Below are 57,671 nucleotides of genomic sequence, written 5' to 3'. Positions count from 1 at the left end.
GGCGGGTACGCGCCGACGCTCGGCGCGAGGCCCCGGCAGCCGAAGTGCCACACCAGCAGCCCGTACGCCGTGCCGATCGGGACGGGCACCCGCTGACCCGCCGACAGCAGGCCCAGCACGGTGCCGCAGCTCGACCCGAAGGCGTAGTGCGCGATCGTCGAGAGCACGCTCTCGCCCGGCCGGGGACGGCTCCCGCGGCCCGGCAGCGTCACCCGGGCGAACCGCCGCGGCGGCGGCTCCTCCAGCAGGCCGGCCCTGTCCGCCGCCATCAGCATCGCGCTGTACACCGCCGTCGCGAGCGCGCCGCCGACGGCGCCGTTCACCAGGTTGCGCATCATGAGGAGCCTCTTCCCACCCCGGCCGGATCACCCGCCCTCGCGGTGCCCCGTTCTCGGTAAACAATCAAGCCCACCCCGGCCGGCGCGTTCTCTCTGGATGAGAACCGGCCTCGGGCCGGCTACCGCCGGATTACGCTGCCGGTGTGGTCAAGGCCGTGGTGTTCGACATCGGGGAGACGCTCGTCCGCGACGACCGGTATTGGGGATCGTGGGCGGACTGGCTGGGCATCCCCCGCCACACGATGTCCGCGCTCGTCGGCGCGGTGACGGCGCTGGGCATGGACAACGCCGAGGCGATCCGCCTGATCCGTCCGGGCATCGACCTGCGGGCGGCGTACCGGGACCGTGAGGACTCCGGCCGGGGTGAGTTCCTCGACGAGGCCGACCTGTATCCCGACGGTTCGTGACGGCCTGGAGGCCCTGCGGGGGATGGGCCTGCGGGTGTGCGTGGCCGGAAACCAGACGGCCAAGGCCGGCGACCTGCTGCGCGGACTCGGTCTTCCGGTCGACGCCCTCGCCACCTCCGCGGAGTGGGGCGTGGCCAAACCGGATCCCGCGTTCTTCGACCGCGTCGTCGAACTCACGGGAGTCGCCCCTGACGAGACGGTCTACGTCGGCGACCACCCGGCGAACGTCGTCCCAGCCAGCCAAGCAGGGCTGAGAACCTGCCTGATCAGACGAGGGCCGTGGGGCCTCCTCTGGGGCGATGACCCCGCCGTACCCGCTGACCTGCGAATCAGCGGTCTCGCGGACCTCCCGGCTCTCCTCACCCAGCGATGAGGACGACGCCGAGGAGGACTGTCCGGGTGTGTCCCCGCATCCGGCCGTGCCGCGTCCCGGGTGGACGAGGCTGTGGTGGATCGAGGAGGCGCACAAGTGGTGGCGCCGCCTGCTGGCCGGTCAGGCCCGATGAAGCTCCCCGCCGGTCACGCTCCGGCCGGCGGGGCCAGGGCGGCCTACCGTACGCCTGAGGGGGCTTTCCACGGCAGGCCGTCCGCTCCGCAACTCACGCGTACGCCCGTCGCTGAACCGGAGTCGTGCCTCACCTGGTCTTATGGCGCGTCTTTCGGCCGTCTTATGGGTCGTACCGCGGATGCCAGGAGGAGTAGCCCTGTCAGGCAGCAGGCCGTCGCGATCACCAGCGCTGGAACATGTCGTGATTCGAACAGCGGCCATGCCCATGGCCATGGATATCCGCCCGGCCGTCGCCCGGCGGTCATACAGACGAAGGCGAAGATGACGGGCAGGATGATCGCGGCGTGCCGGCCCAGCAGCTTCTGTCCGACGATGGCCAATCCCAAGTAGCCGGTGAGATTTCGAGCGGCGGCGAAGGCATGGACGTGGAACCCGGAGAACGTCAGCAGTGCGCCGATGCCGATCACCAGGGCGATGGACCCAGTGATCACGGTGGCCTCGTACCGTCGCACCGGCCGGACCGCGGTCATCTCCATCTCCGCTGGAACGCTCGTCAAGAACGACATGAGAGCCGCTACGCCGATCAGCGGCAGGAGCACGCTCACAGGGACATACGACTTTCCGCCGCCCAGAAGATTCAGTGTCGGCACCTGCAGGCCTGAGAGCGTCGCGATGAGGACGATGCTGAGCATCAGCACGCTCATCGTCACCCCCGCCCGGCGAGCCCTGAAGAAGTAACTCATGAGATCTTCACCGGATCGACGTCGCACTTGCCGAGAAGCCGCAAATTCTCACGGAACCAGCTGAGTTGAGAGTTCGCCGGCCTTCGCGTGACCTCTCGGATGACGGCCGCGGTCTCGGCTCCCGCCCGCGTCTCGACTGATTCGAGGGTTGCTCCGGCTCTGTGCGCGACCCAGGACATGAGAGGGAGAACCATGTCCCCCGTCAACCACTGGCCGCCTTCGTCCTGACACCGTGGCACATCCTGAGGGACGAGACCGGACGCGATTCCCCAGGGCAGCAGAGCGAGATCCGCACGATAGGAGAACGTCCAGGCATTGGCTTCCGCCGGGCCTTCGGTCAAGGTTGTGGGGCGCCGCAACCCCGCTGCGACCAGCCGATCCACGACATGGGAGGACGCGGTCATGGCCCTTTCCGCATCATGCGCATGTTCTGGCCACAGGCACACCGTGAGCGCGTCCCTTGCGGTGCTCCGCTCGCAAACCAGATCCTGAGCCGACCGTGGTACGGCGGCGGCCCAGCTCATATCGCGCACGAGAATCACCGCACAGACGACGAGGCTCAAGGAGGCCAGTCCGAGTGCTGACCGCTTCACCGCGACCTGACGCCGGACCACCGAGAGTCCGACTCCGGTTGCCGCGATGGCCAGCCCCACCAATGTTCCGGCCGCAAGAGCACGCCAATCCGGAATCTCATCGAAACGACAGCAGGCCGTATCGTAGTTTCCGGTCAGATGGCGTAGCCACAGCGGTTGCATGGAGATCGGGTAAGCCAGCCAGAGATAGGTCCCGACCAGGCAGATGGGTACGGCATACACGGGTTTCAGTAGGCGTCCGACTCCGAATCCCACAATGGTGAAACCGGCGCAGACGAGGGCCGATACCCCCATGAATCTCCAGTCGGGCGCCCCTGGCACGGAAATGATCTCGGGAAGCTGAGCCGGCAAAGCGGCGAGGAGCGCACAGGCGGCGCCCAGCAGGGGGAGGGCGACCGCGTCGAGCACGATCGTCCACCAGGGGCGGACGTAGGTCTGCTGTTCGACCCCACCCCGCTTCAGACGCCCTCCCTCCCACGCGGCCACCGCCGAGTAGACAGGCGCGATGACGCCTACGGCGGAACCGGCCATCGCGGAGACAGCCGGCCAGTACAGGTCCATCGACCCGAGTTCGCGACGTGCCTGTAAGGCTGCCAGGATGATGACGACGGGAAGAACGTAAACCGCTGCGGATGATCGCAGTCGACCGAGCCAGGGCATTACACCTCTCCGCTGACAAGTCGCCGGTAAGCGGTCACCGCGTCACCGTTTCGGAGAAAATCGCTCGTTTCCCCCTGAAACCTGACCCGACCACGGTCGAGGACGATCACCGACTCGTACAGTTGGCTGATGTCTTCGATCTGGTGGGTCGAGATGACTACGTGGGCGTGTGCGGACACCTGCTTCACCAGACGCCGAAAAGTCTCGCGCTGGGCCGGGTCGAGCCCTGCCGTGGGCTCGTCCATCAAGATGACCTCGGCCTCGTGTACAAGCGCCTGGGCAAGACCCACGCGGCGCAGCTGCCCTCCCGAGAGCTCATGAGATCTGCGCTCCATGAGATCTGCGAGCTCCACCGCTTCCAGGGTCTCCGCCGCTCGGCTCCAGGAGTCCTTACGCGTCAGTCCCTTCAACCATCCCATGTAGGCGACCTGGTCCCGCACCGTCAGCCCGGGTATGGGACTGATGTGCTGAGGCATCCATGCGACGGCCCTCCTGAAAGATTTGCGGTCCTGGCCCTTGGCCGGATCAAGTCCTCGATAGCTCACGGATCCGGTGCGTGGCGCGAAGCCAGAGGCAGATATCGCCAGCAGCGTTGACTTGCCCGCGCCGTTCGGGCCGAGAAGCAGTGTTACTCCCTCTGGAAACACCAAAGTCAGCCGATCGAGGACCAGGTGGCCGCGCCGGTAACCGTACGAACATTCACTCAGGGTGATTGGCAACGCTGTCCTCGAATTGACGGGCGAAAGCCGGTACTGCCGAACGAGGCGGCACGGGCGGGGACACTACACATGGAACGGTCACCGTCTATATCACACTCGCCGGAAGGCCACGTACGGGTTTGCGAAAGTATCGATCCGGACCGGATGGTATAAATACTGCCGGGATTGCCCACCATGCTGGCTCTCAGAGAGGAGCGGTAAGAGGTGTCGTCATTCGGCAGGATCGCCAGGACGGTCATCGTGGGCAGCACGTCGATGCTGGTGGTGGGTGTTGTGGCCTGGTGGCTGGCGCCAACCCGCTACGAGTGGACTGCGAGCGCGGCGGCGGATGCGGATTTCTTGCACTGGCCCACGCGTGGTGACCTTGCCTCGGACCGGCAGGTGATTGGAGAAGCCACCGACGTCTGGGGGCGGGTGGGCAAACACCACGACGTTCACGTGCTGTGGGCTGGGACCGATCCTCGACGAGGCGTCGCGGTGATACTCCAGGGGCGCGACACAAAAGGACAAGCTCGTCTGGGAATTCTTACCGGGGGAGGAGGGGCTTCACGAGATGGTTCGGCCCCGCTCTGGCTGCGTGACGATCGTCCGGTTCCCGACCCAGGCCGGACCCATGAAATCAGCCTCTTGAGTAGAGCCCCTCAGCCCCGCACATCGGACTACCGTCCGATGGATATCATCGTCCTGGCCGAACCGGGCGCATATGTCGGCTCGACCCAAAGTTATGCTTGGCAGCATGAAGGGCAGAGCTCGCCGGCCCGTCCGTTTCTCATCGAGACATGGCAGAACGCGACTCCTCACAACTTCACGATCCGTGTGACCGACGGCGACGGTATTCCGGTCTACAGCGGAGAGGTGGACCGGCTGGGGACGTTCGATCGACAAGAACCGGCCGGCGGCACTGTTGACTCCGTCGCGGTCTGGTATCTTCCGAACGGATTCCGCCTGGCCGGCAAACTGCAGCCGGGCCGGATCGGCGGCGTTCACACGATGACGGCGCGTTACGAAGATGAGAGCGGCGCCTTCGTCACCGTAACGGTGGCGCGGGGGGCCAATGCGAACGCGCGACTGTTCGACAGCACCGACGATCAAAGCGGCGGAGAGCATTCCGCTCGTGGAAGAATCGCTCATGTCGCAAAGCAGGTCGACGGAGCTCTCCGGTACACCTGGGAGGAGCGGCCGGGCCTCGTCATCGCCGTCACCGGCACCGAGCCCAAGTCATCGGATTCTGTCGGCAAGGAAGGCGAAGCCGTTCCTGTCGTGGGCGAGCGGTGGACTGTGGCAGAGATCGCTGACGCTCTTCAGCCGATGAACTGAACCCCCGCGACGGCTCTGCCTCAATGCCTTACCGAGTCGTACACCTTCGCGTTTCACGGCGACGCTGCCGCACGCGATCGGATCGACCGGCTGCATCTCCTCGACAGCGCGAGCGCCGGGCTCCCGATTCCATCGGGGGGTTCCCGGCGCCACTTCCGCACCCCAGGAGGTGCGATACATCAAGTGTTCACACGCTGACGCTCCGCCGTCAACTCGCTATCGGTCCGTGGCAAGGCCCCTGTGAACGGCTCAGCCCGGGGCGATCGAGGTGAGCAGGCGGTTCCAGTCCGCGTGGAAGCGGTCGAGGCTGTAGCGGGCGAGCGCGGCGGCGCGGGCGGCCTTGCCGGCCTGGGCGGCGAGCTCCGGCTCTTTGGCGAACCGGTCGAGGGCCCGCAGCAGTGAGGGGATCTTGGTCGAGACGACCCCCGCCTCCGGCGGCACGGCCTCCACGGCCTCGGTGGTGGCGAGGGCGACGACCGGCATGCCGATCATCATGGCCTCGATCAGCGACAGGCCGAGCGAGGTCCAGCGGTAGGGGTGCAGGTAGACCCGGCGCCTGGCCAACTCGGCGTGCATGGCGCTCTGCGGCAGGTCCTCGAAGGCCCCCATCGCCCCGTCGAGACCGAGCTTGGCGGGCAGATTCGCGACCTGCATGCCGAACACGTCGATCGGGGCGCCCGTGGCGAAGGTGGGCAGCAGGTCGGTGCCCGCGACCCGCCAGCGCCTGATCGGCTCGTTCACGACCACCCCCGCGCGGGCCAGTTCACCGCTGTAGAGGTGGCCGGGGTCCACCACGCCGTGCTCGATGACGTGGGTGGGAGCGCGGCCGCAGTCCCAGAAGAGGTCGTTGAAGTGGGTGACATGGACGAGCGGGATGTCGTTCCGGTCCGCGAGCGGGTGGCGGGTCTTCGGCACGTCCCCGGCGGGGGTGTTGTGCTCGACGTAGACGCCCGGCACGTCGCGGCCCAGCCATTCGCGGGCGAGTTCGATCTCGTGCGGCCGCTGGTAGACGACCACGTCGACGTCCTCGGCGGCCAGCCGGTCGTGGGGCACCTCCCGCACGGTGTCCGGCCAGGGATAGGTCTCCGCCCGGCCCCGCCCGTCGGGGCCGCGGCCGGGCGTGAGCGGCACCAGGTATTCGTGCCCCCCGTGCACGAAGGAGGTGGTCCACGAACCGTGGACATGCCAGACCATGATCTTCATCGCGTCGCTCCCCGTCCGTCCTTCTGCAGACCCTGGAACACCGTGCCTCCTGTCGCGCCTCCCCCTGGGCGCGCCACCCCCCTGCCCCGCCCGGCCCCGCTTAAGGCTCCGCTGTCAGCGGAATCCCCGGCAGCACCAGATCGACCGCCGCGGCGAGGTCGGGCACCACTTCGAGCGCCGCGGCAACCTCCTCCGGCAACGTCACCGGGGTCGGCACGAGCACGCCCCGCGCGCCCGCCGCGCGGGCGGCCTCCACGTCCCGGCCGATGTCGCCGATCACCACGCAGTCGACGGGTGAGACGCCGAGCCGGCGGGCGGCGCTCAGCACCAGGCCCGGCGCGGGCTTGCGGCAGGCGCAGTGGTCGCCGTCGTCGTGCGGGCAGATCTCCCAGACGTCGAACGGGCCCAGCAGGGCCTCCACCCGGTCGTTCACGGCCCGCAGGGCCTCAGGAGAGATCAGCCCCATGGCCACCCCCGACTGGTTGGTGACCACCCCGATCGGGACGCCGGCCGCGCGGAGCCGGTCCAGTGCCTCCCGTGCCCCGTCGACCGGTGCCACGCGGTCGGGATCGCCGTTGTAGGGAACGTCGTGGACGAGCGTTCCGTCGCGGTCGAAGAGCACCGCGGCGGGCGGGCGAGCGGGCGGGCGAGCGGGCGGGGACACGAGCGGCCTCCTGAGTGGCCTTCTGCGGGAATCGCCCGCCGGGCTACCCGGGGGACACGGAGGCAAACGCGACGTGACCACGACCTGACCGTGTGCTGACCACCTCCAGGTCAGGCCATTTGGCTACGGAGAGTAGCGATTATTGAGCACATCCCCCACTCACGTCGACGTCTCTACAAAGGAGTGTTTGGCGCCGCTTCTCTCGGTAACCAGACCGGCACTGCGCAACGGAGGGAAACCGATGCGGTTCTTGGGCATAAACGCGATATTTCATGATCCAGCCGCTGCGCTGGTCGTGGATGGCGAGGTCGTGGCCGCGGCGGAGGAGGAGCGCTTCAGCCGGCGCAAGCACGGCAAGCGGCCGGTGCCCTTCTCCGCCTGGGAGCTTCCCGAGCAGGCCGCGGCGTGGTGCCTGGAACAGGCCGGCCTGCGCCCCGAGGACCTCGACGGAGTCGCCTACTCCTACGATCCGGAGCTGGTGCTGCCCGGAGGGGAGGGGCAGGACGCGCGCTGGGAGGATCTGCGCACCACCTACGCGCGCCGGGCCCCCGGCTTCCTGGCGACCGCGCTGCCCGGGCTGGACGCCGCCCAGGTGCGGTTCGTCCCCCACCACATCGCGCACGCCGCGTCGGCCGGGCTGGCCGCGCCGTACGGCGAGTCGGCGGTGCTGGTCTGCGACGGCCGGGGCGAGGCCGTGTCGCACCTCGCCGGGCACTACCGGGACGGCGAGCTCACCGTCCTGGCGAGCCAGGCCCTGCCGCACTCCCTCGGACTGATGTACGAGGACCTCACCGCGCACCTCGGCTTCCTGCGGTCGAGCGACGAATACAAGGTCATGGCCCTCGCCTCCTACGGCGAGCCGCGGTTCCTGCGGGAGATGCGCGAGCTGATCTACCCGACGGGCGACGGCGGTTTCCGGGTCGAGCCGATCGACTGGAGCGTCTACGCCAAGGCCCTCGGCAAGGGCGAGAAGTGGACCTCCGACCACGCCGACCTCGCGGCGAGCGTGCAGACGCGGCTGGAGGAGGTGCTGCTCGACCTCGCCACGTGGCTGCACGAGCGGACCGGCGCCCGCTTTCTCACGATGGCCGGGGGAGTGGCGCTGAACTGCGTGGCCAGCACCCGGCTGTTCGCCGAGGGCCCGTTCGAGGACGTCTGGGTGCAGCCCGCGGCGGGCGACTCCGGCACCGCGCTCGGCGGGGCGCTGCACCTCGCGCAGGCCGGTGGCGACCGGGTCGCCCCGATGCCCGGCGCCGACCTCGGCCGCGGCTGGACCGACGAAGAACTCGGCGCCTGGCTCGACGTGGCGAAGGTGCCGTACGAGCGGCCCGCCGACCTCGCCGCGGCCGTCGCCGCCGACCTCGCCGCCGACCGCGTGGTGGCCTGGTTCCAGGGCCGGGCCGAGTACGGCCCCCGCGCCCTCGGCCGCCGTTCCCTGCTCGCCAACCCCGGAAATCCCCGCAACACCGAGCGGCTCAACGACGTGAAGGGCCGCGAGCAGTTCCGCCCCATCGCCCCGATGGTCCTCGCGGAACGCGCCTCCACGATCTTCGGCAGGGGCCCGATGCCGAGCCCGTACATGCTGTTCGTCCACGATGTGAAGCCCGAGTGGCGCGATCGCATCCCCGCCGTCGTCCACGTCGACGGCACGGCCCGCATCCAGACGATCGAGCGCGGGCGCGATCCGCTGCTCGCCCGGTTACTCGAGGAGTTCGAGGCCCGCACCGGGGTCCCCGTGGTGGTCAACACGAGCCTCAACACCGCGGGCCGTCCGATGGTGGACGACCCGCGCGACGCGCTGGAGTGCTTCGGCTCGGCGCCCGTGGACGTGCTCGTTCTCGGCCCGTACGTCGTGCGCAGGGGGGCGGTGTTCGCGGGATGACATCGGAGACGACCCGGCAGGCGACCGAGCAGGCGACACAGCAGACGAACCAGCAGGCGACCGAACAGACCGGACGGCGGACCGGCCGGAAGCGCGGGAACGCCCCCTCGGACGCCACCGCGCAGGGGCCGGCGGTGACTGTCGTCATCCCGACGATCGGGCGGCCGAGCCTGGCCGCCACGCTCGCCGCCATCGGTCCCCAGGACGGTTCCGAGGTCGTCGTGGTGGACGACCGGCCGGGGGACGGCGCGGAGGCCCTGCCGGTCCCCGCCCGCGTACGGGTGCTGAGGTCGGGCGGGCGCGGCCCGGCCGCCGCGCGCAACGTGGGCTGGCGGGCGGCGACGACCCCGTGGGTGGTCTTCCTGGACGACGATGTGGTGCCGGGGCCCGGCTGGGCGCGGGCGCTGGCGGCCGACCTCGCCCGCCTGCCCGCGCACGTGGGCGGCAGCCAGGGACGGCTGGAGGTGCCGCTGCCCGGTTCCGCCGAGGGCCGCCGCCCGACCGACGCCGAGCGCAACACGGCCGGCCTGGCCGGCGCCGACTGGATCACCGCCGACATGGCCTACCGCAGGGCGGCCCTGGAGGCGACCGGCGGGTTCGACGAGCGCTTCCCCGGCGCCTACCGGGAGGACGCCGACCTCGCGATCCGCGTGGAGCGAGCCGGGTTCTGCCTGGTCAAGGGGGAGCGCCTGACCCGCCACCAGGTGCGCGCCGACGGCTTCTGGTCCAGCGTGCGCTTCCAGCGCGGCAACGCCTCCGACGCGCTCATGCGCCAGGCGTACGGCCGCGACTGGCGTCTGTTCGTCGGCGGCCATCGGGGCAGGCTCAGGCGGCACGCCCTCACCACCGGCGCGGGCCTGCTGGCGCTCACGCTGGCCGCCGCCGGCGCGCGGACCGGCCCGAGGACGAGGCTGGCGGCGGGCGCCGCCGGGCTCGCCTGGCTCGGCCTCACCGCCGAGTTCGCCTGGGCGCGGATCGCCCCCGGGCCGCGTACGCCCGGGGAGATCTGGCGCATGGCCGTGACCAGCGTGGTGATCCCGCCGGTCGCGTGCGCCCACCGGCTCAAAGGCGAGCTCGCGGTGCGGACACATTCAGACAAGCGGACGGGGAGGCGTCCGTGATCGGGACCGCACTGGTGGTGCGGCCCGACAACGCGGGTGACGTGCTGCTCGCGGGGCCCGCCGTGCGCGCCGTCGCCGCGGGCGCGCGGGAGGTCGTCATGCTCGCCGGCCCGAACGGCAGGGCGGCGGCCGAGCTGCTGCCCGGCGTCGGCCGCGTGCTGGAGTGGCGCGCCCCCTGGATCGACCCCGGCCGGATGCCGGTGACCTCCGAGCACGCGGCCCGCCTGGTCGAGCAGGTCCGCGCCGTCGGGCCCGACCTGGCCGTGATCTTCACGTCCTTCCACCAGTCGGCGCTGCCGACGGCCCTGCTGCTGCGGTTCGCCGGGGTGCCGCGCATCGCCGCGATCAGCGAGGACTATCCCGGCTCCCTGCTCGACGTGCGTCACGTCGTGGACGAGACCGTGGACGTCCCCGAGCCGGAGCGGATGCTCGGCCTCGCTCGCGCGGCCGGTTTCGTCCTGCCGCCGGGCGACGACGGGCGGCTCGCCGTACGCGGGCCCTTGCCGGACGTGGCGCACCTCACCGGCCCGCCGGGCTACGTGGTGGTGCATCCCGGTACGACCGCGCAGGCCAGGGCGTGGCCCGCCGAGCGCTGGGCGGAGGCGGTCGGGGCGCTGCTGGCCGCGGGCGAGCGGGTCGTCGTCACCGGCGGCCCGGGGGAGCGGGCCCTCACCGCGATCGTCTCCGGTCCCGCGGCGGACCTCGGCGGGGCGACCACGTTCGCCGAGCTGGCCGCGGTGCTGGCCGGGGCGTCGGCGGTCGTGGCGGCCAACACCGGCCCCGCCCATCTCGCGGCGGCGGTCGGCACGCCGGTGGTCAGCCTGTTCGCGCCGGTCGTGCCCGCCGCCCGCTGGGCGCCGTACGGCGTGCCCTCGGTGCTCCTCGGCGACCAGGACGCCCCCTGCCGGGGGAGCAGGGCGAGGATCTGTCCCGTCCCCGGCCATCCGTGCCTGTCCGCCGTCAGCGGCGCCCAGGTCGTGGCCGCCGTCCACGGCCTGGCCGCGGCGAAGGAGCCGCTCGGCGAGGCGGTCATGGAGGAGGCGGTCATGGAGGAGGCGGTCATGGAGGAGGCGGTCAAGGAGGGGGTGCCATGAGGATCGCCCTGGTCTCGGAGCACGCGAGCCCGCTCGCGACCCTCGGCGGCGTGGACGCGGGCGGGCAGAACGTCCACGTGGCCGCGCTGGCCCTGGCCCTGGCGGAACGGGGCAACGAGGTCGTCGTCCACACGCGGCGCACCTCGCCGGAGCAGCCGGACACCGTGCCGATGGCGCCCGGCGTCACCGTCGACCACGTGCCGGCCGGGCCGCCCGAGCCGCTGCCCAAGGACGAACTGCTGCCGCACATGGCGGAGTTCGGGGCGCATCTGGCCCGCGGATGGCAGGGCGAGCGGCCCGACGTGGCGCACGCCCACTTCTGGATGAGCGGCCTGGCCGCCCTGACGGCGGCCGAGCCGCTCGGCGTCCCGGTCGTGCAGACCTTCCACGCGCTCGGCACGGTGAAGCGGCGCTGGCAGGGCGCGGCCGACACGAGCCCGGCGACCCGGATCTCCACCGAGCGCGACATCGGCCGCCGGGCCGTCGCCGTGATCGCCACCTGCTCCGACGAGGTGCGGGAACTGGTCGTGCTGGGCGTGCCGCGCGACCGGATCGCGGTCGTGCCGTGCGGCGTCGACCTCGGCCTGTTCCGTCCCGGCGGCCCGGCCGCCCCGCGCGGCGACCGGCCCCTGGTGCTGAGCATCGGGCGCATGGTGCCGCGCAAGGGGGTGGACACCGTCGTCCGCGCCCTGCGGCAGGTGCCCGGCGCCGAACTCGTCATCGCGGGCGGTGAACCGGGCGACGAGGAGGGCACGCGGCTGTGCACGCTGGCCGACGGACTCGGCCTCGGTGACCGGGTCCGGCTGATCGGCAGCGTGGGCCGGGCCGAGGTGCCCGCCCTGATGCGCTCCGCCGACGTGCTGGTGACCGTCCCGTGGTACGAGCCGTTCGGCATGGTGCCCCTGGAGGCCCTGGCCTGCGGGGTGCCGGTGATCGCCTCGGCGGTCGGCGGCCACCTCGACACCGTCGCGGGATGCGGTGTGCTCGTGCCGCCCCGGCGGCCCCGCGCGCTGTCCCGCGCGCTCGGCGACCTGCTCGCCCGGCCCGGCCTGCGGTCGGCGCTGTCGGCCGCGGGGGCCAGGCGGGCCCGCGCCTGCTACGGCTGGTCCAGGATCGCCGAGCAGACCGAGTCCGTGTACCGAAACCTGGCCGGCGGGCGTCTCGGCGTCCTCGCCGCCGCGGGAGGCTGAGCGATGCATCCTCACCTGGCCCGGTTGAGCACCGCACTGACGGCGGTCGACCCGGAGACATCCAAGATCCACGCCTGGGGTTACAAGCTCGCCGCCGTGCTGAGCGGCGGCGGACGACTGCTCGCCTGCGGCAACGGCGGTTCGGCCGCCGAGGCGCAGCACCTGACCGCCGAGTTGGTCGGGCGCTACCGCGCCGACCGGCGGCCGTACGCCGCGATCCCGCTGCACGGCGACACCTCGGCGCTGACCGCCATCGGCAACGACTTCGGCCTGACCGAGCTCTACGCGCGGCAGGTGCGGGCGCACGGCCGCCCCGGCGACGTGCTGATCTGCCTGTCCACCAGCGGGACGAGCGCCAACGTGACCGAGGCGGCCGAGGCCGGCCGCGAGTGCGGCCTGACCACCTGGGCGCTGACCGGCCCCGGGCCGAACCCGCTCGCCGATCTGTGCGACGAGGCCCTGACCGTGCCCGCCGACGACACCGCGACCGTCCAGGAGGTGCACCTCACGGTGATCCACATGCTGTGTGACGTGATCGAGAAGGCCGTGGCGTGAGCGCACCCCTTGTGATCGTCGGAGACTCCCTGCTCGACGTCGACGTCGAGGGCACGGCCGACCGGCTGTGCCCCGACGCGCCCGTCCCCGTGGTCGAGGGGCAGGCGGAGCACCACCGGCCGGGCGGCGCCGGCCTCGCGGCGCTGCTCGCCGCCCGCGACGGCACGCCCGTGACGCTGGTCACCGCCGTCGGCGACGACCCCTCCGGCCGCTGCCTGGAGGACCTGCTGTCGCCCGCGGTCGAGATCGTGCGGCTTCCGCTGCGCGGCACGACCGTGCGCAAGACCCGGGTCCGGGCCCGTGGGCAGACGCTGGTCAGGATCGACACCGGGGACGGCCGGGCGATGGGGCGGCCGGGCCAGGTGGCCTCCAGGAGATCCGCGGGAGCCTCGGCCTTCGCCCGCGCCGCGGACGCCCTCGCCTCGGCGGGCACGGTGCTGGTGGCCGACTACGGGCGCGGTGTGGCCGACCTGCTCCGCGAACTGCTGCACGGCCTCGACGTGCCGGTGATCTGGGACCCCCACCCGCGCGGGTCGCTGCCCGTGCCCGGATGCGCGCTCGTCACCCCCAGCGAGGCGGAGGCCCGGGGCATGTGCGGCGAGCCGTACGTCTCGCCGGAGCGCACGGCCCGCAGGCTCGTGCGCGACCTCGACGCCGAGGCCGTCGCGATCACGCTGGGCGGGCGCGGCGCGATGCTGGCCCGCCGCGGCGGCAGGTTCGGGCCGGTGCCCGCCCCGCACGTCGCCACCGGCGCCGACGCCTGCGGCGCGGGCGACCGCTTCGCCGCGGCGGCGGCCCTCGCCCTGGCGGACGGCGCGGCCACCGAGGACGCCGTCGCCCGCGCGGTCGGCGAGGCCACCAGGTTCGTGGCGGAGGGCGGGGCCGCCGCCCTGCGCCTGCCCCATCCCACGGAGCACTGCCCGGCCGCCGAGGCGCCCGTGCCGTTCCCGTCCGGCGCCTCCGCCTTCGAGGTGGCGTCCGCCGTACGGGCCGCCGGAGGCCGGCTCATCGCGACCGGCGGATGCTTCGACCTGCTGCACGCCGGGCACGTGAGCCTGCTGCGGCGGGCCAGGGCGCTCGGCGACGCCCTCGTGGTCTGCGTCAACTCCGACGACTCGATCCGGCGGCTCAAGGGCCCGAGCAGGCCGCTGGTGGGCGAGCGCGACCGCGTCGAGGTGCTGCGCGCGCTGGGCTGCGTGGACGCGGTGACGGTCTTCGGCGAGGACACGCCGTCCCAGGTCATCGAGCGGCTGTGCCCGGACGTGTGGGTGAAGGGGGGCGACTACGACGAGCGGTCGATGCCCGAGGCCGACGCCGTGCGCCGGGCCGGCGGGGAGGTCGTCATCCTGCCGACCGTGCCCGGATATTCCACCACCGGCCTGATCGCCGCCGCCCGGGCCGCATCGTGATCGCCGTCGCGGGTAGCGGTCCTCGAGTCGGAAGGGAAACCTCAATGGTGGGAAACGTACTGATCACCGGTGGCGCGTCCGGCCTCGGCCGGGCCACCGCGGCGGCGGTCGCCAAGGCCGGCGGCCGGCCGCTGGTCGTCGACCTGAACGAGCCGGACGGCGGGTTCGACCACGTGCGCGCCGACCTCGCCGACCGGGAGCAGGCCGAGCGGGCCGTACGCGAGCTGGCCGAGCGGGCGGGCGGGCTCGACGGCGTGGTCACGGCGGCGGGCGTCGACGCCTGCGGACGGCTGGAGGACGTGGCCGCCGACAGGTGGGAGCGGGTGATCGGGGTCAACCTCCTCGGCACCGCCGCGGTGGTCCGGGCGGCCCTGCCGTTCCTGCGCGCGTCGGGGGGCGGGTCAGGGGGCAGGGTCGTCACCGTCGCCTCCACGCTCGGCGTGCGGGCGCTCAGCGACGCCACGGCCTACTGCGCCTCGAAGTTCGGCGTGGTGGGCTTCACCCGGGCCCTCGCCGCCGAGCTGGCGGGCCAGGTCGGGGTCACCCTGCTGATCCCCGGCGGCATGCACACCGGCTTCTTCGACGACCGGCCCGAGCAGTACAAGCCCGGCCCCGACGCCCGGCTGAACCAGCCGGAGGACGTCGCCGCGGCGATCCTGTTCGCCCTCGGCCAGCCGCGGGGATGCGAGGTCAGGGAACTGGTCGTGGCCGCCTCGACGGAGACGTCATGGCCCTAGAGGAAGCCTCAGAGGGACCGGTGGAGGAACCCGGAAGACCGGTCCTGCTCGCCCTGCGCGGGCTGGGGCTCGGCGACCTTCTCGCCTCGGTGCCCGCGCTGCGGGCGCTGCGGCGGGCGCATCCCGGGCATCACTTCGTGCTGGCCACCCCCGCCTACCTCGGCGGGCTGCTCCCGCTGATCGGCGGCGTCGACGAACTGCTCGACGTATCCGGCCCGGGACCGGTGCCGTACGCGTCGCCGGACGTCGCGGTGAACCTGCACGGCAGCGGCCCGGAGAGCATCCAGGCGCTGCGCCGCACGCGGCCGGGCCGCCTGCTCACCCACACGCACCCCGCCGTGCCCGGCTCGGACGGCCCCGCGTGGAACGCGGCGACGCACGAGCGTGAGCGGTGGTGCTCGCTGCTGGACTGGTACGGCATCACGGCCGACCCCGACGACCTCGCGTTCGGCGACCCCGGTCCGGGCCCGCTCCCCGGCGGTGAGGTGGTCATCCATCCGGGTGCGGCGTTCCGGGCCCGGCAGTGGCCGCCGGACCGCTTCGCCCGGGTGGCCGCCGAGCTCGTCCGGGCGGGCCACCGGGTCGTCGTCACGGGCGGAGTGACCGAGATCGCGCTCGCCCGGCACGTCGCGGCCCTCGCCGGGCTGCCGGAGGAGTCGGTGCTGGCCGGCCGTACGAACCTGCCCGAGCTGGCCGCGCTGACGGCGCACGCGTCGCTGGTGGTGTGCGGCGACACCGGCATGGCGCACCTGGCCACCGCGGTCGGCACGCCCTCGGTCATCCTGTACGGCCCGATCCCGCCGGCGTTGTGGGGCCCGCCGCCGGGCCGTCCGCACATCGCGCTGTGGGCGGGCCGCCGGGGGGACCCGCACGGCGACACGCCGTCGGAAGGCCTGCTGGAGATCGGAGTGCCCGAGGTGCTGGACGCGGTCAGAAGGTTGCGGGGAGTGGGGGCGCGATGAAGGGATCCCGTGCCGTGGTCACCGGAGGAGCCGGGTTCCTCGGCTCCTACCTGTGCGAACGCCTACTCGCGGGAGGCGCGGCGGTCGTCTGCCTGGACAACTTCCTCACCGGGTCCCCGCGCAACGTCGAGCACCTGATCGGCCGCCCGGCGTTCCGGCTGGTGGAGTGCGACCTCACCGGCTTCGTCCACGTGCCCGGCCAGGTCGACCTGGTGCTCCACTTCGCCTCGGCGGCGTCGCCCGCCGACTACCTGCGTCATCCGATCGAGACGCTGAAGGTCGGCAGCATGGGCACGCTGCACGCGCTCGGGCTCGCCGCCGAGAAGGACGCGCGGCTGGTCCTCGCGTCCACCAGCGAGGTGTACGGCGATCCGCTGGAGCACCCGCAGAAGGAGACCTACTGGGGCAACGTCAACCCGGTCGGGCCGCGCAGCGTGTACGACGAGGCCAAGCGCTTCGCCGAGGCGCTGACCACGGCCTACCGCGACTCGCGGGGCGTCGACACCGCCATCGCCCGGATCTTCAACACGTACGGCCCGCGGATGCGGCCGCACGACGGCCGGGCGATTCCCACGTTCATCCGGCAGGCGCTGACGGGCGAGCCGATCACCGTGACCGGCGACGGGAGCCAGACGCGGTCGATCTGCTACGTGGACGACACGGTCGACGGTGTGCTCGCGCTGGCCGCGAGCGACTTCGCCGGGCCGGTGAACATCGGCAACCCGGCGGAGATGTCGATGTCGGAGCTGGCGGAGACGATCCGGGACCTCGCGGGCTCCGCCTCGCCGATCCGGTTCGTCGAGCGCCCGGTGGACGACCCCGCCGTGCGCCGCCCCGACACCTCGCTCGCCGAGGAGCGGCTCGGGTGGCGTGCACGCGTCGACCCCCTCACCGGCCTGCGCCGCACCGTCGACTGGTTCGAGAAGGAGCTGAACTCGCCGTACCCCGTCGCCTCCTGACCTGGTCCAGGGCCCCCGGGCAGGCCGGGGCCGGAGCTCACTCCGGGTGCGGCGCGCCGGTGAGTGCGGTATGGCTGTAGGCATGATCTTTCCCGCGAGGGCGTTCAACACCGCCGTGCTCACCCTTCTGGTCGTCCCGATCACCACGGTCGCCGCCGCTCCCCAGGCGGCGGCCGGCGCCGGGAGCGGGACCCACGCCGCGGCGTCGGCCCGCCGCCTGCTGGCCCAGCTGAAGGTGGCCAGGCCGCTGCCGCTCCGCGGGTACAGCCACCGGCGGTTCCTGCCCCGGTGGGCGCACCACAAGGGCACGTGCGACGCGCGGGAGGTGGTCCTCGCCCGCCAGGGGCAGGGGGTGCGCAGGGACGCGGACTGCCGTCCCGTCAAGGGCACCTGGCACAGCCCGTACGACGGCAGGGTGCTGAAGAGCGTGAAGCAGGTCGACGTCGATCATCTGGTGCCCCTGGCGTACGCCTGGCGCTCCGGCGCTGCCAAGTGGAGCCAGGCACGGCGCCGGGCGTTCGCCAACGACCTCACCCGCCCCGAGCTGGTCGTGGTGAGCCACTCGGTGAACATGGCCAAGGGAGGCCGCGGCCCGCAGAGCTGGCGTCCGCCGCGCCGGAGCCACTGGTGCCGCTACGCCACGGCGTGGATCGCCGTCAAGCACCACCACCGGCTCTCCGTGACCCGGAAGGAGAGGACGGCCCTGCTCAACATGCTCCGCACCTGCCGCCGCTGACCCTCCGCCCGCCCTTATGGCCGGGAGACGGCTTACGGCTGGGAGACGGCGTGCAGGGCGCGGCCGACGAGGGCCGCCAGGCTGTCACCGTGCGCGCCGTGCCAGTAGACGCGGCCGCAGGAGAGGCACCGGGCGAACGCGTCGTAGCCGCACCGGGTGCCCGGCTCCAGCGCGTCCTCGACCTCGGCCTTGCCGACGGGCGCGAGCGACCCGTTGCAGGCGGTGCAGCGGGTCCACGGGGCCAGCGGCGGCCGGAACCGGTCGAGCACGTCGAGGAACTGGTCGTCCGGCCGGGCTCCGCGCACGTACGCGCCGCGCCGCAGCGACCGGCGGCGCAGGATGCCGCGGTCCTGCGTGAGCAGCACCCGCTCCTCGGCGCCCGCCTGCTCGATCAGGGCGTCGTCGTCCATGTCGTTGTGATAGGCGGTGTCCAGGCCGACCAGGCGCAGACGGCGGGCGAGCGTGCCGAGGTGGACGTCGAGCAGGAACCGGATCCCCGGGACCATCTGCGGCCTGCGCACCGGGCGGACGTCCACGACCTCGCCTGGGCCCGGCCGGTACGACGGATCGACCGGGAGCCCTGCCGCGGCCAGCCCGCCGATCTCCGTCAGCGGCACCCCGGCCGACTCGATCATGTGCCCGAGCGAGGAGGTCCCGTCGTACGGCAGGCACACCTCCGGCCGCCGGTTGCGCGGCGTGAGGAAGAGCCACAGATCAGGCGAGAAGCGTACAGACAACCCCATGCCCCCAGCATGCCCCTCAGCACGCCGACCGCCGGGCGGCAGGCGTACGGCCCCGCTGCCGTCCGCCGGGGAGGGCGGCAGCGGGGCCGTACAGGGGGTGGGCAGGGGGGTGGGCAGGGGCTCAGGCGGCGACGGTCGTCCGGCCGCGGACCTGGAGGACGGTCAGCAGGCCGACGACGACGGTGACGGCGCCGGTGATCCAGGCGGTCCACGCCGAGGCGGCGTCGCCGTCGAAACCGAACGCCCAGGGCGAGACGAACAGCAGGGCGCCGAACGCCGCGGTCACCCAGGAGCTCGCGCCGCCCGCGCCCAGGATGGACCACAGGGCGGAGACGACGAGGAGCGCGCCGAGGACGAGCAGCGGCTGCGTCGCGGCCTGGGCGTCGGCCCAGAAGAACGGCGCGACCACCGCGACCAGACCGGCGAGGAGGGCGACGACGTCGGACAACGATCTCGTGAGATCCATCCGTGCCTCCGTACGGGGAGAGATTGGCTGTGCTCCGACACTCCGTCTGATTGACCGCCCGGTCAACAACCCGTTACGTCAGGATTTCCTAACCGTGAGTGACAACGCCCTGAACGTGAGGGTCGTGGACTCCGCGCGGAAACCTCCCGCCGTACGGCGATGGCCGCCGGCCCGGGGGAGTCCCCGGCGCCGGCGGCCACCTTCACGAACCGGTCAGCGCTTGCCGCCGACCTTGACGGTCTCCTTGTTGTAGTTCTTGCCGTTGCCGTCGGGCTTGTAGTTCTTCTCGACGTTGCCCGCGATGTCCACGGCGAACCAGTGGACCTCCGTGGTCCCGGTCACCGTGATCTTCTGCGCGCCCTCGCGCATGCCGGCCGCGGCCAGCTTGGGCGAGCTCAGCGTCGGGCGGCTGCCGTCGAGCGTGTAGTACACGTTCGCCGGCTCGTCGGTGGTGAACGTGAACGTCGCCGAGGCGGCGTCCTTCGCGGTCACGGTGAGTCGTGAATCGGGCTGGTCGTGGTCCTCCGCGAAGGCCCGCGCCACCTCCAGGATGGCGATCTGGCCGGCCGCGAACTCCATCGCCTCCTCGTGGCCCTCCTCGAACGGCGGCTGGAAGCCGACCGCGCGGTACTGCTTGGTCGCCTGGTCGTAGACGTCCGCGCCGACCTCGAAGTCCCAGCCGATGATGCCGCGGTTGTACCAGTGCTCGTCGGCGCTGTTGCCCGCCGCCGAGTAGAGCACGTCGACCACGGGGCCGGTGCGCCCGGGCCAGATCGCCGTGCCGCGCCGGCCCTGTACGGCCGTCAGGATGTGGCTGGAGGCGTTCCAGAAGAAGCTCTCCGTGCCGAAGTCGGCCCGCGGCAGCGTCTCACGCCCGGCGGTCTTGTACGCCCCCGGAGGCCACATGAAGTAACCGCCGTAGGAGTGGGTGTTCATGGCGAACCTGATGTTCCGGAACGTGTCGACGAGCCACACCTGGTTGCGCGTCTCGGGCTCCGACAGCTCCGACGGCCCGGCGAACGTGTCGTTGGTGCAGGTCGTGGTGGCTCCGTTGTACCCGTCGAAGACCGAGCCGACGGTGAAGTTGCGGTTGAGGTCGACACCCCAGGAGTTGCGGCGCCCCGGGTCCCCGTTGGTGACCGGGCAGTGGTTGGTCATGTTGCGCCGCTGCATGTTGTAGTCGTACATCGAGTAGTGGGCGCCGTCGGGGTTGGCCGTCGGCAGCACGAAGATGTCGAGGTTGTCCACGATCTTGCGGGTGGCGGCGTCCTGCGCGTAGTTGCGCAGCAGCCGCTCGGCGGTCTCCACGCAGGTCACCGGGGTGACCCACTCGCGGGCGTGCTCCTGGCAGTAGAGGAAGACCCCGACCTTCGAGCCGTCCCGGTGCTTGCCGATCCGCAGCGCCTTCATCTGGTACGGCTGACGCGAGACCGTCGCCGGAGCCAGCAGGCCGTCGGTCAGCCGGGTCGCGGGGGCCTCCGCCACCACGCCGTTCCCGGCGTTGCCCCGGTAGGTGGCGGCGGTGAGCAGCGCCGAGGCGGCGGCGTCGCCGTTGAGGGCGGCCACCACCTGCGCCGCCGTGCTGCCGATCGTCCCTGAGGCGTCGGTGGCGAGGGTGACCGTCACGTTCTTGCCGGTGACCGCGACCGACAGCGGAGTTCCGGCGGCGCCCGGCTTCACCAGCGCGAGGCTCACGTCGTTGCCGCCCTCGCCGCCGTACGCCCGGGAACTCGCGAAGAACGTGCTCGCGGCGGCGGCGCCGGTCCCTGTGCCGAACTGCGCCTGGGCCGCCCGCCGGTAGCCGTTCGTCTTATACGGCAGGTCGACGATCTCCGCGACCTTCGGGAACTGCTTGGCGAGTGCGGTGATGCGGCCGGTGACCTCGGTCGGGTCCATGTAGTGGTCGACGAAGTCCGAGATGTAGTGCTTGCTCGGGGGCTTGCGCTTCTCGCCGAGCCACTTCTTCACCGGCACCGTGATCGAGCCGCCCCGGCTGCTGGTCACCGTGACCTTCGTGGGGGCCTGCGTCACGGGGATGGGCGCGCTGAACCGGTGGTACATGTACTGCCCGGCGTCGGTGAAGCGGGACATGGTCGCCGTGCCGCCGGAGTCGGAGGCCGTGCGGGGACCGCTGTCCCAGGTGGCGGTCAGCACGGTCTGCGCGTCGGTCGCGCTCGACTTCACCTCGACCGACAGGAAGCGCTGGTCGTCCAGGCTGGTGAACCACTCGGCGCGCAACGGGGTGAGCGTGTCGGTCTCCGCGGCGTCGGCCGAGGCCGTGGCCAGGGCCTGCCGCCGCTCGGCGATGTTCGCGGCGTAGTCTCCCTGGTCGGATATCGCGTCGCGGACGTCGAAGCCCTGGTCGCGCAGGCTCTGCGCCTCGCCGGGGCTGAGCACGGCGTGCACCTCGATGCCGCCGTCGACCGGCTTGGTGTATTCGGCCAGGTCGACGCCCAGGGTGACCAGCCGGTCCACCGCCGCCTGGTCGGGGACGACGACCCGCAGCAGCGCGACGCCGTCCTGCGCGGTGCTGGACGCCCGGTCGGGGGGCACCGGCTGGGGCGAGGGATCGGCGAGCACCGGGAGGGCGTTCAGGGTGAGCGCCAGGGGGAGCGCGAGCGCGGCCGCGTAACGCCGCGTTCGGCGGGGGGAGCTCCTCATCGGGTTTCCTCCATCTGGCGTGCCCTTCCAGGCAGGGGGGTCGGCCGGAGCGGACACGCAGGTCGAAGGAAGTTTTTGTCGGCGCACAAAATTCGTCAAGAAGCTCCAACTATCCGATTTCGGGATTTTTCCGTAACGAGACGCTTTAGTGCCTGTTCGGGGGTTTTGGCGCACGCCCCTCTTCTGTTACGGCCCCAGGCGATGACTGGACTCTATCCGGAACCGCTGGTCTGTGGTTACTTCATGTGCTAGTCATGTGACCTAAAGTAATCGTCAAATTGGAGGTGTCATGCTCGCTGGCGTACTCGCCGTCGTGGCGGCGGTCGGCCTGGTGGCCGTGGCCGTCGTCCTCTTCCGCACGCTCGGCCGGGGCACCGACGACCGCGACCCGGGCGGCGCCTCCGCCGGTCACGCCGGGTCGATGCTCTCCTCGCTGTTCCTGCTCGTGTTCGCCATCGCGATCGTCGTGCCGTGGACCTCGGCCGACGCGGCGCGGCAGAACACCTACACGGAGACGCAGGCACTCGTCGAGACCTACTGGGCCGCCGCGCCCCTGCCCGTCCCCGACGCCGACCGGTTACGCGAGGGGCTGCGGGAGTACGCGCGGTACGTCGTCGACGACGAGTGGCCGCTGATGGCGGCCGGGCGGCTCAGCCCGGAGGGGACGGACCGGCTGGAGTCCCTGCGCGCCTACGTGGCGGGGCTGCCGGTGACGACGGACGAGGCCCGCGACGCCAAGAGCGCGGTGCTGGACCGGATGGCCGACCTGTTCGCCGCCCGGCGGCAGCGCGCGGCGGACGCGGGGACGGCGCCGCCGCCGGGAGTCCTCCTTCTGACGCTCGTCACGGGCGTCCTCGTCATCGTCTTCCCGTTCCTGGCCGGAGCGAGGCCCCGGGGCTTCGCGCTCATCCCGGTCACGGCCATGGCGGTCCTGCTCGGCGTCGGCGTGTATCTGGCCTGGAACATCGCGCATCCCTTCAGCGGGGGTCTGGCGGTCAAGCCGGACGCCTTCGTGAGTGCCCTGCACGAGTTCCAGCGGATCCCCGAGGGCCGCTGACATGGGCCGGACGGCGGGCCTGCGCATGGCCGTCACGGTCGTCGTCGCCGGCTCCGCCTGCGCGGCGCTGACAGCCGTGTTCCCCACGCAGGCGCGGGCAGAGCGGCCCATGACCGGCGGTGCCCGTACGACCGCCCTCGCCCGGCAGGACGAGATTGTCAGGCAGGACGCGGTCGCGGCGGCCGGGACGGCGGCGGCAGCGGAGATCACGGCGTTGGCCGCCCTCCAGGGCCCCGCAGTCGTGGGAGGAGTCGTGCGCGGCGTGGCGGGTGCGTCGCGCGCGGTCGCCGATCCGCATCGGCCGGGGGTGCGGATCGGCGTCTGCGTCGACGTGGACGTGATCGTCGGCCTGCACGCGGAGGTGGGCGTCGGAGGCCCGGCCCGTTGCACGCCGCCGACCCCCGTGCCGCCGCCTCCTCCGGCCGCCCCGCAGCCTCCCCCTGCGCCCCCGCCCCCGCCCCCGCCCCCGCCCCCGCCTCCGCCGTCGCCGGTGCCCGCGAAGCCCGCGCCGGCCCCGCCGCCGGCGCCGCGCCCGTCCCCGCGCCCGGCCGTGCCCCGGCCGCCGGTCGTCGTGGCGCCGTCACCTCGTCCGCACGTGATCCGTCCTCATGCGACCCCACGGCCTGTCGCCACGCCGTCGACGTCCCCCGTCTACCGGGTGCCGGCCAGGCATGCCGCGACGCCCGTACGGCGCCGCAACCCGCTGGGGTCGCTCACGGTCGTCGTGGTCCTGTGCGTGGCGATCGCCGCCGCGGCGGCCGCCGCGTTCCGGGTGCGGTGACAGGGGACGCCTGGGCCGCGCGGTCAGCCGCGCGCCCGGGCGACGACCTCCTCGCTCGTCAGGGGGTTGCTCGGGTGGTGGCTCAGGCACAGCGGGGTGCGGACCTTGGTGAACGACCCGCCCTCCACCGCCGCGTAGAACTGGCCGGACCGCAACCGCGCCACGTCGGGGACGTCGCCGCCCTTGGCCCTGGCGAGCTCACGCGCCGCCGTGATCTGCGCGGGTGCGTTGAGCAGGCCGAAGAACTGCGTGGCCGCGTTGCCCGTGATCCGGTTGTGCAGGCTCTTCGGCGCCTGCGTGGCGAACACCAGCCCGAGGCCGTACTTGCGGGCCTGGGCGGCGAGGGCGAGCGTGCTCTGGGTGCAGGCGGTCGTCGCCCCGGACGGCGCGAAGGTCTGCGCCTCGTCCATCACGAAGAGCCCGCCGAGCGGCTGGTCTCCGGCGGGGTGCCGCTTGATCCAGGAGAACAGCGCCATCTGCAACTGGTTGACGAAGCTCTGCCGCTGTGCGTCGGAGGTGAGACCAGTGAGGCTGATGACCGATACGCGGGCCCGTTTCCCCGCCGCCGGCGTCAGCAGGACCTCGGGATCGACCGGAACGCCCTTCCCCGCGAACAGCGGATCGCTGATCATCTCGGCCCGCAGGTGCTGGGCCATCTCGGTCGCGAGCCTGGCCGCGCCCTCCAGGCGGCTCACGCCGTCCGGCAGGTCGTCGAGCAGGGCGACCAGCCCGTTGAGCGCCGTGCCGCCGTGGCGTCCGTAGTGGACGACGGCCTCGCGCAGCACCGCCCGGCCCAGGTGTGCCCTGGCCGGCCTCCCGTCGACCTTGGCCCGCGGCACGAGCGCGGCGAGGGCGGCGTCCACCGCCTCGCCGAACTCGTCGGGGTCGTCCGCCACGCTCGCGAAGTCGGGCAGCGGCTGGAAGCTCAGCGGGCGTCCCTGCTCCTTGCGGGGCGTCCAGACGACCACGTCGGTGCCGGCCAGGTAGTCGGCCGCCCTGTCCGCGTCGCCCTCGCCCCACTCGCCGGGCGGCTCGGGCCAGGGGTCGCCGAGCCGCGCCAGGTCGTTGTTCGGATCGAGGACGACCGAAGAGACTCCCCGCAGGGCGCACTCCTCCACCAGCCGCCGGATCAGGACGGTCTTCCCCGAACCCGAACCGGCGAAGATCGCCACATGCTTGCGCAGGGCGTCCAGCGCGATCCGTACCGGCCGGTCGTCCGAACTCGCCGCCCCGATCGTCAGGTGCGGAGCCGTCAGTGCCTCGCTCGACGACAGTGCCTCGCCCGGTGTCAGTGCCTCGCCCGGCGACAGCGGCCTGCGCGGGCGAGGAACGGCCGGAATCTCCCCGGCCAGTTCCTCCGCAGGCATCGGCTCCGCAGACGGCACCTCTGCAGAGGGCACCGGCACTTCCACGGACGGCGTCTCAGCCGGCGGTGCCCCGGCAAAGGACGGTGGCGGCGCGAACCGCAGATCGGAACCGGCCGGGCCGATGCCCGCATCGCCGGGCAACGCGTTGTCCGTACCGCCCTTCGCGGGCGCAGCACCGGAGGCCGGGGACGGCACGGGCTGTGACACCGGCTGTGGCACGACGGCCCGCTCGACAAGCACTCGCTGACCGGGATTGGCGGTGGGCCGGGGCTGGTCCGGCGATCGGGTCGCGCGCGAGGACGTCCTGACCCCTGCATCGGACACCCGTGGAACGGCGGCGTCGCTCAACGCCTCCGCGAACAGCTTGACCTCGCTCGTCGGTCTCCGGGAGACGAGCCAGGCCTGGAGATCGGGCGGGTTGTCGGCGAGAAGGTTCCGGAGAGCGGCGAAGATCCTGAGATCGTCCTCCTCGACCTGGAGGACCCGGCCGCCCGCCTGCTCGAACGCGGCCAGCGCCTCCTGGGTGGCCGGCCCGTTCGCCCAACTCTGGTTCCTGAGCACGAACAGCTTCCGCCTGGGGATCTGGTCGTTGAGCCCGGCCGCCATCGACGCGTTCTTCAGACGCGTGAGCGCGGCGACATGATGGGTCGCCGCGATGGCCCGGAAGCACCAGTGCGCCTCGTTCTCCGTCGCCTCGTCGAGCGTGCGCCGCAGCCGGGCGTGCAGGGGCGGCTTGGAACTCGGCGGCGGGTCCTGGCTGAACAGCCGCCCTGTCTCCCCCTGCTCGGCGATCCATGCCTTCAGCCCGGCCGACAGCAGCCAGGGCATCACGGCGTCCTCCGTGACCGGGTCCAGCGCCCCCGCCACGTCCGCCCGCTCCCGCAACTCCGCGAACCGCCTGTCGAGCCCCGTGAGGTCGTCCGGCAGGTCGATGACCGGACAGACTGTCACCGGCGTCTTGTCGGTGAGGCGCGCGAGCTCCGTGACCTGCCCGCTCGCCAGGCAGGCCCGCACGTGCGTGTCTATCCGGATGAGCAACTGGCGGGGGGTGTACTGGTGTGCCTCCCCGAACGCCTCCGGCCTCACCGGCCACGTCGGGTGGGGCGGTGCGAACCCCACTCTCGCGTACTGTGCCGCGAATCGCTTCTCGATCAGCTTCCGCCCGGTCTCCGCGTCCGGGATCGTCCCTAGGGGGCTCGTTTCCCGGAAGCGGTCCTGCACCGTGTCGGTGGCCTTCGTCTGGATGAGGTCCCACGTGGCCGGCAGGCACGAGAGCACGGTCAGCGTGCGGCGGGTCACCTCGCGGAGCATCAGGAGGCCGCCTGCCACGCGTTCGAGGGCCAAAGCCTGTTGCCACGACTCTTTGCGGTCGTCCGCGAGAGTCATGGACGACTGCGCGAGCATGACATCGATCTGGTCGATCGCGACGACAGAAGGCCCGGTCAGCGCCACCAGGTGGGAGATGTCACTGACGATCTCCTGCGGAGACTTTCCGATCGTGGTGAAACCCCACCCTGCCCGCTCACCCGGCTCTCCTTCCACCGCGCACGCGAGGTAGGCGTCTCCGACATCCTGCGCGGAGAGGTCGCTGGACGCGCGCAGGACGAGCGCCCTCGCGACGTCCTGAGCGTCACGGCCGACATGCCGGTCGTACCGGCGAAGGGCGCGCACGAAGACGTCCAGATCCTGCCGTGACAGCGACGCCTCACCGATCACGGACTGCCGGGCGTCGGGCGGCACCTCGGTCAGCAGGCAGAGCCGCCACAGGAGTTCCTTGAGCTGGGTCCCCGCCCCCGGCATGGGCCGGGAGAGGCTGTCCAGCATGGAGAGCAGCACGCTCTCCCAGAAACTCCTGGCGTCGAGCAGACCGACCAGGAAGAAGTAGCCGTCCTCCTCGTGCACCGCCTGCCGGGCCCAGCCGAGCAGGTGCGTCTTGCCCACGCCTCTCTGGCCTTGTATCACCAGGCCGATGGGGCTCGCGTCGGCGCTCTCCTCGGCCTCGATGAAGCCGTCGAGGATGGCCTTGGCGGTCTGCTGGTGGAGAGCCCCCACGTGGAACGGCAGTGGTCGCCACACGTCGTCGGGGACCTTGGCGTAGTTGAACCTCAGCGCCGCCAGGGCGTCGCGTTCCCTGCCGGTCATCATGCTCCGATCAGAATGCGGTGCTTGGGCTGGTCGCCGATGATCACCGCCGCGTCGCGGTCCGACTGAGTGAGGGTCTTCTGGTTCTCCCAGGGGACGATGCGCACGTCGGGCTGGGCGATCATCTGGCGGAGAGCGGCGTCGACCTTGTCTCTGGTGGCGTCGCCCAGGAGCGGGCGCAACCGGGTCAGGCTGACCCAGGCGTTCGGCTTGTCGGCGAGCTGCGCATACGCCTTCCGGATCCGCGTCTCGACGTCGTCAAGGGAATCGGCGGACGCGTTCACGGCCGGTGCGGGTGTGGCCGGGGTCACCGTTCCGGCGTACGCACGTCCTACTGAGGTGGACGGCGTCTGCTCGGTGGAGGCCGCACCGGCCGGTTCCCGGCCGAAGATGTCGGCGACACGACTGCCGTTCCGCTGCATGTGCCGGTTGAGGCCGGAGACCATCGCCCGTACGACCGCCTCAAGCACTCGTGCCGCGAGAACGATGGACATGGGGATGCCCTCGGAGAAGAGTTCGTCCGCCTTGCCCAAACCGTCTTTGGTCAGCTTGTGGGTGAACGACCGCCCCCGCTTTCCGACGGCGATGAATCCGAGCTGCTGCAGGCGCTCCCGCTCCGGCTTTTTGATCTCGAAACCGTACTGCTCTTCCAGTTCCGGGTTGGTGAACTCGCGGGCCTCGGCCATGAGCAGCAGGAGGATGGCGGTTTCGCGCTGGGAGAGGGGTTTGTCAGACATGAGGGGACCCTTCGAACGTTCCATGGCGGCGGGTGTGGAGGAAGTGCTCGATCTCGGCCAGCACGATGCCGACGTGGCCGAGGACCTGGTCGTTGGTGAAGCGGCGTACGGCGTAGCCCTCCCGCTGGAGGCGCAGATCGCGGCGCTGGTCGGTGGCGCGCTGGGTCGGGCGGAGGTGTTCGGGCCCGTCGATCTCGACGACGCACCTTTCGGCCCGCCAGAGCAGGTCCACCCGGATGGGAGTGCTGAGCGGGCCCGACCGGTACGTCTGGTTCCAGGCTCGTCCCACCGCCCACGCACAGGACGTCAGAGCGGTCTCCAGGCGTTTCTCGGCGGGGCTGCCGGGGTGCGGCAGGCCGGCGAGGGGCGGATAGACGAGCACCGGCAGCGGTTGATCTACCGCCGGACCGCGGGAGCCGTCCCGGTGGTCTCCAGGATCGTCGGAAAAACCGGAGCCGGCCAGTTCACGGACGAGGGCCGCCACCTCGTCCGGGATCGGGGCGGTCATGCTCTCGACGCGATCGACCGCCCGCAGGGGCGGCCCGGTGAGCCAGACGCCGAACCCGCCGTGATGGGCGAGCCATTCGAGCGCGGCGACCAGCACCTCCTCCCCGGCCGGGGAGAGATTGCCGCGCATCCGGACGAGGATCGCCGCCTCCCGCCGCCCGTAGCCCTTGCGGAGCACCCGGGCCAGCCCGGCGGCGCGGACCTCGGGCGGGAAGGGCCCGGTCCGGCCCGCCGTACGGTCACCGACGTTGACCCCGCTCGCGCCGGCCCGCTCACGCAGGGCCCGTTCGGCGAGGTGGGCGAGGTACGGCGCGAAGTGCCGGGTGGCCGAGGCCGTACGCAGGGCGAGCGCCCGGACGGCGGGGACGGCCGCGCCGCCGGGCCCGGTGATGCCGTCGGCCTCCGGCAGCCAGGCGGGGAACAACGCCAGCGCGGCGGTCTCCAGCGCGCCCAGCACGTCGGCGACGAGGTCCGCGGGGGTCCGGGCCGGGCGGGGCGTGTACGCGATCAGCGCGGGCGCGTCCTCGGGGAGAGGTTCGAGCGCGAGGGCCACCGCCTCGGCGTCGTCGTGCAGCCGCACGACCCGGCCGGTGGGAAGCTCCTTCCAGGACCGCGCCACGCCGTTCCCGCCTGTCGTTGAAGATCCAGCAATCTCGACCCGGCAGAGGTTATCCGGCGGCGGCAGGCTCGTGCATGCAATCCGGAATTTCCCGACAAAGGATGAGGCCGGTACGGCGGATCAGGCCGTCTCGGATCTGATCAGGCGGAGGAACGCCTTGATGCCGGACAGGACTTCCTGGTTGTCGGTGAGACGGCTCAGAGAGTCCTCGAACTTCCTGCCCACCGCGTCGAGGCGGCGGTCGAGTTCGTCGGCGCGCGCCGTGGCCGCGTGCAATCCGGCACGCGTCTCCGGGTCGAGGACGTCGAGGCGCTCGGCCAGTTCGGTGGCCCGGGCCTCCAGCGCCGCGACGCGCTCGGCCAGCGCGACGGCGTCCTCGCGGGGGTAGCGGACCTCCTCCAGCATCGTGGTCATCCGGCCGCGCAGGTGGGCGAACCACGCGCCCGCGGGCCGGAGGAACGTGGCGAGCAGGTAGAAGACCGCGAAATAGTAGCCGACCGTCTCGCCGGAGAAGTACGTGATCACCGCGAGGAGGGCGGCCGACACCAGGTGGGCGGCGACGGCGGCCCGGCGCATGCGGACCGCGATGCGGCGGGCCTCGGCCTCCCGTTCCGGTGGGATCGTCATCCCGCGCTCGCGGCTGACCCGGATCTCGTGGATCAGCGCGTGGGCCTGGAAGTAGACGTTCCACGGAAGCGTCAGGAGCACGATCAGCCAGATCAGGCACAGCGCCCCGAATCCAAGGGAGACGACCACCGCCAACGGGACGTCCACCACGTAGACCAGGACGATCCCGGCGATCGTCGAAATGATCGTCAAGAAGACAATTCCGCTTTTGCTCACAATTGCCCTTCCTTCGGCGTTCGGGCGCCAGTGTCGCACCCGGACCGCGGCACGGGCATAAGCATGATCACTCGGATCGTCTGAGTAGGACCGCTCAATGAGGAGGGGTGGCCCGGAATGCCTCGGGCCACCCCTGACGGAAAGGCGGGATCAGAAGACCGGGACCCCGTCGCGGACGAGCTTCCAGTTCGCCTCGGCGAAGGTCGCCGGGTCGATGGTGCCGGTCGCCGCGGCGTACTCGATCAGCGCCTGGCGGATCTCCACCTGGGCGTTGTACACCACAGGGGCCGTGCTGACGTGCGGGAACCCGCCGCCGCCCGACTGGCGGTAGTTGTTGATCGCCACGACGAACTGCTGGTCGGCGGTGACCGGCTTGCCCTGGTACGACAGGCCGACGATGCGCTGGCCGGCCGGCTTGGCGATGTCGATGTCGTACGAGACGCCGGACAGCTGGTCGTAGTTGTAGTCGGGTGTGCCGCCGGCGTTGGTGAGCGTCGCGAGGTCGATCGGCGCGCCGGGGGCGACCTGGGCGAAGTACCTCGCCGAATACTCCAGGAAGTCCTTGACCTGGGCGCCCGTCATCCTGACGCCGAGCAGCGTGTTGTCGTAGACGTACAGCCCGGCCATGTCGCGGACGCTGACCGGGCCTGCCGGGAACACGGCGGTGCGGCTGAACGGCGCGGCGATTGACAGCACGGGCAGCGAGGCGTCGGCGGTGCCCGCGATGCCCTTGCTCACCAGGTCGGTCTGCACCTTCTGGATGTAGTCGAGGATCGGCGTGTCCTTGTACGGCGACTCGGCCGCGGACAGCTGCTCCTTCGACTGCGCGATCACCTGGTTGACGTAGCCGACGGTCTTGTCGTGCTGCTTCTTCATCAGCGCGACGATCTTCGGGTCCTCGGCCACGCTGTTGGTGTTGAGCGTGGTGGACGACTTGCCGGTGACCGTCCACTTCCCGCGCTCCTTGGCGAGGGTGAAGTCGACGACGCTGAGGCGCTGGCCCCACTTGCTCGGCTCGGTGAGCAGCACCTGCCGCCCGGTGGCCTTGTTGGTGACGAAACGCTGCGGCACGTCGTTGTGGGCGTGCCCGAACAGCACGGCGTCGACGCCGGGCACCTCCTCGGCGACCATGGCGGCGGCGTTCTCCACCGGCAGGTCGGAGCCGTACGACGACAGGCCGTTGTCGCCCGCGTGCGCGGTGACCAGGACGACGTCGGCGCCCAGGCCGCGGATGACCGGCACCCACTTCTTGGCGGTCTTGACGAGGTCGAGGAACTTCAGCTTGCCGTCGACGTTCGCCTTGTCCCAGATCGCGACGCCGGGGTTGGTGAGACCGAGCACCCCGACCCTGATCGGCTTCTCGCCCTTGACGTTCATCGTCTTGATGACGAACGGCTGGTAGGCCGGGAGGCCGGTCCTGGCGGAGACGGCGTTCGCGCCGAGGACCGGCGCCTTCATCTGCTTCACCCACGCGCCGAGCAGCGGCAGGCCGTAGTTGAACTCGTGGTTGCCGAGCGTCACGGCGTCGTACCCGATGGCGTTCATGGCCTTCGCCATGGGGTGGGTCTCGCGGGTCGAGGTGATCGGCTCGATCTTGGCGTAGTAGTAGTCCAGCGGTGTGCCCTGGAGGGTGTCGCCGGAGTCGAAGAGCAGGGTGTGGCCGGCGCCGCGGTCGGCCCTGATCTGCGAGACCATCGTCGAGATCTTGGCCAGGCCCACGTCGTTGTGCGCGCTGTCGTCGTACTCCGCGTTCTTGTAGTAGTCCCAGTTGAGCGCGTTTCCATGGATGTCGGAACTGGCCATGACGGTGATTTTCACCGTCTTGGCGGGTGCCGCCGAGGCGGCGGCGCCGGGCAGGAGGAGACCGAGGGCCACGGTGGTGGCGCCCGCGGTCAGCCTGATCGCTGAACTCATGACGCGTGACGATAACGTCGCGCAATTACCAACTGGTCACGAAGTTCTTAACCGGACATGTCTGTACAAGGTGACACGCTTGCCGCTCGGGCCGGACCGTGGGCTGGACCCGCCCGACGGCGGGTGGGAGCCCCCGCCGCCGTCGCTGGCGCCCATGACCCCGGTGAGCCGGACCCGCGTCCCCGCGACCCCGAGCGGTACCCCTGGGAGTTCTGGTGGGGCGGGCGGCGGGCGCTGGCGTACGTCGAGGGCGGCAGGCTCACCCTGCGCGCCGCGGACGGCGCCGACCTCACCGCCGGCCACCGCTGGGTGCGCCTGCCGGGTAAGGGGAACGGCGCGGGGTAGGTGCGGGGTAGGTACCGGGAGGCCGGGAGGGGCCGGGAGGGGCCGGGAGGGGGAGGTGCGGTCATGGGCGGTGCCGGCGGGAGCGGGGGAGCGGCAGGGCGGCGTCATCCGGTCACCGGCGAGCACAGGTACGAGCAGGAGATCACCTCGGCGGACGAGCACGAGGAGCGGCCGGGACGCAGCCTGGTGACGACCGACCACGAGGTGATCCGGCGATGGGCCGAGGATCGGGGCGCCACGCCCGCGATCGTCCCCGGCACCGGGCACGAGGGCCGTCCGGGGGTTCTCCGCTTCGACTTCCCAGGCCACGGCGGCGAGGACCTGACGCGCATCTCCTGGGACGAGTGGTTCGGGACGTTCGAGGAGCGCGGGCTCGACTTCGTCTACCAGGAACACCGCAAGGACGGCAGCCCGAGCACTTTCTTCCGCCTGGAGAACCCCGGCCGGCAGGACGCCTAGTTACTTCTCGCTGAGCGGACGAATCCGAGCTCGGCGGCGTAGTCCTCGAGTTTCGCCCGCAACTGGCGGCGTCCTCGGTGGAGGCGCGACATCACCGTGCCGATGGGCACGTCCATGATCTCCGCGATCTCCTTGTAGGCGAAGCCCTCCACGTCGGCGAGGTAGACGGCCATCCGGAAGTCCTCCTGCAGTTCCTGGAGCGCCTGCTTCACCCGGGAGTCGGGCAGGCTCTCCAGCGCCTCCACCTCGGCGGATTTCAGTCCCGTAGAGGTGTGCGAGGCCGCCTCGGCGAGCTGCCAGTCCTCCACGTCCTCCGTCGCGGCCCGCTGCGGCTGGCGTTGCTGGCGCCGGTAGGTGTTGATGTAGGTGTTGGTCAGGATGCGGTACAGCCAGGCCCGGAGGTTCGTGCCCTCGCGGAACTGGTGGAAGTTGCTGAACGCCCGCATGTAGACGTCCTGTACGAGGTCCTCGGCGTCGGTGGGGTTGCGGGCGAGCCGTAGGGCCCCGGCGTAGATCTGGCCGATGTACGGCAGCGCGTCCCGCTCGAACCGCAGGCGCCGCCGTTCGACCGCCGTATCGTCGACGATCGTCATTTTCCCCACCTCCTTGAGAGCCTGCCTCATAGTTACGACCGCTTTGTCCGATCCGGTCGCACGATTCGCCTACCCATGGTCTCCTTTTCGACACGGCTTGCCACCGGCTTTTCGGCTCGGGGGAGGCGGCCGCCCCGACCTGCGCCTCGATGGGATCGGCCGGGCCCGCCGGAGGGCGGCCGATTCTCAGGCCGCGTCGCGGCGATCGGTGGACCGGACCGTGCCGCCGGAGGAGGGGCCGCCGGAGGAGGGGCCACCGGAGGTGGGATCGCCGGGCAGGGACCCGCCGGCGGACGGGCCGCCGAGAGGGTGCGGGGCGAGATCGGCGCCGCGCGGGGTCCGGTACGGCTCGCGCGCTCGCAGGTCCACGGTCTGGATGGTCCGGCTGATGTCACTGGGCGTCACCAGGCCGACGATCCGGCCGTCGTCCAGCACCACCGCCCGGCCGTCGGTGGAGCCGCTCATCCGCTGGAGCAGTTCGGTGAGGAGGTCGTCCGGACGGGCCGACGGCACGTCCGGCGGCGGGCACGCGATCTCCCGGAGCGGCGTGGCCTCCCTGCGGGCGGGGTCGACGGCCCGGATGCGGCCCAGTGTCACCAGCCCGGCGAACCGGCCGTCGTCGTCCACGAGCGGATAGGTGGACAGGTGGTGGCGGAGCACGAGCCGGTCGATCAGCCCGGCCACCGTCTCGTCCGGCTGGGCGGTGATGGGGTGGCGGGACATGACCTCCGCCACCTTGATCCCGTGCAGCGCGGCGTCGATCTGCGTCTGCTGCTCCTCCGCGCTGGCGGCGTTGACCAGGAACAGGCCGATGAGCGCCAGCCAGAGCCCCTGGAAGCCGAGGCCGGAGACGAGGTTGAGGAACCCCAGGATGATCAGTGTGTAGCCGAAGACCCGGCCGGCCCGGGCGGCGGCCACGGCGGCCCGCAGGCGGTCGCCCCAGCGGGCCCACAGGAAGGCGCGCAGCACCCGGCCGCCGTCCAGCGGCGCGGCGGGGATGAGGTTGAACACCGCCAGCAGCACGTTCACGACGGCGAGGTAGCCGAACATCCCGCTGACCAGCGCGGGTCCGCCCACGGCGGAGACCCCCCAGGTCACCAGGGCGAAGAAGCCGCCGAGCACGACGCTGGTGAGCGGGCCGACACCGGCGATCTTGAGGTCGGCGCCGGGGGAGCGGGGCTCGCCGCGAAGCTGGGCCACGCCGCCGAGCAGCCAGAGCGTGATGCCGGTGACCTCCACGCCGTGCCGGCGCGCCACGATCGCATGGGCGAGCTCGTGGGCGAGCAGCGAGGCCAGGAAGAGCACGGCCGACACCAGCGCGGCCAGCACGTACGCCGCGAGCGGCAGGCCGGGGAAGGCGATCGGGAACCGCCCGAAGGCCAGCCCGACGACCAGGATCACGACAATCACGAGAACGCTGAGGTTGAGCCCGACCGGGACCCCGCCGATGCGGCCGAGACTGATCGACGATCGCATCCTGCCTCCCCTCGTCCCTGTGACAGGGCCTACCCACAAAGGCACAGGTCACGCGGCTTGCGGCGACCGGGAACAGGCGGAGAAGAGGCGGGCACACGGCCGGAACGGCAGGAACGGGCGGGGACGCGGGGACGCGGGGACGTGGGGGCCTGGGGACGTGGGGACGCGGAACAGGGCCGGCCCAGCGGAGTGCCCGGCGCCCGCCCGGTCCCGGAAAAGCGATACGGATATATCCCGATAAAACCCCATTTTCGCCGTTCCGAAACCGCTCCGTCACGCGACGAAGCGCTTCATGTGCGCGCCGGAGGTATCATCATTCGCGACAACAATCGCCGTAATGGGAAAGCGCGCCCGCCAGTCCGGAACGACACCGGAACGAGGAGACGGTGATGAACGACCGGAAACCTCCGCTGAGAATGCCTTATCGCATTGTGCTGATCGCGGCGGCGGTCGTCCCCGTCGTCCTCTCGACCGCGGCCGGGTCGGTGCTGGTGAACGCGGAGGAGGGCTTCCCCGGCGATGCCTGGGAGTGGGGAAAGCTCTTCCTCGGGGCGGCCCTGCTCGTGTTCGCGGCCTGTGCCCTGACCTTTCTCGGATGGATGGCCAGGGTGCTTCTCCGGCGGCCGGAGAACGAGGACGAACTCCGCTTTCTCGAGTTGCTGAACCGGCTGGGAACCGCCTTCAGGAAGCCGTCCAGGGTGGTCGCCACTCTTGTCGCACTCATGGTCCTCGCCCCGATCGCGTGGCTGGTTCCGAGCGACGGGCTGGAGCCGGGCGAACTGCTCATCATGAGCGCCCGGGACGAGAGCGGGGCGGCCAACGCCCGGAGGATCCTCGTCCAGCAGTGGAACCAGGCTCACCCGGACAACAGGGTGAAGTTCATCGACGTGGGCACCGAGCCCGACCAGCAGCACACGAGGATGGTGAGCGACGCGCGGAAGGGCGGCGCCCACGAGGCGGACGTGTACGTCCTCGACGTCGTCTACATGACGGAATTCATCGCCAACGGCTACCTACGCCCCCTCGACGAGGCCAGGCGGTCCCCCGAGGGGAAGAACGACGACTTCCTCGACAACGTCCTGAGCACCTGCCAGGACATGAGCGGGAACCACGAGGGGTTATGGGCGCTGCCCTTCAACACCGACGCGGGGCTGCTCTACCGGAATTCAGGAGCGCGGGAACCGGCGAGTTGGCAGGACTATTTCCCCGGCTCCGCCAACGCGGCCCACCTGGTCGGCTCGGAGAGTCTGACGGTCACCGCCCTGGAGGCGATCTGGGCCCATGACGGCGAGGTGGTGAACCACGACGGAGGGCTCGTGCTGACGCCGGACAGGAGCGCCGTCGACTTCGACCAGAACGCGCGCGAGGCGCTGCGGGACCTGGCGGACTCCTACCGGGGAAAGGACCCGGAGGATTCGGTCGACGCCGAGGCGGCGGCCCTCGACGCGTTCCGCGGCGGAAAGACCGGCGTCATGCGGAACTGGCCGGTGGTCTACGACAAGCTGGCCCCGACCGCGGGCGGCTCTCCCTCTCTCAAGGTCACCCAGCTTCCGCACGAGAGCGTGCTCGGCGGGCAGAACCTGGCCGTCTCCACCTGGACGGACAGGCCCCGAGCGGCCCAGGCGCTGATCGAGTTCCTCACCAGTCCGTCCAGCGAACTGATCCTCTTCGAGGTCGGGGGATTCGCCCCGACCCGGGAGTACGCGTACATGTACGCCACCCGCCCCTACCGGGACGAGCTCAGAGCCGCCGTGAAGAGAGCGCGCCTCCGCCCGGTCACCCCGCACTACACCGAGTTCAGCGCGACGTTCCGCGAGGGCGTCCTGTACGCGATCAGCAACAAGGGCCGCTACCCGGCCGACTTCCCGCGCAAGCTCGCGAGCGTCGTCGCGACCGGGTCCCACGACAACTGATCCGGGCATGTCCCCATGACGGCCCGCGCGACGGCCCCGGGCAGGACGGCTGCCCGGGGGCGTCACGTGAGCGGGCGGCTCAGCGGAGGTAGATGTTCGGCCCTGGCAGTGAGGCCTTGCCTCGTGCTGCGCGAGGGTCGGCGACTACTCGGTTTGCTCCTTGCTGTTCTCCACATTGGCGCGCAAGGGAAGGAACGCACGCATCTGCTCCACATACGGCCAGACGTGACCCCTGCTTTTGAGGATCAGCCCGAGTTCTTCCAGCGCGTTGACGTCCCGACTCACGGTTCGCCGGGTCTTGCCGGCGTATTCGAGGGCCAGACGTGTACTCAGCTCCGGGATCTTGCTGATGGGCGTCCATTGTTCGGGGGGGAGATCTAAGACGAGATGCCGCTGGCGGACGCTGGCCGCGGTGTGACCGTCTGGGACGGTCTCGTGAACGAAGTTGATCCATGCCACGGTGAGCTGCTGCTTCTGGATCATCTTGACCTGCTCATGCAACTCGTCGACGAAGCCTTGTAGCGCGTAGAAGAGGAACCCGGCCGGGTCGTAAGGGGGCTGGGTGCTTTCCTGCAGCACTTGGTAGTACCGGGTCCGGGTACGCATATAGAAGTTGGCGGGTAGGTGCGCGGCCAGTGTCGGGACGCCAGCCTGGAGCAGAAGTTGGTACTCCACAAGCCGCGCAGTGCGGCCATTGCCATCTCGGAAGGGGTGGATCCAGGCGATGTACAGGTGGGCCAGCAACGCCGAGAGGATGCCTGCTGGCTGGCGTGACTCCTCACCAGCGACCTTGTCTATCAGGCGGAGCCATTTGCATAGCTGGTCAAGGAGATACCCGCAATCTTCCGGTGGCGCGCCTCGGTAGTTGCCCACCAGGACGTTCTCCGTACGGACCTCGCCGGGGGCGGCCTTCTCGGCGCCGGGGACATTCCTGAGGACGATTCGGTTCAGCTCCTCGATCCGTCCCCGGGTGAGGGCCAGGGAGTTGCCCTTCCTGACGTCGGACTCGATCAGGTCGTAGGCCTCCACGATGTTGTCGACCTCCCGCCCGAGGTACTCGAGAGAGGGTGGTAAGTCGAGCTGGTGGCGGACGCGTTGAAGGACCTCGTTCTCGGACAGCGTGTTGCCCTCGATCCTCGTGGTGGCGTGGGCGCTCTTGCTCAGGAAGATCTGGTTGAACTCGTGGGCGAGGCCGGGTTGAAGTGGAGCTCCGGCGATGTGCCCGCACTTGGAGAGCACCTCGCCGAGCAGCATCCATGTCCGGTAGTCGAGTTGCTCTCGCGGATCGAAGTCGAACGCGATCCACGGGTGTGTGTCGGAGTACTGTCGGCCCATGTGTCCAATTCTAAAGGAGTTATATCCCCAGGTGAGATGGTATAAATCTATCGTTACGAATCTTTTTTGGCGTCCGGAGTGTCCATAGCAGTGTCCAGGAGGGTGTCTAATGAAGGTCAACGGGGAGGCGATACCGCAGATCAAGATCACGGCATGAAGGGGGAGGCCACGTGGCCGAATCCAAGGGCGAGCTGATCCTCTACACCACGGAGGACGGGCGCGCCGATATCCAGATGCGCACCGACGGCGCGACGATCTGGATGACCCAGGCGGAGATGGCGGTCCTGTTCGACACCAGCGTGCCGAACATCAACCAGAGGATCTCGGCCATCCTGGAGGAGGGTGAGCTGACCCCGGCAACTATTAACTCAGAGTTAATAGTTCGGCAGGAGGGCGGCCGTCTCGTCCGGCGCGAGGTGAAGATGTACAACCTGGACATGGTCCTCGCGGTCGGCTACCGGGTGCGTTCTCCGAGGGGCACCCAGTTCCGTCAGTGGGCGACCACCACCCTGCGCGAGTTCCTGATCAAAGGGTTCGTCATGAACGACGAACGCCTCAAGGACCCCGGCGGCTACGACTACTTCGACGAGCTTCTCCAGCGGATCCGTGAGATCCGGGCGTCGGAGAAGCGCTTCTACCAGAAGGTCCGCGACCTGTTCGCCACCAGCGTCGACTATGACGGTAAGTCCGCGGCTTCCCGGGAAATCTACGCGAAGATCCAGAACAAGCTGACGTACGCGGTCACCAGGCACGCCGCCGCCGAGTTGATCGTGAAGCGGGCCGATCCGTCCGCGCCCAACATGGGGCTGACCTCCTGGAAGGGAAGCCGAGTCCGCAAGACGGACATCGCGGTCGCCAAGAACTACCTGACCGCGGGCGAGATAGAGGACCTCAACCGGCTGACCACCCAGTTCCTCGACTTCGCCGAAGGCCGGGCGAAGCGCCGTCAGACCACGACGATGGCCGAGTGGGTGGTGCAGACGGACCGGTTCATCGACTTCAACGAACTCCCGCTCCTGACCAACGCCGGCAAAGTGTCCCATAAGGACATGGAGGCCATCGTCGGCGACCGCTTCCAGGACTTCGATGAGCGCCGACGCAAGTGGGAGGCAGTTGAGGCCGACAAGGAGGACGCCGAGATGCTCGCCGAGACCGAGGCCGAAAGTCTGGCCGAGTTGGAGCAGATCGAGGACAACCTTCGGGGCCGGTACGGCGACAACCCCGCCTGACGGCGCTTGAGCCGTCAAGGGCCGAAGAGTGATCAGCGGATGAGGAAGTTGATCTATTGTGCCCTGTGATGGCCCCGGGCAGGACGGCTGCCCGGGGGCCTTCACATGAGCGGGCGGCTCAGCGGAGGTAGATGTTCGGCTTGGCGGGGGTCGCCATGCCGTCGCCGAGGAAGAAGCCCGGGTGGGGCGGCTGGTTGTAGGCGGTGTTCTGCCAGGCGATCGCCAGCCGGTACGTCGGGTCGTGCATGAGCGTGTGGATCTGGCGGGTGGTCGCCGTGGTCGTGCTGTAGATCCGCAGGGCGGTGTTGTCATTCGTCGGCCAGACGACCTCCTCGCGCCAGTCGCCGAACAGGTCGGCCGACAGCGAAGGGGTCGACTTGGTGCCGTTGTTGGAGTGGACCCCGTTCGCCGTCAGCAGCCGGGTGTCACTACTTGTGCCGTACTTGTCGATGTGGGTGCCGTCGAGCAGTTCGCGGACGGGGTCGGCGTCCCACCAGACGAGGAAGTTCGTCGAGCCCGGCTTGCGCCCGACGTTCTGCCCCCTGGTGTTGTAGACGCCGGAGACCGCGGCCGACCACGACTCGGCGCCCGGGCTGCCGGCCCAGATGTCGCCGGAGACGCCGCGCCCGTTGTCGCAGCCGCAGGAGCCGTTGGTCCAGATGATGGAGCCGGTGCGGGCGTCGGCCATCCACGCCGCGGGCTTGCTGGTGTCCTCGTCGACCTTGAACACCTCCAGCCCGGCCCGGGACGGGTCGAGGTCGCCGACGTGCAGGGCGTCGCCGTGCCCGTTGCCGGTGTTCCACAGCGGCGTGCCGTTGTCGTTGATCGCCATCGCGCCGAAGACGATCTCGTCCCTGCCGTCGCCGTCCACGTCGGCCACCGCCAGGTTGTGGTTGCCCTGGCCCGTGTACTGGCTGCCGCTGGAGTTGGAGTCGAAGGTCCACCGCTTGGTCAGCGAGCCGTTGCGGAAGTCCCACGCCGCGATGACCGTACGGGTGTAGTAGCCGCGCGACATGACCAGCGACGGGCGGGCGCCGTCGAGATAGGCGGTGGCGGCGAGGAAGCGGTCCACCCGGTTGCCGTAGGAGTCGCCCCAGGAGGAGACCGTCCCGCGCGGTGGGTCGTAGTTCACGGTGGACACGGCGGCGCCGGTCTGGCCGTTGAACATCGTCAGGTACTCCGGCCCGGACAGGACGTAACCGGAGGAGTTGCGGTAGTCGGCCGAGGAACTGCCGATGACCTTCCCGGTGCCGTCCTTGGTGCCGTCGGCGGTCTTCATCGCCACCTCGGCCCTGCCGTCGCCGTCGTAGTCGTACACCTGGAACTGCGTGTAGTGCGCGCCCGCGCGGATGTTGCGGCCGAGGTCGATCCGCCACATCCGGGAGCCGTTGAGTCGGTACGCGTCGACGAAGACGTTGCCGGTGTATCCGGACTGGGAGTTGTCCTTGGCGTTGGACGGGTCCCACTTCAGCACGAACTCGTACTGGCCGTCGCCGTCCAGGTCGCCCACGCTCGCGTCGTTGGCGCTGTAGGTGTAGGCGACCCCGTCGGGCGTCGTGCCGCCGGACGGCGGCTGGATGGGCACGTCGAGATAGTCGCCGCCGGCGAAACGCAGCGACGACGCCGACGCCGCCTGCTCGGCGCCGTCCACCACGGCCCGCACCGTGTACGACGCGTCGGCGGCGGCGCCCGAGTCGACGTAGTTCGTGGAGTTGGTGATCGGCGAGGAGTTCAGCTTCGTCGACCCCCGGTAGACGTTGAACCCGGTGCCGATGCTCTCGGTGCCGAGCAGCCGCCAGGAGACCAGGTTGCCGTTGCCGGACCGCACGCTGATCAGGCCGCGGCCCAGGTTCTCCATCTGCCGCGCCCCGGCCGGGATGGTCGTGGGGGTCGCCGACGGGCTCGGGGAGGGGCTGGGCGACGGGCTCGGCGACGGGCTCGGAGACCGCGTCGGGCTGGCACTGGGGCTGGCACTGGGGCTGGGCGACGCACTGGGGCTGGCACTGGGGCTGGGCGACGCACTGGGGCTGTTCGTGACCCCGCCGGTGCAGGCGGTGCCGTTGAGCGCGAAGTTCGCGGGCACGGGGTTGGCGGAGTCGTTCCACGAACCGTTGAAGCCGAACGACGCCGTCCCGCCGGTGGGGATCGACCCGTTGTAGCCGGCGTCCTTCGCGGTCACCTGCGCGCCGCTCTGAGTGACCGTCGCGTTCCACGCCTGCGTCACCGTCTGCCCCGCGGTGTACGACCAGGTGAGCGTCCAGCCGTTGACCGCGTCGCCGAGGTTGGTGATCGTCACGGAGGTGCCGAACCCGCCCTGCCATTGGTTCGTCACCTGATAGTCGACCCGGCAGCCCGCCGCCGCCGACGCGGGGAGGGCGGGCAGCGCCCCGGCTCCCGCGAGGGCGGCGGCCGAGGCCACGGCGGCGATCGACGCGAATCTTCGTCGTGTGGTCATCCAAACTCCAGACGAGGGTGCCGGTGGTGCCGGCAGGGCCGCGACGGCGTCCGGGACGCACCGCGCCGGCCGGTCCACGCGAGACCTCCGAGAGCCGGGGACCTGGGGCGGTGGGCCGGACGCGACCCGGGCGGGGCCATGCCGGGGTGCCGCGTCATCACAACGCGAAACGGGCGCTGTGGTCAAACATTCGCTATTCACCCATGTGGACGCGGCCGCTCGGCGCGTCCCCGGGTGGCGGCCCGGGCAGGTGGGAGCGGTCGCGGCCGGGCCCGCGCCGGGCGTCCCCGCACTGCCGGACGGCAGTGATCACTGAAAATTTCACCTTCCGGGCACCGCCGCCCTGGGAACGTTCACAGCCGCTTCCCCGGCGGCCGGCTGCATCCGCGGCCTCCGCCGGGCTCGAATACCGATGCGAAGACGTACGGGCGACTTCCGGCAACAGGAGGAGCGGTTCATGCCACAGCCTGCCACCGTGATCGTCGTCGGCGCGGGACTCGCGGGGCTGGCCTGCGCCGTCCACCTGCACAGGGCGGGGGTGGCGGTCCGGGTCCTGGAGGCCTCCGACGGCGTCGGCGGCCGGATCCGCACCGATCTCGTGGACGGCTTCCGGCTCGACCGCGGGTATCAGGTCTTCAACACCGGCTATCCCGAGGCCGCCCGGGTCCTCGACATCCCGGCGCTGCGCCTGCGTCCGTTCACCTCGGGAGTGATCGTCTTCCGCGAGGGGCGGCGCGAGCGGGTGACGCTGCCGTGGCGGCATCCGCGCCAGGCGCTCAGCGGCCTGTCCGCCCGGGTGGGCACGCCCGTGGACAAGGCCGTGCTCGCCGCGCTCACCACCCGCGACCTGCTGCTGCCCGACTCCCTCGTACGGCGGCGGGGCGGCGCCGAGCGCACCACCGAGGAGGAACTGCGGCACTGGGGCGCGTCCCCGGAGGTCGTCGAGAACCTGTTCCGGCCCTTCCTGGCGGGCGTGGTCCTGGAGCGGGAACTGGAGACCTCCAGCCGGATCTTCCACCTGTTCTGGCGGTCCTTCGTGCGGGGCACCATCGGCCTGCCGGCCCTTGGCATGGAGCGGATCCCGGAGCAGCTCGCCGAGCGTCTCCCGCCGGACGCGGTCCGCCTGGAGACCGCCGTCGGCGCGCTGACCCCCACCGGTGTCGCCCTCGACGGCGAGGGTGAGATGGGCGGCGAGATGGAGGCGTCCGCCGTGGTGGTCGCGGCCGACCCGGCCACGGCGGGTCGGCTCCTGCCAGGTCTGCCGGTGCCCGCGATGCGGCCGGTCACGACCTTCTACGGCGACGCACGTCGCCACCTACGCGATCGAGGCGGCCCTGCCCGCGATGCCGCCCCCGATGCCGCTGCGCCGCCCGGTGCGTCTCCCGGCGGAGGGCCCCGGCGCGCGTGGAGCACGGCGCTACGTCTGCGGCGACCACCGCGACACCGGGTCCATCCAGGGCGCGCTGGTCTCCGGGCGGCGGGCCGCCCGGGCGGTGCTGGAGGATCTGCGCACGCGCCCGGCGGCGGCCGGCGAGGGCCCGGCCGCCCGCGACCGCGCCGGTCAGGCCTGAGCGCCGGAACCGCCGCCAGAGCCCTCGCCGGATTCCTCACCGGAATCCCCGCGGGGGCCGTCGCCGAGCAGGTCCAGCCAGTGCCGCATGCAGACGATGAGCTCCTCGGCGTCGACGGGCTTGGTGACGTAGTCACTCGCGCCGGATGACAGCGTCTTCTCCCGGTCACCGTGCATGGCCTTGGCGGTCACCGCGATGATCGGCAGCTTGGCGAAGCGCGGCATCGACCGGATGGCGGCGGTGGCGGCGTAGCCGTCCATCTCCGGCATCATGATGTCCATCAGCACCAGATCGACGTCGTCGTTGCTCATCAGGACGTCGATGCCCTTGCGGCCGTTCTCCGCGTACAGCACCTGCATGCCGTGCAGTTCGAGGATCGTGGTGAGGGCGAAGACGTTGCGCACGTCGTCGTCCACGACCAGCACCTTGCGGCCCACCAGCGCGCTGTCCACCTTCCCGGTCTCGTGCGCGCCCTCCTCGGCCGGTGGCTGCACGAGCGGCTGCACGAGCGGCTGCACGAGCGGCAGCACGTCGCCGGGCTCGTTCGCCGACAGGTGCAGCGTGATCCGCTCACGCAGCTCGTCCAGGCTGGGCAGGCGCTCCAGCGGCTGGTTGCGGGAGCGTACCTGGAGCAGGTCCTCCTGCGGACGCGACAGCTTGCGCGAGTGGTGGGCGAGCACCGGCAGCGTCCGCAGGGCAGCGTCGCGGTCCAGGCCCCTCAGGAAGTCCGCCACGATGTCGTGGGGCATGCCGAGGTCGAGGACGATGCAGTGCACGCTCTCCCGGAGCAGCAGCGACAGCGCCGACGCCGCGTCGTTCGCGGTCGACACCTCCACGGGCCCGTGGGTGTCGCGCAGGTCCGCCGCGACACTCTGCGCCAGCATCGACAGCAGGCCGCCCGGCCTGGGCTCGACGACCAGCAGGCGGGGACGCGGCCTGCCGTCACTCCTGCCGTTCCCTTTCTCGCCGCCCCTCTCGCCGTTCCCGCGGTCGGGCCCCGCGCCCGGTGCCGCCGCGAGGGCGCCGGCCACCGGCGCCGGGTCGACCGGTGCCCGCGCCGGCTCCGGCACGCGGATCTCGGGCTCGTCCCGGTTCGCGAGGTTCTGGGCGGTGAAGTGGGTCAGCGGGAGATAGAGGGTGAACGTGCTGCCCTCGCCCAGTGCGCTCGTCGCGCGGATCTCGCCGCCGAGCAGGGTGGCGATCTCCCGGCTGATCGACAGGCCCAGGCCGGTGCCGCCGTACTTGCGGCTGGTCGTGCCGTCGGCCTGCTGGAAGGCGTCGAAGATCTGCGAGAGGTTCTCCGGGGCGATGCCGATGCCCGTGTCCACCACGTGGAAGGCGAGGACCTCCTGTCCGGCGCCGCCCGGCAGGCCCGCGCCGGGGGCGCGTTCGATGCGCAGCTCGACAGAGCCCGCCTCGGTGAACTTGACCGCGTTCGACAGCAGGTTGCGCAGCACCTGCCGCAGCCGCTGCTCGTCGGTCATCAGGCGGGCCGGGACGTCGGAGGCGACGGTGACGCCGAAGCGCAGGCCCTTCTGGGTGGTCAGCGGCCGGAAGTTGGCGTCGACGTAGTCGAGGAGCTGCCGCAGGCTGACCGGTTCCGGCGTGATGTCCATCTTGCCGGCCTCGATCTTCGACAGGTCGAGGATGTCGTTGATGAGCTGGAGCAGGTCGGTGCCGGCCGAGTGGATGACGTTGGCGTACTCCACCTGCTTGTGCGTGAGGTTGCGGGTGGGGTTCTGCGCGAGAAGCTGGGCCAGGATGAGCAGCGAGTTGAGCGGGGTGCGCAGCTCGTGGCTCATGTTCGCGAGGAACTCGCTCTTGTACTTCGAGGCCAGCGCGAGCTGCTGGGCGCGGTCCTCCAGCTCCTGGCGGGCCTGCTCGATCTCGCTGTTCTTGGTCTCGATGTCGCGGTTCTGCTGGGCCAGCAGCTCCGCCTTCTCCTCCAGCTCGGCGTTCGAGCGCTGGAGCTCCTCCTGCCGCACCTGCAGCTCGGTGGCGAGCCGCTGCGACTCGGTGAGCAGCGCGTCGGTGCGGGCGTTGGCCACGATCGTGTTGACGTTGGCACCGATCGTCTCGACGAGCTGCTCCAGGAAGTCGCGGTGGACCTTGGCGAAACGGCCCAGGCTGGCCAGCTCGATCACGCCGAGCACCTGGTCCTCCACCACGATCGGCAGCACGATGAGGGTGACCGGACCGGTCTGGCCGAGGCTGGACGACACCGTCAGGTAGCCCGGCGGGATCTCCTCCACCAGGATGGTCCGCCTGGCCTGCGCGGCCTGGCCGACCAGGGACTCCCCGAACGCGTGCCGGCGGGAGATCTCCCGGTGGCCGTAGCAGCCGACCACCCGAAGCTCCGCGCCCGCCGGGGTCTCCTCGGCCAGCAGGAACGTGCCGTGCTGCGCGTTGACCAGCGGCGCCAGCTCGTTCATGACCAGCTCGGCGACCGCCGACAGGTCGCGGTGGCCCTGCATGAGCCCGGAGATGCGGGCCAGGTTGGTCTTGAGCCAGTCCTGCTCCTGGTTGGCCCGGGTCGACTCGCGCAGCGACTCCACCATGGAGTTGACGTTGTCCTTGAGGTCGGCGAGCTCGCCCTCCGCGTCCACCGTGATGGAGCGGGTGAGGTCGCCGGAGGTCACGGCGCTGGTCACCTCGGCGATCGCGCGCACCTGGCGGGTGAGGTTGCCGGCCAGCTCGTTGACGTTCTCGGTCAGCCGCTTCCAGGTGCCCGACACGCCCTCGACCTCGGCCTGACCCCCCAGCCGTCCCTCGCTGCCCACCTCCCGGGCGACGCGGGTGCTCTCGGCGGCGAACGACGAGAGCTGGTCGACCATGGTGTTGATGGTCGTCTTCAGCGCGAGGATCTCGCCGCGGGCGACGACGTCGATCTTCTTGGTCAGGTCGCCCTGGGCGACGGCCGTCGTGACCTGGGCGATGGACCGCACCTGGTTGGTGAGGTTGTCGGCCATCGAGTTGACGTTGTCGGTGAGGTCCTTCCAGGTGCCCGCCACGTTGGGCACCCGGGCCTGGCCGCCGAGCTGGCCTTCGGTGCCGACCTCGCGGGCGACGCGGGTGACCTCGTCGCCGAACGCGCTGAGCGTGTCGACCATGGTGTTGATGGTCTGGGCGAGCGCGGCGACCTCGCCCTTGGCCTCGACGGTGATCTTCTGGGAGAGGTCGCCCTTGGCGACGGCGGTGGCGACCTGCGCGATGGACCGCACCTGGCTGGTGAGGTTGGACGCCATCACGTTCACCGAGTCGGTGAGGTCCTTCCAGGTGCCCGACACCCCGCGTACGGTCGCCTGGCCGCCCAGGCGGCCCTCCGTGCCGACCTCCCGGGACACCCGGGTGACCTCGTCGGCGAACGACGAGAGCTGGTCGACCATCGTGTTGATGGTCTCCTTGAGCTCCAGGATCTCGCCGCGGGCGTCGACCCGGATCTTCTGCGACAGGTCGCCGCGGGCGACCGCCGTCGTCACCTGGGCGATGCTGCGCACCTGGTCGGTGAGGTTGTCGGCCATGACGTTCACCGACTCGGTCAGCGCCTTCCAGGTGCCGGAGACGCCCTTCACGTCGGCCTGGCCGCCGAGGCGGCCCTCGGTGCCGACCTCGCGGGCGACGCGGGTGACCTCGTCGGCGAAGGCGCTGAGCGTGTCGACCATGGTGTTGATGGTCTGGGCGAGCGCGGCGACCTCGCCCTTGGCCTCGACGGTGATCTTCTGGGAGAGATCGCCCTTGGCGACGGCGGTGGCGACCTGGGAGATGTTGCGGACCTGGCTGGTGAGGTTGCCGGCCATGAAGTTGACGGAGTCGGTGAGGTCGCGCCAGGTGCCGGAGACGCCCTTCACGTCGGCCTGGCCGCCGAGCTGGCCTTCCGTGCCGACTTCGCGGGCGACGCGGGTGACCTCGTCGGCGAAGGACGAGAGCTGGTCGACCATGGTGTTGACGGTGTTCTTGAGTTCGAGGATCTCGCCGCGGGCGTCGACGGTGATCTTCTGGGAGAGGTCGCCCTTGGCGACGGCGGTGGTGACCTCGGCGATGGAGCGGACCTGGCTGGTGAGGTTGCCGGCCATGAAGTTCACCGAGTCGGTGAGGTCGCGCCAGGTCCCGGCCACGCCGGGGACCTGCGCCTGGCCGCCGAGCTGGCCCTCGGTGCCGACTTCGCGGGCGACGCGGGTGACCTCGTCGGCGAAGGACGAGAGCTGGTCGACCATGGTGTTGACGGTGTTCTTGAGTTCGAGGATCTCGCCGCGGGCGTCGACGGTGATCTTCTGGGAGAGGTCGCCCTTGGCGACGGCGGTGGTGACCTCGGCGATGGAGCGGACCTGGCTGGTGAGGTTGCCCGCCATCGCGTTCACCGAGTCGGTGAGGTCCTTCCAGGTGCCGGAGACCGCCGGCACCTCGGCCTGGCCGCCGAGCTGGCCCTCGGTGCCGACCTCGCGCGCCACCCGGGTCACCTCGGAGGTGAAGAGGGAGAGCTGGTCGACCATCCCGTTGAAGACGGTCGCTATCTCCCGCAGCAGCCCGTCGCCGTCCTCCGGCAGCCGGGTGCCGAAGTCGCCGTCCCGTACGGCGGTCAGGCCCGCCAGGAGTTCCCGCAGATCCAGTTCCGGATCGCCACCGGCGGCGCGGGAGGTTCTCGCGCGCTTGACGGTGCCCGCTCTCTCGACCATGTCCACCCTCGCGATCCCGTTTGACCAGGGAAAGAAAGCATATAAAGCACCGCCGGACGCGTCTGCCCGCGGCGCCCGAATGGTACATCTCGCAGGGTGCGAACGCGCCTCTCCCCGGGCGGCCGGGGGGCCGCCCGGGACGGCCCGGAGAGGCCCGGCGCGGAAGAGCTCAGCCCGTGGAGTCGCGGCCGGCGTCGAACGCCTTCTCGTAGTCGACGCTGGGGGGCATGAACAGGGCAAACCCGTCTTATTCCGCCGGCGTCGAGCGGAACACCGACTGTGGCGGCTTCTTCGACTGGTAGAGCCACGCGTCGAAGAAGGAGCCGAGGTTCTGCCCGCTCAGCCTCTCCGCGAGATCGACGAAGTCGGACGTGGTCACCGTGCCGTACTTGTGCTCCTGCGCCCAGGTCTTCAGCAGGGTGAAGAACACCTTGTCGCCGATCTTCTCCCGGAGGGCGTGCACCGTCATCGCGCCTCGCAGGTAGATCGCGTTCTCGTCGAACATGTGCGCCTGGCCGGGGTCACCGGTCTTCAGGTGCCAGAAGGCGCCGTCCTTCCGGTAGAGCCGGTCGAAGGTGTCCCTGGCGGACGGCCCGTCGTGCTGCTCCTGGTAGAGCCATTCCGCGTACTTCGCGAAGCCCTCGTTGAGCCAGATGTCCCGCCAGCTCCGCACCCCGACGCTGTTGCCGAACCACTGGTGGGCCAGCTCGTGCACGATTTCGGAGTCGTCGGTCGGGCCGCCGCTGTAGACGGGCCGGCCCTGCGTCTCCAGTGCGGTCACGGAGCCGCGGCCGTCCGCGACCCCGCCGGTGGAGGAGAACGGGTAGGGACCGAAGAGCGACGACTCCCACCTGACCGCCTCCGCCGTGAGATCGTGCAGGTGCTTCGACTTCTCCGCCAGCGCCGGGTCGTACGCCGTCACGTTCGGGATGCCGTCGACGGTGCCCTCGCTGACGACGAAACGGCCGATCGCGAGCATGGCGAGGTAGGGCGCCATCGGCTGCCGCATCTCCCACCGCACGGTCCGATAGCCGTCAGAGCCGGTCGTGTCGTCCGCGCTCGCGCGCTCGCCGTTGGCCAGCACGGTCAGCTCCTCGGGCGCGGACACCCGGAAGCTGAAGGTGGCCTTGTCCGCCGGAGTGTCGTTGGCCGGGAACCAGCTGCGCGCGCCGTCCGGCTGGGACGCGACGAACGCGCCGTCCTTGGTGTTGATCCACCCCTGCCGGCCGGTGTCGTCCGAGACCGCCGTGAGCTTCCCGGCGTAGGAGACCGCGACCGTGAACGTGGCCCCGGCTCTCAGCCCCGCGGCCGGGGTGATCACCAGTTCCTGGCCGTCGCGGCGGTAGCCGGCGCGGGCGCCGTCCACCGTCACGCTCCTGATCTCCGGTCCCGAGAAGTCGAGGTCGAACCGGGACAGGTTGTGGGTGGCGGTCGCGGTGATCGTCGCGGTGGCGTCCGCGGTGTGGTCGCCGGGGTCGAACCGGAGCCGCAGATCGTAGTGGCCGACGTCGTAGCCGCCGTTGCCCTGAAGGGGATAGTACGGATCGCCGATCCCCGGCGCGCCGGGAAGGAACGCGCCCGGCTCCGCGACGGCGGGAACGGCCGGGGACGCGACCATCATGACACTCGCGGCCAGGGCGGCTAATTTACGCACCATGTCCCCATGATGGGGATTTTCAGGAAAAAACGGTAATTCATCACATTCTTCACATCAATCACGAAATCACCTCACGCGCCGGCCATCACCTCGTCCACCAGATCGAGGCCGAGGTCCTGCGCCCGCCGGACCGGCAGATCGGCGTCGGCGAACCAGTCGTCGGTCGCCTCCGGGTGCGGGCCGACCGCGGCGACCCTGCCCGCGCCGTACGGGGTGACGAGGGCGGCGACGGTGCCGTTGGGATAGGTGGCGAGGACGGTGGCCCGGTTGCCGGGATCGAGCAGGAAGCAGGGGCCGTCCTGGAAGAAGACGCTGCGGACCCGGCCGCGCCATCGCACGTCGACGAGGGTGTCCTCCTCGTCGTCCACGGTGGCGCCGGGCGTGGCGATGTACTGGTCGGTGTCGCCCGGCAGCAACGCGAAACCCGGGGTCGCGCCGGCGAGATAGCCGCCCAGGCAGAAGCCGAGATACCGGCCGCCTCCGGCGACGTAGTCGCGCAGCGGGCCGCGGAGCTTTCTGAGGTGCCGGTAACCCCGGGACAGGTCGCCGCCGCCCGGCTGGGCGTACACCGCGGCCACGGCCAGCGACTCCGCCGTGAGCGGCACCTCCTCGCGCGGGCCCGTGTAGCGCACGTCGAAGCCCCAGCGGCTCGCCTCCAGCAGCCCGGCGACCGCCTCGGAGCATCCGGGAACCGAGGCCGGGCCCCGGTAGACGAGTGCGAGCGGCCGGCCGGAAGGCCGCGGCGGGGCCGCCTCGGAGCGGAAGGCGCGTCGTACGGCGCCGAGAATGCCGTCGAATCTCATGTGTTCCTCACCGATCCCATGCCGCTCACCCATGCCGCTCACATGTCCGGGACGGCGGCGGCCTGCGCCGGGATGCCGCGCCAGCTCGTCCCCGGGGTGAGCCGTTCGCCCTTCATCAGCAACGACAGGGCGCCGAGCGAGACGTCCTCGCCCACCACCGAGTCGTAGAGCACCACGGAACGGGCGCCGACGGTGGAGCCGGACCGGACCGTGACGGCCGACATCTTCATGACCCGGTCCTCGAACAGATGGGTCTGCAGCGACACCCCCGGCCCGATCGCGACGTCGTCGCCCACCTCCACCAGGTCGAACTCGGTCAGATAAGTGGTCGCGATCCAGGCGCGCCTGCCGATGCGGGCCCCGAACCAGCGCAGCACGCCCGGCAGGAACGGGGTTCCGGCCAGGAGGGCGACCCCGGCGGGCACCGCGGCGGCCTCCCACAGCCCGGTGACGAACTCGGTGCGCCGGACGAACCTGCTCCACAACGGCTCCACTCTGGGCCGGTACGCGCCGATGAGGCGGCGTTTGCACGCGACGCAGCAACCGATCACCCCCAGCGACGCGGCGCAGGCGACGAGCGGCGCCGCGGCCACCACCACGGGCAGGGGCAGGAGGCGCGCGAGCGCGTGCACGCCCAGGAGGTAGAGGTAGAGCCCGGCGCCGAGCAGCGTCGCCGGGAGCGTGGCGCGGAAGAACTCGACGCCCAGGCGGTGCAGCACCAGCAGGCGTGGCGGCCGGAACGTACGGTCCTCGGGAAACGCGCCGCTGTCCTGCCGCACGGGAAGGTGCATCGCGGGCGAGCCCAGCCACGAGGTGCCCTCCGGCACGCCGTCCGGCGGCGGGACGGTGCCGACGCCCACCAGGGAGCCCGGCCCCATCCGCGTCCCGGCCGGGACGACCGCGGCGTTGCCGACGAACGCGCGCCTGCCGACCTCGGTGGGACGCAGAGCGACCTGGCCACGGGCGAAGCTGGCCGCGCCGACACCCGCCATGTCGGCGACGAAGCTCTCCTCGCGCAACGTGAGGAGGTCGGGGTCGAGCTGCGCGGCCGTGGACACCTCGGCCCGGCGGCCGACCCGCGCGCCGAGCAGCCGCAGCCACGGCGAGGTGTACAGCGTGCCGTAGAGCGAGTTGGTCAGCGTCAGGCTGGACTCCAGGAGCTTGTCGGCGGCCCACTTGCGTACGCCGAGCCAGGAACGCGCCGGATGGATGCCGGCCGGCGCCTTCGGCAGCACGAGACGCTTGCCGGCCGCCACCACCGCGCAGACGACGGCCACGAACAGCGGGCCCGCCAGGAGGACGGCCACCGGAGCGGCCGGCGGGCCCCCGGCGGCCACGACCGTCCAGATGACCAGGACGCTCGGCATGATCGTGGCGAGCAGGATCGCCTCGATGCAGACGAGGCCGGCCACGGCGGCGGCCACGTGGCGTGCCTTCCAGCTCCCGGGGCCGGCGGGGGCGCGCAGCATCGCCTCGACGTCCGGGCCCAGGGACTCCACGGGGTTCGGCGGCGACCCGGCCCAGCGCCCTCCGCGCGGCACCGTCTCGCCGTGCGTCAGGGCCGACTGGTCGCCGAGCGCGGCATGGCCGGCGACCCGAGCGCCCGGCCCGAGCACCGCGCCGTTCCCGACGAACGCGTGCGGCCCGACCTCCACCGGGGCGACGACCACCCACCCGTCCTCCACCAGCCAGGCGTGCAGCGAGGCCCGGTAGCCGACCGAGGCCCCCTCGCCGATCCGCAGCATCGCCGGGAGGTTGACGTCGGCGGTCGCGATGGCGGTGGCGGGCCCGACCTCGGCGCCGAGCAGCCGCAGATAGGCGGCCATCATGGGGGAGCCGCTCAGCGTCGGCAGCGGAGAGAGGGACAGCAGCAGGTTCGTCGTCCACAGCCGCAGGTAGGTCGCGCCCCACAGCCGGTGACGGCCCGGCCGGACGCCGGCCGACAGAGGTCGCACCAGCAGCACCGGCAGCAGCCAGCGAACCCAGAGGTACGCGGTCGCCGCGGCCGGCGCCAGCGCGCCGACCAGGTCGGTCCCCGTTCCCGGGAGGAGCAGCCATCCCTCCTGCGGCCTGTGGCCGCCGGGGATCGGGCCCGCGTGGTGCGTGGTCCAGGCGTACAGCGTGACGGAGACCGGCAACGTGACCATGAGGAGCAGCAGGTAGACGACCGCGCTCTGCGCGGCCCCGGCGGCCGCGACCGCCCGGCCGCCGTGCCGCAGGGGCCCCGGGCGGGTACGGGAGGCCGGTGCGCGTACGCTCCCGAGACCCCCGTGCGAGGAGAGGTGTGCGGCGAGGCGGCGTACGGTCGGGTTCGCGTAGAGGTCGCGCACCGCGAGCCCCGCGCCGATCTCGCTCGTACGCAGGAGTGACACGATGCGCGCCGCCAGCAGGGAGTGGCCGCCGAGGTCGGTGAAGAAGTCCGCCTCGACCGAGAGCGACTCGGGGCCGAGCCCGAACTCCTCCGCCCACACGGCGCGCAGTCGTGTCTCCAGTGAGCCCTCGGCGGGCGCCACCGGCCCGGAGCCGATCAGGCGGCGGCCGGTCGGCCGCGGCAGCCGCCCGCGGTCCACCTTGCCGCTCGGCATGGTGGGCAGGGCGGCCACGACGTCCAGGAACGACGGCACCATGTAGGCCGGCAGCCGGCGGCTCAGACGATCGCGCAGCCGTCCGGTGAGCGCCTCGTCGCCGGCCCGGCCGTCCGCGGGCACGACGTAGGCGGCCAGCTCCCCGTCCGGTCCGTCCACGCCCGGCGCGGGCGTCAGGGCGGCCACGGCCTCGGCGACGCCGGCGTCCTCCAGCAGCACGTTCTCGATCTCGCCCAGGTCCACCCGGTGCCCGCGGATCTTCACCTCGGCGTCGGAGCGGCCGAGATATTCGAACTCCCCGGTCGCGGTCAGCCGGCCGAGGTCCCCCGTGCGGTACAACCTGCCGCCGGGGGGCGCCAGCGGATGCTCGACGAAGCGGTCGGCGGTCAGGTCGGGACGGCCGACGTAGCCGCGAGCGACGCCGGGACCTCCGATGCAGATCTCGCCGACCTCGCCGTCCGGCACCGGGTCGCGCCGTTCGTCGAGCAGCACGACGGTGTAGGTGGGCAACGGTCTGCCGATGGTGACCTGCCGTCCCGGCAGCAGTTCGGCGCAGGTCGCGGTGACCGTCGCCTCGGTCGGCCCGTACGTGTTGAGCATCCGCCGCCCCGGCCGGCTCCACCGCTCCACCAGCGGCGCCGGGCAGGGCTCGCCCCCGACGAGGATCGCGCGCAGGGACGGCACGTCACGCGGGAGCGTCGCGAGCAGTGTCGGGACACAGTACAAAATCGTGATCCTGTGCTGGTCCAGGAAGTCCGCCAGCTCCGCGCCGAGCTGCCGGGAGCCGGCCGGGCCGGCGACGAGGGCCGCGCCGGCCGCCCAGGTCGGCCAGATCTCCTCGACGGAGAAGTCGAAGGAGATGGACATTCCCTGGTAGACGCGGTCGGCCGGCCGCACGTCGTACAGCTCCGGCACCACGCCGAGGAAGTTGCAGATGCTCGACTGGGCCACCTCGACGCCCTTCGGGCGCCCGCTCGACCCGGAGGTGTACATGACGTACGCGGCCGGGTCGTCGTCCGCCGTGTCATCGAGCGGGCCGGGACCCGGACGGGTGGCGGGGGCCGCCGCGATCAGGTCCGCGGAGGCGTCGAGGGCGAGCACGCGGCGGCCCGGCGCCCTGACGTCCGGAGCCCGCGCGGACGTCGTGAGCACGAGGTCGGCGCCGGCGTCGCCGATGATGTAGCCGGCCCGGTCAGGAGGCGACTGCGGGTCGAGCGGCACGAACGCCGCGCCCGCCTTCCCGACCGCGAGCAGCGCCAGGTAGGTGTCCGGCGACCTCGGCAGCAAAATCGCCACCCGGGAGCCGCATCCGGCCCCCAGGTCGCGCAGGAGGTGCGCGAGCCGGTTCGCCCGCGCGTCGAGCGCGGCGTACGTCCAGCGCAGCCGCCCGCACTCCAGGGCCGTCGCCGACGGCGTCAGGTCGCAACGGGATTCGAAGACATGGTGCAGGCGACCGGGCGACCTCCCGGGCAGGGCCCGCGAGGCGTCGGCCTGTGCTGTTCGAGCTAAGTAACCCGGCATGATCACCCTTTGGCCGATCGCGTACGCGCTCTCCAGGGTGTGCCCCTGCCGCGGCCGCTCCTTGGCAGGGCTCCCGCACAATCACGGTAAAGAACCGCCTTCTGTGGGACGTGTGTGGTCTCAGTGACCCCTTCCGTCCCTCTATCGACGCATCGGTTCCGGTAGCGTGCCGTACGGCAGTGATCTGCAGGAATGGAGGCGCGGTGAGCTGGGCGGACTTCCAGTACGAGATCTACCTCAACGGCATGTCCGGCGTCGTGCCGCGCCTGCCCACGGATCTGACCCGGCTGGAGGAGATGGCCGAGCGGCGCCTGGGTCCCGGGCCGGTCGGCTACGTGGCCGGCAGCGCGGGCGGCGGGCGCACCGAGCGGGCCAACCGCGAGGCGCTGGACCGCTGGCGCATCGTGCCGCGGATGCTGCGCGACGTGCGCGGGCGCGACCTGTCGGTGACCGTGCTCGGCCGGAGGCTGCCCGCGCCGCTGGCGCTCGCGCCGATCGGCGTGCTGTCGATCATGCATCCGGACGCCGAACCGGCCGCCGCCCGGGCCGCCGCGGCGCTGGGGGTGCCCTTCGTGCTGTCGTCGGCCTCCAGCACGCCGATGGAGGAGGTCGCCGCGGCCATGGGGGACGGCGAACGGTGGTTCCAGCTCTACTGGGGCCGGGACCGCGAAGTCACCCTCAGCTTCCTCGCCCGGGCCAGGGCGTCGGGGTTCAGCGTGCTCGTCGTCACCCTCGACACGCCGCTGCTGGCCTGGCGGCCCCGCGACCTCGACCAGGCGTACCTGCCGTTCCTGCGCGGCGTCGGCACCGCCAACTACTTCACCGACCCGGCGTTCCAGGCCGGGCTCGCGCGGCCGGTGCACGAGGACCCGGACGCCGCCGTCATGCACTTCGTCGGGCTGTTCGGCGACCCCGGTAAGACCTGGCCGGACCTCGCCCTGCTGCGCGAGCACTGGGACGGCCCGATCGTGCTGAAGGGCATCCTCCACCCCGACGACGCCCGGCTGGCCGCCGACGCCGGGATGGACGGGGTCGTCGTGTCCAACCACGGCGGGCGCCAGGTCAACGGGTCGATCGGGGCGGCCGACGCGCTGCCGGCCGTCGCCGACGCGGTCGCCGACCGGCTCACCGTGCTGTTCGACGGCGGCGTCCGCAGCGGGGACGACGTCGTCAAGGCCCTCGCGCTCGGCGCGCGGACCGTGCTGCTGGGCCGGCCGTACGCGTACGGGCTGGGCCTGGACGGCCAGGCGGGGGTGGAGCACGTGCTCCGCTGCGTGCTGGCGGAGACCGACCTCACCCTGGCCCTGTCCGGCTGCGCCGGGCCCGCCGCGATCACCCCGGCCATGGTCGCCCGGTTCTGATCACCCCGTCTGACCACCCGGTCTGATCACCCGGTCTGATCGGCGCGCGGGCCGGGCCGTAAGAGAGAAGAGCCGCCCGCGCACCGGCCGGGAACCGGTACGCGGGCGGCCCGCCGCCGACGCGGCGCTCAGCGGGTGAGGCTCGGCGGGTGAGGCTCAGTGGGCGAGCGGGTACGACGGCCCCGGGACGTCCGGGACGGGCACCCCGCCGCGTACGGCTCCGTACGCGAACAGGCCGATCGGGCCGGGCCCGCCGGCCGTGGCCGCGGTGGAGGTGACCGCCAGGGCGAGGGTGTTGCGGCCATGCTCGCGCAGCAGCCCGGCGGGCAGCACGAACTCCTTCTGCGGCCCGATGTCGCCGCCGTACTGGCCGACGTTCCAGCCGTTGAGGTAGATCAGCGTCCGGGAGCCCGCCGGGACGGCGCCGCCGAAGCGCAGGCCCACGGAGACGTCCTGGCCCCCGGGGAGGTCGAGCCCGAATTCGGTGCGATACCACGTGACGCCGGGCGCGAGCGGCCGTGCGGCCGGGGCGGCGACCTCCTTCCAGGAGCGGTCGGGATAGCCGGGCAGGTGCCAGCCGGTGCGCTCGCCGTACAGGCCGCCGGTGTTGAGCGGCCCACGCACCGGGTCGGTGAGGTCCTCGCCGCCGCGGGCGCCCTGGATCTTCCAGGCGACCGTCGCGGGCGACCCCTCGACCGAGGCGGCGACCAGGCCACGCGGCTGCTTGAACCGGTTGTCGTCGGCCGTCCAGTCGTCGTTGTGTCCCATGTTCTGCACGAGGACCGCCAGCGTGGCCGTGCGCCCGGGCTTCAGCAGGCCGGCGGGGACCGTGAAGCGGCCCGGCCCCGGATCGGGGTTCGCCGCGTCGACGTCGGCCTGGGTGCCGCCCGCGGCCGAGCCGAGGTAGCGCCCGTCGAGCCAGACGAGGTAGCGCCCGCGTCTCCCGGTGATCGCGTTCAGCGCCACGGCGGTCTCCGCGCCCGTCGCGGTGAAGCGGCCGCGATACCAGACGTCGCCGTAGTGGAAGCCGTAGTCGTCGGCGTACAGCACCGGCCCGGTCTTCGGCTTCATCGGGCTCTCGGTCGTGGTCGTGTCCGCTGTCCGCCAGGGCGAGTCGTCGAACCCGGGTGCGGCCTCCGGCGCCTCGTCGTGGACGCGCCACCCGGTGAGCGCGGGCAGGCGCGCCGCCTCGCGCGGGCCGGGCACCCGGCCGAGCAGCGAACCGCTCGGCGTCCGGGCGACGCGCACGTCCGTGTCGTCCGTGTTTCCCTTGTCGCCCGCGCTGCCGGCGAGGCGCAGCCGGGAGGCCCGCGCGTCGGCGAAGACCTCCACCTCGCCCGCCTGGGCGGTGTCGGCGGTGAGCCGCACGGCCCCGCCCTCGACGGCGGCCGACCGGACGAGGGACGTGCCCCGCACGAGCACCGGGGCGGCGTCGGTGCCCGCCCGCCAGAACGTCGCGGCGGTCTCGTCGGTGCCCAGCAGGAGCAGCAGCGGCCGCCGCCCGCCGCCCGTCACCAGCACGCGGGCGAGCCCCCGATGGGTGTAGTCCAGGCGGAGGTCGCCGCCCGCGAACGCCCAGCGGACGTCGCCCTCCAGCACCTTCACCTGGGGTTTCGCCGAGTAGCGCAGGATCGTCGCGCCCGGGGAGCCGGTCGTGCCGTACAGCACCGCGACGTCCCGGCCGCCGACGTAGGCGTGGGTCATGATCTCCGAACTGGACGCCGCCAGGCGCTGGCCGCCCAGGTCGTACGCGCCGACCAGGACGTGCGCGTCGCGGCCCCTGACCTGGACGGGCAGGGCGTACGTGCCGTCCGGGACGGTCCACGAGAGCGTGGCCGCGTCGGTGGTGGCGGCGGCGCGGTCGGCGTGCCGGACGAGCGCGAACCGGGTGCCGGTGTCCGGGTTCGCCCGGGCGACGACCCCGATGGCCGGGTTGTCGGTCGCGGGAGCCGTCGCGGGGTCGGTCTTCGCCAGCGGGGCGACGGCCTGCAGGAAGTAGCCCTGCCGCTTGAACTCGTCGAACTTCGCCGTCGGCTGCCTGGCCTCGTTCACGGCCGCGCC

Annotated in this window: 43 protein-coding genes and 1 pseudogene (2 of these 44 cut by a window edge); 21 read left to right on the top strand and 23 right to left on the bottom strand. The window is 71.6% G+C overall.

Annotated elements, in window-relative coordinates:
* Nucleotides 1-338 carry the 5' portion of a hypothetical protein gene (locus tag OG344_RS01105; protein WP_327047369.1) on the bottom strand. 193 nt of this gene lie to the left of the window's left edge, so only the first 338 of its 531 coding nucleotides appear in the window; its start codon is at nt 336-338; its stop codon lies beyond the left edge, outside the window.
* Nucleotides 339-481: 143 nt separating this feature from the next.
* Between OG344_RS01105 and OG344_RS01100 the strand changes: the two genes are divergently transcribed.
* Entirely contained in the window at nt 482-745 is a 264-nt protein-coding gene (locus tag OG344_RS01100) for a hypothetical protein (protein WP_405086568.1), read from the top strand.
* Nucleotides 702-1,118 carry an HAD family hydrolase gene (locus OG344_RS01095; RefSeq protein WP_405086567.1) on the top strand — a complete coding sequence of 139 codons (417 nt, stop codon included), beginning with the start codon at nt 702-704 and terminating at the stop codon, nt 1,116-1,118. The genes OG344_RS01100 and OG344_RS01095 overlap by 44 nt, the downstream gene beginning before the upstream one ends.
* A gap of 272 nt (nt 1,119-1,390) precedes the next feature.
* Here OG344_RS01095 and OG344_RS01090 read toward each other — a convergent pair whose 3' ends face one another.
* From OG344_RS01090 to OG344_RS01080, 3 genes are read right to left on the bottom strand one after another with little or no spacing between them, the layout of a single operon-like run.
* A complete protein-coding gene (locus OG344_RS01090; protein ID WP_405086565.1) occupies nt 1,391-1,996 on the bottom strand; it encodes a hypothetical protein in 606 nt (201 codons plus the stop codon).
* Nucleotides 1,993-3,249 carry a hypothetical protein gene (locus OG344_RS01085; RefSeq protein WP_405086564.1) on the bottom strand — a complete coding sequence of 419 codons (1,257 nt, stop codon included), beginning with the start codon at nt 3,247-3,249 and terminating at the stop codon, nt 1,993-1,995. Before OG344_RS01085 ends, OG344_RS01090 begins: the two co-directional genes overlap by 4 nt.
* Complete coding sequence (locus OG344_RS01080; protein ID WP_405086563.1) at nt 3,249-3,968, bottom strand: ATP-binding cassette domain-containing protein; 720 nt, start codon at nt 3,966-3,968, stop codon at nt 3,249-3,251. Before OG344_RS01080 ends, OG344_RS01085 begins: the two co-directional genes overlap by 1 nt.
* A 240-nt stretch (nt 3,969-4,208) precedes the next feature.
* Between OG344_RS01080 and OG344_RS01075 the strand changes: the two genes are divergently transcribed.
* Nucleotides 4,209-5,285 (top strand): hypothetical protein, encoded by a 1,077-nt coding sequence (locus tag OG344_RS01075; RefSeq protein WP_405086562.1) that lies wholly within the window; start codon nt 4,209-4,211, stop codon nt 5,283-5,285.
* 249 nt (nt 5,286-5,534) lie between these two features.
* On the opposite strand, the gene OG344_RS01070 is transcribed toward OG344_RS01075, so the two are convergent.
* Together OG344_RS01070 and OG344_RS01065 are read right to left on the bottom strand one after the other, a co-directional pair.
* The gene (locus tag OG344_RS01070; protein WP_405086561.1) at nt 5,535-6,488 is read right to left on the bottom strand and encodes a glycosyltransferase; all 954 of its coding nucleotides are present in this window, start codon (nt 6,486-6,488) and stop codon (nt 5,535-5,537) included.
* A gap of 100 nt (nt 6,489-6,588) precedes the next feature.
* Nucleotides 6,589-7,152, bottom strand: a complete 564-nt coding sequence (locus OG344_RS01065; protein ID WP_405086560.1) for a D-glycero-alpha-D-manno-heptose-1,7-bisphosphate 7-phosphatase — start codon at nt 7,150-7,152, stop codon at nt 6,589-6,591.
* Between the two features lie 241 nt (nt 7,153-7,393).
* On the opposite strand from OG344_RS01065, the gene OG344_RS01060 reads away from it, so the two are divergent.
* The 10 genes from OG344_RS01060 (at nt 7,394) to OG344_RS01015 (ending at nt 17,797) form a co-directional block, all read left to right on the top strand.
* Entirely contained in the window at nt 7,394-9,034 is a 1,641-nt protein-coding gene (locus OG344_RS01060) for a carbamoyltransferase (protein ID WP_405086559.1), read from the top strand.
* Nucleotides 9,031-10,155, top strand: a complete 1,125-nt coding sequence (locus OG344_RS01055) for a glycosyltransferase family 2 protein (protein WP_405086558.1) — start codon at nt 9,031-9,033, stop codon at nt 10,153-10,155. Before OG344_RS01060 ends, OG344_RS01055 begins: the two co-directional genes overlap by 4 nt.
* Nucleotides 10,152-11,249, top strand: a complete 1,098-nt coding sequence (locus OG344_RS01050) for a glycosyltransferase family 9 protein (RefSeq protein ID WP_405086557.1) — start codon at nt 10,152-10,154, stop codon at nt 11,247-11,249. Before OG344_RS01055 ends, OG344_RS01050 begins: the two co-directional genes overlap by 4 nt.
* Nucleotides 11,246-12,439: a glycosyltransferase gene (locus tag OG344_RS01045; protein ID WP_405086556.1), complete on the top strand. Its 1,194-nt coding sequence runs from the start codon at nt 11,246-11,248 to the stop codon at nt 12,437-12,439. Before OG344_RS01050 ends, OG344_RS01045 begins: the two co-directional genes overlap by 4 nt.
* 3 nt (nt 12,440-12,442) lie before the next feature.
* Nucleotides 12,443-12,994 carry an SIS domain-containing protein gene (locus OG344_RS01040; RefSeq protein ID WP_327047356.1) on the top strand — a complete coding sequence of 184 codons (552 nt, stop codon included), beginning with the start codon at nt 12,443-12,445 and terminating at the stop codon, nt 12,992-12,994.
* The gene (locus OG344_RS01035; protein ID WP_405086555.1) at nt 12,991-14,403 is read left to right on the top strand and encodes a PfkB family carbohydrate kinase; all 1,413 of its coding nucleotides are present in this window, start codon (nt 12,991-12,993) and stop codon (nt 14,401-14,403) included. Before OG344_RS01040 ends, OG344_RS01035 begins: the two co-directional genes overlap by 4 nt.
* Before the next feature lie 44 nt (nt 14,404-14,447).
* Nucleotides 14,448-15,140, top strand: coding sequence for an SDR family oxidoreductase (locus OG344_RS01030; protein ID WP_405086554.1), 693 nt, complete (start codon nt 14,448-14,450; stop codon nt 15,138-15,140).
* Nucleotides 15,131-16,102 (top strand): glycosyltransferase family 9 protein, encoded by a 972-nt coding sequence (locus tag OG344_RS01025; protein WP_405086553.1) that lies wholly within the window; start codon nt 15,131-15,133, stop codon nt 16,100-16,102. The genes OG344_RS01030 and OG344_RS01025 overlap by 10 nt, the downstream gene beginning before the upstream one ends.
* Nucleotides 16,099-17,061, top strand: a complete 963-nt coding sequence (locus OG344_RS01020) for a UDP-glucuronic acid decarboxylase family protein (protein WP_327047352.1) — start codon at nt 16,099-16,101, stop codon at nt 17,059-17,061. Before OG344_RS01025 ends, OG344_RS01020 begins: the two co-directional genes overlap by 4 nt.
* Nucleotides 17,062-17,143: 82 nt before the next feature.
* A complete protein-coding gene (locus OG344_RS01015) occupies nt 17,144-17,797 on the top strand; it encodes an HNH endonuclease family protein (protein WP_405086552.1) in 654 nt (217 codons plus the stop codon).
* A gap of 32 nt (nt 17,798-17,829) precedes the next feature.
* On the opposite strand, the gene OG344_RS01010 is transcribed toward OG344_RS01015, so the two are convergent.
* The 3 genes from OG344_RS01010 to OG344_RS01000 all read right to left on the bottom strand — a co-directional run bounded on the left by OG344_RS01010 (nt 17,830) and on the right by OG344_RS01000 (nt 21,667).
* Nucleotides 17,830-18,540: a Mut7-C RNAse domain-containing protein gene (locus tag OG344_RS01010; RefSeq protein WP_405086551.1), complete on the bottom strand. Its 711-nt coding sequence runs from the start codon at nt 18,538-18,540 to the stop codon at nt 17,830-17,832.
* A 121-nt stretch (nt 18,541-18,661) separates the two neighbouring features.
* Complete coding sequence (locus OG344_RS01005) at nt 18,662-19,006, bottom strand: SPW repeat protein (protein WP_111697282.1); 345 nt, start codon at nt 19,004-19,006, stop codon at nt 18,662-18,664.
* A gap of 213 nt (nt 19,007-19,219) precedes the next feature.
* On the bottom strand, nt 19,220-21,667 hold the full coding sequence (locus OG344_RS01000) for a M14 family metallopeptidase (protein WP_405086550.1): 2,448 nt from the start codon (nt 21,665-21,667) through the stop codon (nt 19,220-19,222).
* 289 nt (nt 21,668-21,956) lie between these two features.
* Between OG344_RS01000 and OG344_RS00995 the strand changes: the two genes are divergently transcribed.
* Nucleotides 21,957-22,724, top strand: a complete 768-nt coding sequence (locus OG344_RS00995) for a hypothetical protein (RefSeq protein WP_405086549.1) — start codon at nt 21,957-21,959, stop codon at nt 22,722-22,724.
* A gap of 1 nt (nt 22,725) precedes the next feature.
* Nucleotides 22,726-23,505, top strand: coding sequence for a hypothetical protein (locus OG344_RS00990; protein WP_405086548.1), 780 nt, complete (start codon nt 22,726-22,728; stop codon nt 23,503-23,505).
* A gap of 23 nt (nt 23,506-23,528) precedes the next feature.
* Here OG344_RS00990 and OG344_RS00985 read toward each other — a convergent pair whose 3' ends face one another.
* The 5 genes from OG344_RS00985 to OG344_RS00965 all read right to left on the bottom strand — a co-directional run bounded on the left by OG344_RS00985 (nt 23,529) and on the right by OG344_RS00965 (nt 31,634).
* On the bottom strand, nt 23,529-27,017 hold the full coding sequence (locus OG344_RS00985) for a helicase HerA domain-containing protein (protein WP_405086547.1): 3,489 nt from the start codon (nt 27,015-27,017) through the stop codon (nt 23,529-23,531).
* Nucleotides 27,014-27,751: a hypothetical protein gene (locus tag OG344_RS00980; RefSeq protein WP_405086546.1), complete on the bottom strand. Its 738-nt coding sequence runs from the start codon at nt 27,749-27,751 to the stop codon at nt 27,014-27,016. Before OG344_RS00980 ends, OG344_RS00985 begins: the two co-directional genes overlap by 4 nt.
* Entirely contained in the window at nt 27,744-28,877 is a 1,134-nt protein-coding gene (locus tag OG344_RS00975; RefSeq protein WP_405086545.1) for a DUF559 domain-containing protein, read from the bottom strand. The genes OG344_RS00980 and OG344_RS00975 overlap by 8 nt, the downstream gene beginning before the upstream one ends.
* A gap of 120 nt (nt 28,878-28,997) precedes the next feature.
* Nucleotides 28,998-29,696 carry a hypothetical protein gene (locus tag OG344_RS00970; RefSeq protein WP_405086544.1) on the bottom strand — a complete coding sequence of 233 codons (699 nt, stop codon included), beginning with the start codon at nt 29,694-29,696 and terminating at the stop codon, nt 28,998-29,000.
* 174 nt (nt 29,697-29,870) lie between these two features.
* Nucleotides 29,871-31,634 (bottom strand): bifunctional metallophosphatase/5'-nucleotidase, encoded by a 1,764-nt coding sequence (locus OG344_RS00965; protein ID WP_405086543.1) that lies wholly within the window; start codon nt 31,632-31,634, stop codon nt 29,871-29,873.
* Nucleotides 31,635-31,757: 123 nt separating this feature from the next.
* On the opposite strand from OG344_RS00965, the gene OG344_RS00960 reads away from it, so the two are divergent.
* Complete coding sequence (locus OG344_RS00960; RefSeq protein WP_405086542.1) at nt 31,758-31,979, top strand: hypothetical protein; 222 nt, start codon at nt 31,758-31,760, stop codon at nt 31,977-31,979.
* A 63-nt stretch (nt 31,980-32,042) separates the two neighbouring features.
* The gene (locus tag OG344_RS00955) at nt 32,043-32,438 is read left to right on the top strand and encodes a hypothetical protein (protein WP_405086541.1); all 396 of its coding nucleotides are present in this window, start codon (nt 32,043-32,045) and stop codon (nt 32,436-32,438) included.
* Here the strand turns inward: OG344_RS00955 and OG344_RS00950 are convergent.
* Together OG344_RS00950 and OG344_RS00945 are read right to left on the bottom strand one after the other, a co-directional pair.
* Nucleotides 32,435-33,031 carry a sigma-70 family RNA polymerase sigma factor gene (locus tag OG344_RS00950; protein ID WP_327047337.1) on the bottom strand — a complete coding sequence of 199 codons (597 nt, stop codon included), beginning with the start codon at nt 33,029-33,031 and terminating at the stop codon, nt 32,435-32,437. The genes OG344_RS00955 and OG344_RS00950 overlap by 4 nt on opposite strands.
* 186 nt (nt 33,032-33,217) lie before the next feature.
* Entirely contained in the window at nt 33,218-34,507 is a 1,290-nt protein-coding gene (locus OG344_RS00945; RefSeq protein ID WP_405086540.1) for a site-2 protease family protein, read from the bottom strand.
* Between the two features lie 416 nt (nt 34,508-34,923).
* On the opposite strand from OG344_RS00945, the gene OG344_RS00940 reads away from it, so the two are divergent.
* Nucleotides 34,924-36,420 (top strand): extracellular solute-binding protein, encoded by a 1,497-nt coding sequence (locus tag OG344_RS00940; RefSeq protein ID WP_405086539.1) that lies wholly within the window; start codon nt 34,924-34,926, stop codon nt 36,418-36,420.
* Nucleotides 36,421-36,564: 144 nt separating this feature from the next.
* Here OG344_RS00940 and OG344_RS00935 read toward each other — a convergent pair whose 3' ends face one another.
* Complete coding sequence (locus tag OG344_RS00935) at nt 36,565-37,755, bottom strand: Fic family protein (protein WP_405086538.1); 1,191 nt, start codon at nt 37,753-37,755, stop codon at nt 36,565-36,567.
* A 170-nt stretch (nt 37,756-37,925) separates the two neighbouring features.
* On the opposite strand from OG344_RS00935, the gene OG344_RS00930 reads away from it, so the two are divergent.
* Nucleotides 37,926-38,984, top strand: a complete 1,059-nt coding sequence (locus tag OG344_RS00930) for a virulence RhuM family protein (RefSeq protein WP_405086537.1) — start codon at nt 37,926-37,928, stop codon at nt 38,982-38,984.
* A 118-nt stretch (nt 38,985-39,102) separates the two neighbouring features.
* Here the strand turns inward: OG344_RS00930 and OG344_RS00925 are convergent, their stop codons facing one another.
* Nucleotides 39,103-41,439, bottom strand: a complete 2,337-nt coding sequence (locus OG344_RS00925; protein WP_405086536.1) for a cellulose binding domain-containing protein — start codon at nt 41,437-41,439, stop codon at nt 39,103-39,105.
* A gap of 412 nt (nt 41,440-41,851) precedes the next feature.
* On the opposite strand from OG344_RS00925, the pseudogene OG344_RS00920 reads away from it, so the two are divergent.
* A pseudogene (locus OG344_RS00920) lies at nt 41,852-42,658 on the top strand (FAD-dependent oxidoreductase); the annotation flags it as partial.
* A 342-nt stretch (nt 42,659-43,000) separates the two neighbouring features.
* Here the strand turns inward: OG344_RS00920 and OG344_RS00915 are convergent.
* The 4 genes from OG344_RS00915 to OG344_RS00900 form a co-directional block, all read right to left on the bottom strand.
* On the bottom strand, nt 43,001-47,683 hold the full coding sequence (locus OG344_RS00915) for a HAMP domain-containing protein (protein ID WP_405086535.1): 4,683 nt from the start codon (nt 47,681-47,683) through the stop codon (nt 43,001-43,003).
* Between the two features lie 247 nt (nt 47,684-47,930).
* Entirely contained in the window at nt 47,931-49,340 is a 1,410-nt protein-coding gene (locus OG344_RS00910; protein ID WP_405086534.1) for a M1 family metallopeptidase, read from the bottom strand.
* A gap of 71 nt (nt 49,341-49,411) precedes the next feature.
* Complete coding sequence (locus OG344_RS00905) at nt 49,412-50,143, bottom strand: BPL-N domain-containing protein (protein ID WP_405086533.1); 732 nt, start codon at nt 50,141-50,143, stop codon at nt 49,412-49,414.
* Between the two features lie 38 nt (nt 50,144-50,181).
* Nucleotides 50,182-54,249, bottom strand: coding sequence for a Pls/PosA family non-ribosomal peptide synthetase (locus tag OG344_RS00900; RefSeq protein WP_405086532.1), 4,068 nt, complete (start codon nt 54,247-54,249; stop codon nt 50,182-50,184).
* A 203-nt stretch (nt 54,250-54,452) separates the two neighbouring features.
* Here OG344_RS00900 and OG344_RS00895 point away from each other — a divergent pair, with 203 nt between their 5' ends.
* Nucleotides 54,453-55,610, top strand: coding sequence for a lactate 2-monooxygenase (locus OG344_RS00895; protein ID WP_405086531.1), 1,158 nt, complete (start codon nt 54,453-54,455; stop codon nt 55,608-55,610).
* Nucleotides 55,611-55,766: 156 nt separating this feature from the next.
* Here OG344_RS00895 and OG344_RS00890 read toward each other — a convergent pair whose 3' ends face one another.
* Nucleotides 55,767-57,671, bottom strand: the 3' portion of a protein-coding gene (locus OG344_RS00890) for a beta-galactosidase (RefSeq protein WP_405086530.1). Its footprint extends 1,032 nt past the window's final position; 1,905 of the gene's 2,937 nt are visible here — the last part of the coding sequence; the start codon falls outside the window, past its right edge — the gene reads right to left on this strand; its stop codon occupies nt 55,767-55,769.

The sequence above is a fragment of the Microbispora sp. NBC_01389 genome (assembly GCF_045040095.1).
In the GTDB taxonomy this organism is placed as follows: domain Bacteria; phylum Actinomycetota; class Actinomycetes; order Streptosporangiales; family Streptosporangiaceae; genus Microbispora.
The sequence above is the reverse complement of the archived record's forward strand: the minus strand, read 5'-3'. Positions and strand labels throughout refer to the sequence as shown.

Bases quoted from the DNA above. Each gene is read 5' to 3' on its own strand.
- OG344_RS01090 (WP_405086565.1), bottom strand. From the start codon at position 1,996: ATGAGTTACTTCTTCAGGGCTCGCCGGGCGGGGGTGACGATGAGCGTG.
- OG344_RS01085 (WP_405086564.1), bottom strand. From the start codon at position 3,249: ATGCCCTGGCTCGGTCGACTGCGATCATCCGCAGCGGTTTACGTTCTT.
- OG344_RS01070 (WP_405086561.1), bottom strand. From the start codon at position 6,488: ATGAAGATCATGGTCTGGCATGTCCACGGTTCGTGGACCACCTCCTTC.
- OG344_RS01060 (WP_405086559.1), top strand. From the start codon at position 7,394: ATGCGGTTCTTGGGCATAAACGCGATATTTCATGATCCAGCCGCTGCG.
- OG344_RS01055 (WP_405086558.1), top strand. From the start codon at position 9,031: ATGACATCGGAGACGACCCGGCAGGCGACCGAGCAGGCGACACAGCAG.
- OG344_RS01045 (WP_405086556.1), top strand. From the start codon at position 11,246: ATGAGGATCGCCCTGGTCTCGGAGCACGCGAGCCCGCTCGCGACCCTC.
- OG344_RS01040 (WP_327047356.1), top strand. From the start codon at position 12,443: ATGCATCCTCACCTGGCCCGGTTGAGCACCGCACTGACGGCGGTCGAC.
- OG344_RS01030 (WP_405086554.1), top strand. From the start codon at position 14,448: ATGGTGGGAAACGTACTGATCACCGGTGGCGCGTCCGGCCTCGGCCGG.
- OG344_RS01025 (WP_405086553.1), top strand. From the start codon at position 15,131: ATGGCCCTAGAGGAAGCCTCAGAGGGACCGGTGGAGGAACCCGGAAGA.
- OG344_RS01020 (WP_327047352.1), top strand. From the start codon at position 16,099: ATGAAGGGATCCCGTGCCGTGGTCACCGGAGGAGCCGGGTTCCTCGGC.
- OG344_RS01015 (WP_405086552.1), top strand. From the start codon at position 17,144: ATGATCTTTCCCGCGAGGGCGTTCAACACCGCCGTGCTCACCCTTCTG.
- OG344_RS01010 (WP_405086551.1), bottom strand. From the start codon at position 18,540: ATGGGGTTGTCTGTACGCTTCTCGCCTGATCTGTGGCTCTTCCTCACG.
- OG344_RS01005 (WP_111697282.1), bottom strand. From the start codon at position 19,006: ATGGATCTCACGAGATCGTTGTCCGACGTCGTCGCCCTCCTCGCCGGT.
- OG344_RS01000 (WP_405086550.1), bottom strand. From the start codon at position 21,667: ATGAGGAGCTCCCCCCGCCGAACGCGGCGTTACGCGGCCGCGCTCGCG.
- OG344_RS00995 (WP_405086549.1), top strand. From the start codon at position 21,957: ATGCTCGCTGGCGTACTCGCCGTCGTGGCGGCGGTCGGCCTGGTGGCC.
- OG344_RS00990 (WP_405086548.1), top strand. From the start codon at position 22,726: ATGGGCCGGACGGCGGGCCTGCGCATGGCCGTCACGGTCGTCGTCGCC.
- OG344_RS00985 (WP_405086547.1), bottom strand. From the start codon at position 27,017: ATGATGACCGGCAGGGAACGCGACGCCCTGGCGGCGCTGAGGTTCAAC.
- OG344_RS00980 (WP_405086546.1), bottom strand. From the start codon at position 27,751: ATGTCTGACAAACCCCTCTCCCAGCGCGAAACCGCCATCCTCCTGCTG.
- OG344_RS00965 (WP_405086543.1), bottom strand. From the start codon at position 31,634: ATGAGTTCAGCGATCAGGCTGACCGCGGGCGCCACCACCGTGGCCCTC.
- OG344_RS00955 (WP_405086541.1), top strand. From the start codon at position 32,043: ATGGGCGGTGCCGGCGGGAGCGGGGGAGCGGCAGGGCGGCGTCATCCG.
- OG344_RS00950 (WP_327047337.1), bottom strand. From the start codon at position 33,031: ATGACGATCGTCGACGATACGGCGGTCGAACGGCGGCGCCTGCGGTTC.
- OG344_RS00945 (WP_405086540.1), bottom strand. From the start codon at position 34,507: ATGCGATCGTCGATCAGTCTCGGCCGCATCGGCGGGGTCCCGGTCGGG.
- OG344_RS00940 (WP_405086539.1), top strand. From the start codon at position 34,924: ATGCCTTATCGCATTGTGCTGATCGCGGCGGCGGTCGTCCCCGTCGTC.
- OG344_RS00935 (WP_405086538.1), bottom strand. From the start codon at position 37,755: ATGGGCCGACAGTACTCCGACACACACCCGTGGATCGCGTTCGACTTC.
- OG344_RS00925 (WP_405086536.1), bottom strand. From the start codon at position 41,439: ATGACCACACGACGAAGATTCGCGTCGATCGCCGCCGTGGCCTCGGCC.
- OG344_RS00915 (WP_405086535.1), bottom strand. From the start codon at position 47,683: ATGGTCGAGAGAGCGGGCACCGTCAAGCGCGCGAGAACCTCCCGCGCC.
- OG344_RS00910 (WP_405086534.1), bottom strand. From the start codon at position 49,340: ATGGTGCGTAAATTAGCCGCCCTGGCCGCGAGTGTCATGATGGTCGCG.
- OG344_RS00905 (WP_405086533.1), bottom strand. From the start codon at position 50,143: ATGAGATTCGACGGCATTCTCGGCGCCGTACGACGCGCCTTCCGCTCC.
- OG344_RS00900 (WP_405086532.1), bottom strand. From the start codon at position 54,249: ATGCCGGGTTACTTAGCTCGAACAGCACAGGCCGACGCCTCGCGGGCC.